Origin of the sequence: Pseudomonas sp. Irchel s3f19 (assembly GCF_900187555.1) — a bacterium.
GTDB classification, from domain to species: domain Bacteria; phylum Pseudomonadota; class Gammaproteobacteria; order Pseudomonadales; family Pseudomonadaceae; genus Aquipseudomonas; species Aquipseudomonas capeferrum.
The window spans coordinates 55,420-113,090 of the sequence record NZ_FYDW01000012.1; the positions used below are offsets into that span (position 1 = coordinate 55,420).

A 57,671-nucleotide genomic window follows, 5' to 3' on the forward strand; every position below is an offset into this window, starting at 1 on the left:
GACGCCCGGTGGCGACGATGTTGCTGAGCCTGGCCATCATGCTGCTGGGCGGGGTCAGCTTCGGCCTGCTGCCGGTTGCGCCGCTGCCGCAGATGGACTTCCCGGTGATCGTGGTGCAGGCCAACCTGTCCGGTGCCAGCCCTGAGGTCATGGCCGCCACCGTGGCCACGCCGCTGGAACGCAAGCTGGGCAGTATCGCCGGCGTTACCACGCTGACCAGCAGCTCCAACCAGGGCTCGACGCGGGTGATCATCGGCTTTGAAATGGGCCGTGACATCGACGGCGCGGCGCGTGAGGTGCAGGCGGCCATCAATGCCACCCGCAACCTGCTGCCCAGCGGCATGCGCAGCATGCCCACGTACAAGAAGATCAACCCGTCGCAGGCACCGATCATGGTGCTGTCGCTGACCTCCGATGTGCTGCAGAAGGGCCAGCTGTACGATTTGGCAGACACCATCCTGTCGCAGAGCCTGGCCCAGGTATCCGGGGTAGGGGAGGTGCAGATCGGCGGCAGTTCGCTGCCGGCCGTGCGCATTTCGGTGGAGCCGCAGTTGCTCAACCAGTACGGCGTGTCGCTGGACGAGGTGCGCACCGCCGTGGCCAACGCCAACCAGCGCCGGCCCATGGGCTTCGTCGAGGATGCCGAGCGTAGCTGGGAGGTGCGGGCCAACGACCAGCTGGAAACGGCCAAGGACTACGAGCCGGTGGTGATCCGCCAGCAGAACGGCACCATCCTGCGTCTGTCCGACGTGGCGACCATCACCGACAGCGTCGAGAACCGCTACAACAGCGGCTTCTTCAACGACCAGAGCGCGGTGCTGCTGGTGGTCAACCGCCAGACCGGGGCCAACATCATCGAAACGGTCGACCAGATCAAGGCGCAGTTGCCGGCGTTGCAGTCGCTGCTGCCGGCCAGCGTCCAGTTGAATGTGGCCATGGACCGCTCGCCGGTGATCAAGGCGACCCTCAAGGAGGCCGAGCACACCCTGTTGATCGCGGTGGGGCTGGTGATCCTGGTGGTCTACCTGTTCCTTGGCAGCCTGCGTGCCTCGTTGATCCCGAGCCTGGCGGTACCGGTGTCGCTGGTGGGCACCTTTGCCGTCATGTACCTGTGCGGTTTCTCCCTCAACAACCTGTCGCTGATGGCGCTGATTTTGGCCACCGGCCTGGTGGTGGACGATGCCATCGTGGTGCTGGAGAACATCTCCCGGCACATCGAGGATGGCCAGCCGCCGATGCGTGCGGCGTTCCTGGGTGCCAAGGAAGTGGGTTTCACGCTGTTGTCGATGAACGTGTCGCTGGTGGCGGTATTCGTCTCGATCCTGTTCATGGGCGGCATCGTGCGCAGCCTGTTCCAGGAGTTTTCGATCACGTTGGCGGCGGCGATCATCGTCTCGCTGGTGGTCTCGCTGACCCTGACACCGATGCTCTGCGCGCGCTGGCTCAAGCCGCACCAGGCGCAGCAGACGCGCGTGCAGCGCTGGAGCGACAAGCTGCACCAGCGCATGGTCAATGGCTATGACCGCAGCCTTGGCTGGGCGCTGCGCCACAAGCGCCTGACCCTGCTCAGCCTGTTGGCCACTATCGGCATCAACATTGCCCTGTACGTGGTGGTGCCCAAGACACTGATGCCGCAGCAGGACACCGGCCAGTTGATGGGCTTTATCCGGGGTGACGATGGCCTGTCGTTCAGCGTGATGCAGCCGAAGATGGAAATCTACCGCCGCGCCTTGCTCGCCGACCCTGCGGTGCAGAGTGTGGCGGGCTTCATCGGCGGCAACAGTGGCACCAACAATGCCATGGTGCTGGTGCGCCTGAAACCGATCAACGAGCGCAAGATCGATGCCCAGAAGGTTATCGAGCGCTTGCGTAAAGAGATGCCCAAGGTGCCCGGCGGGCGCCTGTTCCTGATGGCCGACCAGGACCTGCAACTGGGTGGCGGCGGGCGTGACCAGACTTCGTCGCAGTACCTCTATACCCTGCAGAGCGGCGACCTGGCAGCCCTGCGCGAGTGGTTCCCGAAAGTGGTCGCGGCGGTGCGTGCCTTGCCCGAGTTGACCGCCATCGACGCCCGTGACGGCGCCGGCACCCAGCAGGTAACCCTGGTGGTCGATCGTGACCAGGCCAAGCGCCTGGGCATCGACATGGACATGGTCACCACGGTGCTCAACAACGCCTACAGCCAGCGGCAGATCTCGACCATCTACGACAGCCTCAACCAGTACCAGGTAGTGCTGGAGATCAACCCGAAATACGCCTGGGACCCGAGTACCCTGGAGCAGGTGCAGGTGATCACCAATGATGGCGCCCGGGTGCCGTTGTCGACCATTGCCCACTACGAGAACAGCCTGGCCAATGACCGGGTCAGCCACGAGGGCCAGTTCGCCTCCGAAGACATTGCCTTCGACGTTGCCGAAGGCTACAGCCCCGACCAGGCCATGGCCGCAGTGGAGCGGGCGGTGGCCAAGCTGGGCCTGCCCGAGGAAGTCATCGCCAAGCTCGGCGGCACCGCCGACGCTTTCGCCAAGACCCAGGAAGGCCAGCCCTTCATGATTCTTGGCGCGTTGGTGCTGGTGTACCTGGTGCTGGGCATTCTTTATGAAAGCTACATTCACCCGCTGACCATTCTCTCGACACTGCCCTCGGCCGGCGTCGGTGCCTTGCTGGCGCTGTATGTCACCGGCGGCGAGTTCAGCCTCATCTCGCTGCTGGGCCTGTTCCTGCTGATTGGCGTGGTGAAGAAGAACGCGATCCTGATGATCGACCTGGCGCTGCAACTGGAGCGCCACCAGGGCCTGTCGCCGGAGGAGTCCATCCGCCGCGCTTGCCTGTTGCGCTTGCGGCCGATTCTGATGACCACCCTGGCGGCCATCCTTGGCGCCTTGCCGCTGCTGGTCAGCCGTGCCGAAGGCGCGGAAATGCGCCAGCCGCTGGGTTTGACCATCATCGGCGGCCTGGTCTTCAGCCAGATCCTCACCCTTTATACGACACCGGTGGTCTATCTGTACCTCGACCGCCTGCGTCACCGTTTCAACCATTGGCGCGGCGTGCGCACCGACGCCGCTCTGGATACCCCGCTATGAACTTTGCCCAGACACCCCTTCACCGTACCCTGCAGTCGTTGACCCTGGGGCGTGGCTCGCGCCTGCTCGGCGCCGGCCTGTGTGTGGCGCTGCTCAGTGCCTGTACCCTGAGCCCGGACTACCACCGCCCCGAGCTGAGCACCCCGGCGCAGTACAAGCAGGCCGAGGGCTGGAGCCAGGCCAAGCCGTCGGACGCGATTGCCCGTGGCGCCTGGTGGGAGGTCTATGGCGATGCCGGGCTCAATGCCTTGGTCGAAGAGCTCAACCGCAGCAACCAGACCGTCGCGCAGTCCGAAGCCCAGTACCGCCAGGCCCAGGCGCTGGTGCGCAGCAGCCGCGCCGCGCTGTTCCCGAGCCTGGACCTGAGCGCCAGCAAGAACCGTTCGGCTCAAGGCACTGGCAGCTCGAGCTCCAGCCTGTCGAACAACAGCAGCGGCATTCGCAACACCTACAACACGCAGCTCGGCGTGAGCTGGGAGATCGACCTGTGGGGCAAGCTGCGTGAAACCTTGAACGCCAACGAAGCCAGTGCCGAAGCCAGCTTTGCCGACCTTGCCTCGATTCGCCTGAGCCAGCAGTCGGAGCTGGTGCAGAACTACCTGCAGTTGCGTGTGATCGATGAGCAGAAGCGCCTGCTGGAAGCAACCGTGGCCACCTACGAGCGCTCGCTGCGCATGACCGAAAACCAGTATCGCGCCGGTGTGTCCGGCCCGGATGCGGTGGCGCAGGCGCGGACCCAGCTGAAAAGCACCCAGGCGGACCTGATCGACCTGATCTGGCAGCGTGCGCAGTTCGAGAATGCCATTGCCGTGTTGCTAGGCAAGGCCCCGGCTAACTTTGCATTGGCCGACAGCAAGAGCATCCCGGCGCTGCCGGACATCCCCGTGACATTGCCCTCGCAATTGCTCGAGCGCCGCCCGGACATTGCCTCGGCCGAGCGCAACGTGATGGCCGCCAACGCCAATATCGGCGTATCGCGGGCTGCCTACTTCCCCGACCTGAGCCTGAGCCTGAGTGGGGGCTATTCCAGCAGCAGCTTCAGCAACTGGATCGAACTGCCGAACCGGTACTGGTCGGTAGGGCCTTCGCTGGCCATGACCCTGTTCGATGCGGGCAAGCGCAGCGCCGAGGTGGACCGTACCGTGGCGGTGTATGACCAGACCGTAGCGCAGTATCGCCAGACCGTGCTCGATGGCTTCAAGGAAGTGGAGAACTACCTGGTGCAGCTGAAGGTATACGGCGATGAAGCGGTGGTACGCCAGGAGGCATTGGACGCGGCGCGTGAGTCGCTTCGCCTGACGGAGAATCAGTACCGCGCGGGGTTGATCGGCTACCTGGATGTGGTGAACGTGCAGACCACGGCGTTGAGTAACGAGCGCAGTGTGCTGAACCTGCTGCAAGGGCGGTTGGTGGCGAGTGTGCAGCTGATTGCTGCGCTGGGCGGCGGTTGGGATGCCGAGCAGGCGTTTGCCGAGTAGGAGGTCGCCCAGCCCTAGGGCTGTGGGAGCACCTGTCTTGCTCGAAATTCAGAAAACACGCATGACCCAGTAGGAGCGGGCTTGCCCCGCGAATACGGGCGAAGCCCGTGCCATTCTCCGCGGTGCCTGCTTCGCGGGGCAAGCCCGCTACCACAGGCCGCGCCTGGGCAGGGCCTAAGAAGGGGATGTTGGATCCATTCCCATTCTCAAAAACCCCGTGCGTTTCGCCAAAGCTTGAGTACAATCGTCAGCTTTTTCCGGGCCCCCTGGCCTGTCGCTGGAACTCCCAATGCTCACAGGCAGCTACTCCTCTTCGTTGGTGTTGATTTCGCTGTGTGTGGCGATCCTGGCGTCCTATACCGCCCTTGACCTGACCGGCCGTATTGCCACGGCCAAAGGCAGGGCTATGCACCTGTGGATGGGGGGCGGCGCGCTGGCCATGGGCATCGGCGTGTGGTCGATGCACTTCATCGGCATGCTCGCGTTCAGCCTGCCCATCGACCTGGGCTACGACCTTGGGCTCACGGCGTTTTCGCTGTTGATCGCTGTGCTGTCGTCAGGCTTTGCCTTGTGGCTGGTGAGCCAGCCAAGCCTGCCCTGGCTGCAATTGGGCTTCGGTGCGTTGATCATGGGGGCAGGCATCAGTTGCATGCACTACACCGGTATGGCCGCGCTGCGCATGCTACCGGGCATCGACTATGACCCAACGCTGTTCGGCGCTTCGCTGTTGATCGCCGTTGGCGCCTCGGCGGCGGCGCTGTGGATCGCGTTTCGCTTGCGCAGGCACACCCCTTACGTGCGCCAGATCCGGGGCCTGGCGGCCGTGATCATGGGGGTTGCCATAGTGGGCATGCACTACACCGGCATGGCGGCGGCCAATTTCCCTGCGGGTAGCTTCTGTGGTGCGCTGGGCGGCGGGCTGCAAGGCGACGGGCTGGTCTACCTGGTGCTGATCACCACCCTGGCGGTATTGGCGGTGGCGTTGCTGACCTCGGTGCTGGACGCGCGCCTGGAAGCGCGCACCGCTGAACTTGCCCGCTCGCTGACCCTGGCCAACCAGGAGCTGACCCAGTTGGCCCTGCACGACACGCTCACCGACCTGCCCAACCGTACCCTGCTGGCCGACCGCATCGAGCAGGCCATCGGCAAGGTGGCGGAGCAGGGCGGGTGCTTTGCCTTGATGTTCATCGACCTGGATGGCTTCAAACCGGTCAACGATGCCTTTGGTCATCATGTCGGCGACTTGTTGCTCAAGGCCGTGGCCGGCCGTTTGCGTGGCCACTTGCACAGCCAGGACACCTTGGCGCGCATTGGCGGCGACGAGTTCGTGCTGCTGGTGGAATTGCGGGAGCCGAACGATGCCATGGACGTGGCGGTCAAGCAGGTCAACCTGGTGTCGCGGCCGTTCCGTGTCGCCGAGCATGATCTGCAACTCACGGCCAGCCTGGGCATCGTCTTGTACCCCGGCAATGGCCTGGACCAGCACGAGTTGCTGCGCAATGCCGATGCCGCGATGTACCACGCCAAAAGCGCAGGCAAGAATGGCTACAGCTTCTTCGACGTGTCGATGAACAGCAACGCCCGGCAGCAGCTGCAGTTGCTGCAGGACCTGCGCCAGGCGCTGGAGCAGGGCCAGTTCCGCCTGCATTACCAGCCCAAGTTCGATGCTCAGGCCTGCCAGCCGATCGGTGCCGAAGCCCTGCTGCGCTGGGAGCACCCGCAGCAGGGGTTGTTGCTGCCTGATCGGTTCATCGGCCTGGCGGAAAAAACCGGCCTGATCATCCCCATTGGCGAATGGGTGCTCGACGAAGCCTGCCGGCAGATGCGCCAGTGGCTGGACCAAGGGCACCTGGGCTGGCGCATGGCGGTCAACCTTTCGGCCATCCAGTTCTGCCACGCTGGGCTGGTCGAAAGCGTGGCCCGGGCTTTGAGCGAGAATGGCCTGCCGGCCAACTGCCTGACCCTGGAAATCACCGAAACCACCGCCATGCACGACGCCGATGCCAGCCTGACGGTGCTGCAACGCCTGTCCGACATGGGCGTGGACTTGTCCATCGATGACTTTGGCACTGGTTACTCCAGCCTCATGTACCTCAAGCGCCTGCCGGCCAACGAACTGAAGATCGACCGTGGTTTCGTGCGTGATCTGGAGCAGGACAGCGATGACGCCGCGATTGTCTCTGCAATCGTTGCCCTGGGCCAGGCACTGGGGTTGCGCATCGTTGCCGAAGGGGTAGAGACCGACAAACAGCAAGACTTCCTCACCCGCCTGGGGTGCGATTCGCTGCAAGGTTATCTGCTGGGCCAGCCGGTGCCGGCAGAGCAGTTCATGGGCAATTTGCAGGCGCTGCGCCAGGAACCCGAGGTGCCGGTTTAGCCTGTGTCGCGCAAGGCGAAGACCGGTACGAAGGCGTCCATTTCGGCCTCGACCGCTTCGATGATGCGCTCGACATCCGCTGCGGCCATGATGGCGGCGCAAGGGATGCCGGCGATGGCCAGCAGGGTTTCCCCGGTGGCGCGGTCGAACAGGCGCGCGATCATGCTGCGCGGCGCATCCATGCTGGCCTCGAAGCCCAACGGGTGGAAATGCCAGCGCATCACCTGGCAGGCGTTCGGGAACGTCATCTTGTTCATGCCAGCCTCCTTGTCCTTACCTGGACGCGGTGAGCGGGTGGCCGCAGGCACGGCCGCCGGGAATGTAACCATAGCACCTGCCACGCCAGTGCCCAGTGGCTGAGTCCGACCAAAGCGATGAGGCTTGACCCACGTCACATTAGCGTCTCGGACAGCGGCTGGCGGCAAAAGGCCCGGCAAACGTTTTCCTTGCGCGGCGGTGCCGAACAACCCGGCAGATTCTGCCAATTTCACGATTGTCAGGCGTGCAGCGTTTTCTGACGAGCGGTGGGGGTTGAACCGGTGCTAGCCCAGCAGGCCCGCCGCAATATTGATGGTGAACCCCAGAATCGCCGTGTTGAACACGAAGCCAACCACGGAGTGCGCCAGCACCACCCGCCGCAGCCCGCGCCCGGCGACGCCGACATCGGACGTTTGCACCGCCACGCTGATGGTGAACGAGAAGTAGTGGAAGTCCCAGTAATCGGGGTTGCGTTCGCCATCGGCGAAGCGCAGTGGGGGTTCGTGGTTTTGCCCGTTATAGAACAGCCGGGCGTAGTGCAGGCTGAAAATGCAGCCGATCAGCAGCCAGGAGCCGGCCACGGTCAAGCCGGTGTAGAGGTAGTGCAGGGCCAGCGCATTACCTTGCAGGCCGCGGCTTGAGACCAGTTGCAGGGTGATCGCGGCCAGGCTGGCGATGGCGGCGATGCACACGGTAAACAGAACCAGCCCGGCGTTTTCGTCCTCGATCTGGGCGACCTTGCGGACTTTATCCGGGTTGGCGTTCCAGGTCAGCCACAGCACCAGCAGCAGGTAAAGCCAGACGCCGAGGTTCCAGCCGACGAGGATGTGCTGGACGGTGTCACCTGCCGGGACCAGCCAGGCGCCGATGATGCCGACCAGGGCAGCGAACGTGAGGCGGGGGTGAGTGCGGGTCAGGCGGTGGACAGCCATGGGGCCTCGTTGCCGGGGAGTGATGGCAAATACTCTAGACCATCGCGCGGCATTGCAACTCTCAGTACACTGCAGGCTCCAACACCAACATCCGTTGAACTCGAGGTTTCTGCATGACGCTCAGTCCTTTGGCAGGCAAGCTGGCTCCGGCCAGCGTGCTGGTCGATATTCCCCGACTGCTCACCGCTTACTACACCGGCCGCCCCGACGCGGCGGTGGCGGCCCAGCGGGTGGCCTTCGGCACCTCGGGGCACCGAGGTACTTCCTTCGAGTTGAGTTTCAACGAGTACCACGTGCTGGCCATCACCCAGGCCATCTGCCTGTACCGCCAGGAGAAGGGCATCGACGGCCCGCTGTTCATCGGCGCCGACACCCACGCGCTGTCGGCACCGGCCTCGGCCAGTGCGCTGGAAGTGCTGGCGGCCAACGGCGTGCAGGTGATGTTGTCCAAAGACGACGAGTACACGCCGACCCCGGCGGTGTCCCACGCCATCCTTTGCTACAACCGTGGCCGCGAACAAGGCCTTGCCGACGGCATCGTCATCACGCCGTCGCACAACCCGCCGCAAAGCGGGGGCTTCAAGTACAACCCGCCCAATGGCGGCCCGGCCGACAGCGACGTGACCAAGTGGGTCGAGGCCAAGGCCAACGAACTGCTGGCGGCGAACCTGGCGGGCGTCAAGCGCATGGACCATGCCCAGGCCTTGCAAGCTGCCACCACCCATCGCCACGACTACGTGAGCCACTACGTGGCAGACCTGGGCAATGTCATCGACTTCGATTTGATTCGCAGCGCCAACCTGCGCCTGGGCGTTGACCCGTTGGGTGGGGCCGGGGTGCATTACTGGTCGGCGATCGCCGAGCATTACAAGCTCAACCTGGAAGTGGTCAACACCGAGGTCGACCCGACCTTCCGCTTCATGACCGTCGACTGGGACGGCCAGATCCGCATGGACCCATCCTCGCCCCACGCCATGCAGGGCCTGATTGGCCTGCGCGAGCGCTTCGACGTGGCGTTTGCCTGCGACCCGGACCACGACCGCCATGGCATCGTCACCCCGGATGGCCTGTTGCAGCCGAACAATTACCTGGCTGTGGCCATCGACTACCTGTTCCGTCACCGCCCGCAATGGCGCAGCGACGCGGCAGTGGGCAAGACCGTTGTGTCCAGCGGCCTGATCGACCGCGTCACCGAACGCCTGGGCCGTGAACTGTATGAGGTGCCGGTGGGCTTCAAGTTCTTTGCCCAGGGCCTGTTCGATGGTTCGTTGGGTTTTGGTGGCGAGGAAAGCGCGGGGGCGTCGTTCCTGCGCCGCGATGGCTCGGTCTGGGCCACTGACAAGGACGGGTTGATCCCGGCCTTGCTGGCTGCAGAGATGACCGCACGTACCGGGCGCAATCCGAGCCAGGCCTATGCGGACCTGACGGCGGCACTGGGCAAGCCGTTTGCTACGCGTGTCGAGGCCAAGGCCGATGTACGGCAGAAGGCGTTGCTGAGCAAGCTGGCACCCGAACAGGTCAAGTCGACCGAACTGGCCGGTGAGCCGATCGTGCAGATCCTCAGCCATGCGCCAGGCAACGGCCAGGCGATTGGCGGGTTGAAGGTGATGACCGCCAACGGCTGGTTTGCCGCGCGGCCGTCGGGCACCGAGGACATCTACAAGATCTACGCCGAGAGCTTCATCGACGAGGCGCACCTGCAGCGCCTGGTGCAGGAAGCGCAGGTGTTGGTGGACGCCGCCATCGCCTGATTCCCTGCAGAGGCGGCCTTGCCGGGCCGCTTCTCTGCCTCAGGCGGTAGGCAGCTCGAACCCGGCAACCCCACGCCCAAGCTTCAACGCCTGCGCATGCAGCACCTGCATCAGGTGCAGCGCCGAGTGCGAGGGCGGTTCGAAGCGCGAATAGACAAAGCTGATGTCGAAGTGGATTTCTTCGGCCAGTGGCACCACCGCCAAGCCGCTGTCCTGCGCCACGAACTCGTCGATCAGGGTAAGCCCATGCCTTGCTTGACCAGGGCCACGGCTTCGTTGGCATTGGTGAACGACAACAATGATTGCAGCTGCAGGCCGCGCTGGTGGATGTGTTCGGCCAGCAGTTTGCCAAACGGCATGTCGGGCCTGAACAGCAGCAAGTCATGGCCTTGCAGTTGCTCCAGGGTCAGGGATGCCTGCCGCGCCAGGGCGTGCTCCTGCGGCATCACCACCACCATGCGCCCACGCATGAACGCCCGTGAATGCAGGTGATCGTGGATCACCGGCAAGGCGGCAATCGACAGGTCGACCTTCTTCGACAGGATCTGGTTCGGCATTTCACCCATCAGCGAGGTTTGCCACTCGATGTTCAGCGAGGGCGACTCGCGCTTGAGCTGGGCCAGCGCAATCGGGATGACCACGGTCGACAGTGATGCGCTGCAGGAGATGCGCAGGTTGCGATGGCCGCCACTGGCCAGTGACAACGCACATTCATTGACCTCCAGCGCCGCCTGATACACCCGCTCGACTTCGCGAAAGAGAATCTGCGCCTCGTGGGTTGGCACCAGGCGGTTGTTGATGCGCTCGAACAACCGGTACGCCAGGCGCCCCTCGATGTACTGGATCAACTTGCTCACCGCCGGCTGCGACACATACAGCATTTTCGCCGCCGCGCTGATCGACCCGGTCAGCATCACCGCACGAAACACTTCCATGTGCCGCAGTTTGAACACCAGCGCGCGGGCTTCGGGGCCTTCGTTCTCGAGGGGCATGAGCATTACCTTTGGTTATGGTCTTCGCCATCTGGGTATGAGCGCATCCGTTGGGCACGCAGTATCTTGAACCCAGCCGAGCCGCCTTTGCGGCGCACAATAACAAGATCTGCAGGCAAGCGCAGCGGCGCTTGACGGGAGTGCTGCGTGAACATCTTTGACGAACCCAAGATCGATTGCCATAACCATTTGTTTGACCCCGCCCGCTTTGCCTATCACCCCGACGCGCCCTATGCACCGTCCGGGCAGGAGGTCGCCACCCTCGAGCAGTTCAACCGGGTGATGGAAGCCTACGGTGTGCAGCATGCCTTGCTGGTAGGCCCCAACAGTGGCTACCACACCGACAACCGTTGCCTGTTGCACGCCCTGGCCGTGGGGCAGGGGCGTTTCAAGGGCGTAGCGGTGGTCGATCCTGGCATCACCCTCGATGCGCTGGCCGCGCTGCAGGCCCAAGGGGTGGTCGGGGTGGCTTTCAACCCGGCGCTGTACGGGGTGGCGAGCCTCGACGCGGTCGACGGTTTGTTCGGCAAGCTCGCCGAGCTCGACCTGTTTGCCCAGGTCCAGGTCTGCGAAGACCAGTTACTGGCGTTGCGCGGGCTGCTGCAGCGTACCTCGGCACGCCTGTTGATCGACCACTGCGGCCGACCAGACGTACGCGCCGGCGTCCAGCAGCCGGGCTTCCAGGCCTTGCTGCAGTTGGCTGGCAGCGGCCGGGCCAGCGTCAAGCTGTCCGGTATGCAGAAGTTTGCCGCGGCCGATGCGCTGCTGGCGCAGAGCAGTGCCTACGTCCATGCCCTGATCGAGGCCTTTGGCCCGGATGCCTGTGTGTGGGGCTCCGACTGGCCGTTCATTCGTCAGCGCGCGCGCGTGGACTACGGGCCCTTGCTGAAACTGGCCGAGCGCCTGATGCCGGATGCGCAACTGCGCCGCAAGGTCATGTGGGACACGCCGCGACGTCTGTTCGGGTTCGCCTGACGCAGCGCCCTTTGCCATTCCAATAACAAGAGAGCAACCGTCATGAACACTGAGCAGAACATCGGCTTGGGGGTGTTCGACACCCCTGCACGCCTGCAACAACGCACCCGCACGCGCTTCATGATCCTGGCGCTGATATCTGGCGGCACCATGATCAACTACCTCGACCGCAGCGTGATGGGCATTGCGGCGCCCAGTATCAGTGCCGACCTGGGCCTGAATGCGGCGATGATGGGGGTGATTTTTTCGGCGTTTTCCTGGACCTACGCGGCGGCGCAGATCCCGGGCGGGATCCTCATCGACCGGCTGGGTACCAAGTTTACCTACTGGCTGGCCTTGACGCTGTGGTCGCTGTTCACCGGCTTGCAGGGGTTGGCCCAGGGCTTTCTGTCGCTGTTGGGCATGCGTTTTCTGGTGGGGGTGACCGAAGCACCGTGCTTCCCCACCAACAGCCGCGTGGTAGCGACCTGGTTCCCGCAGAGTGAACGGGCCAGGGCGACCGGTATCTACACCTTCGCCGAGTACACCGGGCTGGCCTTTTTAACGCCGCTGCTGTTCTGGGTGCTGCATGCCTACGGCTGGCGTTTTCTGCTGATGGCGGTCGGGCTGATGGGCATCCTGTATGGCCTGGTCTGGTGGCGCAAATACCATGAACCGCACCAGTCCACCACGGCTAATCAGGCCGAACTCGACTACATCGCCGCCGGCGGCGGCGTGGTCGACGGTGGCCAGAAAGCCACGGTGTTCCGCTGGTCGCAGATCCCGGCGTTGCTCAAGCACCGCAACATGCTGGGTATCTGCCTGGGGCAGTTTGCCTGCAACTCGACCAACGTGTTCTTCCTGACCTGGTTTCCGACGTACCTGGTGACCGAGCGGCACATGCCGTGGCTGAAGGTCGGCTGGGTCGCAGTGCTGCCTTTCATCGCCGCGTCGCTGGGGACCCTGGTCGGCGGCTGGTTGTCCGACGCCTTGCTGCGCCGTGGCTACTCCCTGAACGTGGCGCGCAAGCTGCCGGTGATTGCCGGCCTGCTCACGGCCTCGGTGATTGTGTTGGCCAACTATGTCGAGTCCGACGCGCTGGTGATCGCCATTCTCTGCATCGCCTACTTTGCCCAGGGCATGTCGGCGCTGGCCTGGATGATCGTCTCCGATATCGCGCCCAAAGGCCTGCTGGGCTTGAGTGGCGGCCTGTTCAACCTGTTCGCCAACGCGGCGGGCATCGTCACCCCACTGACCATCGGCATCATCGTGTCAATGACCGGCTCGTTTGTCTGGGCCCTGGTCTTCGTGTCGTCGATCACCGTCCTGGGGGCGCTGTGTTACCTGTTCATGGTGAGCGACCTGCGTCGCCTGCCAGACGTTCCCTCTCTCGATAATGGAGCAAAGCAATGAGCCAATACCTGCAAGGGCAGACTGCAATCGTCACCGGCGGCATGCGTGGCATCGGCCTGGGCATTGCGCAGCGGTTGCACGCTGCCGGCGCCCAGGTGGTGATCTGGGACCTCGCGGTCGATGGCTGGGACGCGGCCGAGCAGGGTTTCGAGCCTGTGCTGCGTCAGTCGGTTGATGTGTCGTCTCTGGCCTCGGTAGAGGCGGCCTTCGCCCATGTGCTGGCGCAGGTCGGGCAGGTCGAGATCCTGGTCAACAACGCCGGTATCAATGGCCCGGTGGTGCCTGCGTGGGAATACCCGCCAGCGGCCTGGGACAAGGTCATCGCCATTGACCTGAACGGCGTGTTCTATTGCTGCCGCACCGCCATCCCGCACATGCGTGAGCGCGGCTACGGGCGCATCGTCAATGTCGCCTCGATGGCCGGCAAGGATGGCGTGCAATACATCTCGGCGTACTCGGCAGCCAAGGCGGGGGTGATCGCCTTCACCAAGGCCGCGGCCAAGGAGCTGGCGCAGGATGGCGTGTTGCTCAACTGCGTGGCGCCGGCCATGGTCGAAACACCGCTGATGGCCGAGATGACCCCGGAGCACATTGCCGCGAGCAAGGCCAAGATCCCCATGGGGCGGTTCCTGAAGGTAGAGGAAATCGCCAACATGGTGAGCTGGATCGCCGGGCCCGAGTGCAGTTTCACCACCGGCTTCGTGTTCGACCTCAGCGGCGGGAGGGCGACCTATTGAGTGGCCTCGGCGTCGCTCACCTGACGGCGCTGGACCTGGCGCCTGCGGTGCTGGTGCGCGAGGCGCGCCGTGCCGGCTTCAGTTCGGTGGGGCTGCGCTTGCATCCGGTGCTGCCGGGTGCACTGGCTTACCCGGAAGCGGCGGGTAGCCAGGCGCTGCGTGAGCTCAAGGCGGTGATGGCGGGCGAGGGCGTGCGGGTCGCTGACATCGAGTTCGTGTCATTGACACCCGAGGTGGTGGTCGCCGATTACGAGCCTTTGCTGGCGGCAGGTGCAGAGCTGGGGGCGGTGAGCTTGACGGTGTCGGGGGATGACGCCGATTTCACGCGGCTGACCGGGCACTTCGCGGCCTTGTGCGTGCTGGCGCGGGGTTATGGCCTGCGCGTGGACCTTGAGTTCATGCGCTGGCGGCCGGTGGCGACCGTGCAGCAGGCCTACAGCGTGGTGGCAGGGGCGGGGCAAGGCAACAGCGGTGTGCTGGTCGATGCCCTGCACTTGTTTCGCGCGGGGGGGCAGGTGGCGGACCTTGCCCACATCGACCCGCGTTACTTGCAGGCCGTGCAGTTATGCGATGCGCCCCTGCAGGCGCCACCCGAGAGCGGCATCATCCAGGAAGCGCGCCAGGGCCGGCAGTTGCCGGGCGACGGGCAACTGCCGTTGGTGCAGTTGCTCGCAGCCTTGCCCAAAGGCGTCAGCCTCAGCGTGGAAGTGCCGTCAGCCCAGTTGCACGGGGCACAGCGGCTAACGGCGGCTGCGCGGGTAACGCAGGCCTGGCTGAGTGCGCAGGCGGTGGCTCAAGCCTGATCCGGCACCACGGCGATCACATCGATCTCCATCAGCCACTCGGCCTGGGCAAGGCCTGCCACCACCAGCCCGGTGGAAATTGGGAACACGCCCTTGAGCCACTTGCCGACTTCCTTGTACACCGGCTCGCGGAAGCGCGGGTCGGTGATGTAGGTGGTGGTCTTGACGATGTGCGACAGGTCCGAGCCTGCCTCTTCAAGCAGCTGCTTGACGTTTTTCATCGCCTGTTCGGCTTGTGCCCGTGGGTCACCCAGGCCCACCAGTCGCCCTTCGAAGTCGGTGCCCACCTGGCCGCGTACGTAGACGGTGTTGCCGGCGCGCACTGCCTGGCACAGGTCGTTGTCCAGGGTCTGGTTGGGGTAGGTGACCTTGGTGTTGAACATGCGGATACGGGTATGGGTAGGCATCAGTGGGCTCCGAGGGTGCTGACGTTGCTGATCGTGGGTTGTTGCTGGTCATCCGCTGCGCGTTGATCGCTGTCGCGGTAGGCCAGGTAGGTCCGTTGCGTGGCGATGTGGCCGGCGACGTGCTTGGCGTCGTGCCACACGCCCCAGATGAACGACGAGCCGCGACGTGACAGCCAGGGCAGGCCGAGGAAGTACACGCCCGGTTCGCGGGCAACGCCACGCTGGTGTTGAGGCTTGCCGTTGGCGTCGAAGGTGTCGACCTGCAACCAGCTGAAGTCCACGCCATAGCCGGTGGCCCAGATGATGCTGCTGACGCCGGCCTTTATCAGGTCGAGTTCGAGCAGCGGGTTGCTGACGCACTCTGGGTCGGGCAGTCGCTCGCGAGCTGCGGGCTCTTCTGGCAGGTCCAGGCCGTTGCGTTCGATGTAGGCGTCGGCGGCATCGAGCAGGGCCAGGTAGTTCTCGTCGCCACGGCGAATGTTGTCCGCCAGGTTGTCCTGGAAGCGGGCAACGCCTTCGCTGAACGACTGAGTGAGGCCGACCAGGGTCATGCCTTGGTGGGCGAGGGCGCGGAAGTCCACCGTGTGGCCGCCGCGTGCGCCGCTGACGGCAATGGTCACGTGCTCACGGCCGGGCTTGGCGATTTCTGCGTCCCACTCGCCCAGCACGCCCAGCCACCAGCAGAAGTCGCGGTTGCGGTAGGCCCGCGGCGGGCGGTCATGGGCGCCGACCGAGAGGTACACCTGGCGCCCGGCGCGCATCAGTTCTTCGGCGATCTGCACGCCCGAAGAGCCTGCCCCAACCACCAGTACGGCGCCTGCGGGCAACTGCTCGGGGTTGAAATAGGCGGCGGAGTGGATCTGGTGCAGACGCGGGTCTTGCGGCGCAATGGCCGGAATCACCGGGCGCTGGAACGGGCCGGTGGCGGCGACCACGCGGTTGGCGCGGATCACGCCCTCGTTGGTTTCGATGGTGAAGCCGGGGCGGTCGCTGTTGCGCACCACCTTCTTCACTTCGATGCCGGTGCGTACCGGCAGGTTGTACTTGCGCACGTACTGTTCGAAGTAGTCGGCGACCTGCTCCTTGCCAGCGAAGGCATCGGCATCGAGGTTGAATTCGAGCCCCGGGAAGCGGTCATGCCAGACCGGGCCGTTGGCGACCAGCGAGTCCCAGCGGCCGGTGCGCCAGGCTTCGGCGATGCGGTTGCGCTCCAGTACCAGGTGCGGCACGCCGAGCTTGTTCAGGTGTTCACTCATGGCCACGCCGGCTTGGCCGGCGCCGACGACGAGGGTGTCGATTTCGATGTTGTTCAGAGTCATGTCCGAGCCCTTTTCTGGCGGTTTTTGTAAGGTCGGTTTGGAGGACCGCCGTTGCCTGGGGCCAGACTAGGGATGCAGCACAAATGGCGAAAATAGTATTTAGCTGGTGCTTGCCGATAAAACGGCGAAGGCCTTGATTCGCGTGGCTTGCAGCGGTGTTTTGGCGTTTTTTCGCAGCGCGGGCAAGGGGCTTAGTTTTTTCCTGCTCAAGCCCTCGGAAAAAGGTCGTTTCGCGTGCTGGATGCTTCCACCCAGAATGGCGTGCATTGGACAGAACAACAGGAGCCATGACATGACTTTCTCCATCATCGGTCGCTGCCAGGAAACCGGCCAGGTCGGTATCGCCATCAGTTCGTCGAGCATTGCGGTAGGGGCACGCTGCCCCTGGGTACGTGCAGGTGTGGGTGCGGTCGCGACCCAGAACATCACCTTGCCGGCCCTCGGGCCGCAGCTGCTCGATGCCTTGGAGCAGGGGCAGCTGCCGCCTGCTGCGCTGGACCGGGTGCTCAATGCCAACGGCTGGAGCGAATACCGCCAGGTCACGGTGATCGACAGCCATGGCCAAGTTGCGCTGTTCACCGGCAAGCAGGCCCTGGGTGTACATGATGCCGTGGCGGGCGAGCAGTGCGCTGCGGCCGGTAACTTGCTGTCTTCCCGGCAGGTGATCGAGGCCATGGTGCACGCCTTCGAACAGGCCGAGGGGCATCTGGCCGACCGCCTGCTGGCGGCCATGCACGCGGCCATGGCGGCGGGGGGCGAGGCCGGCCCTGTGCACTCTGCGGCATTGAAGATTGCCGGGGAGCTGACCTGGCCCTTGGTGGACCTGCGTGTCGACTGGGCCGATGAGGACCCGATCGGGCAACTGGATGGCCTGTGGCAGGCCTATCGCCCCCAGATGCAGGACTACGTGACCCGCGCCCTCGACCCCACGGCAGCGCCAAGCTACGGGGTACCGGGGAATGAGTGAGTTCGCCAGCCGCGCGCTGCTTGCCCGGCTGATCGGCTTTGCCACGGTCAGCCGCGATTCCAACCTGGCGCTGATTGGCTTCATCCGTGACTACTTGGCGGGTCTTGGCGTGGACTGCGAGTTGTTCCATAACGCCGAAGGCACCAAGGCCAACCTGTTTGCCACCATCGGCCCGCAGGACGTGGGCGGTGTGGTGCTGTCGGGGCACACCGACGTGGTACCGGTGGACGGCCAGGCCTGGACGGTCGAGCCGTTTGCCCTGAGCGAACGTGATGGACGCTTGTACGGGCGCGGCGCTGCGGACATGAAGGGCTTCATTGCCTCGGTGCTGGCGGCGGTCCCGGCGTTTCTCGCGCGGCCTTTGCGTATGCCGCTGCACCTGGCGTTCTCCTATGACGAAGAAGTCGGTTGCCTGGGGGTACGTTCGATGCTCGCGGCGCTTGAACAGCGGCCCCATAAACCGCGGCTGTGCCTGATTGGCGAGCCGACCGAGCTCAAGCCGGTGCTAGGCCACAAGGGCAAGCTGGCCATGCGTTGTCAGGTCCATGGCGCGGCCTGCCATTCGGCCTATGCGCCTTATGGGGTGAATGCCATCGAGTACGCGGCGCGCCTGATCGGCAAGCTGGGCGAGATTGGTGAGGGGCTGGCGCAGCCCGAGCAGCATGACGTGCGTTTCGATCCGCCGTTCTCCACGGTGCAGACCGGCGTGATCAAGGGGGGCAGGGCGCTGAACATCGTGCCCGAGGAGTGCGAGTTCGACTTCGAGGTGCGTGCCTTGCCGGGCTTCGACGCGCAAGGCGTGGCTGACCAGTTGCAGGGCTACGCCGAGGCCGAGTTGCTGCCGCGCATGCGCGCCGTCAACGAGGGCGCCGATATCCGCCTGCAAGCACTCAGTGCCTACCCGGGGCTGGCCACGCCGGCTGACAGCGAGGCGGCGCAGCTGGTGGCGTTGCTCAGTGGTTCGCAAGCGTTCGGCACGGTAGCGTTCGGTACCGAAGGCGGCCTGTTCGATCAGGCGGGAATCCCGACGGTGGTCTGCGGGCCTGGCAGTATGGAGCAGGGTCACAAGCCGGACGAGTTTGTCAGTGTCGAGCAGTTGCAGGGGTGTGATGCCATGTTGCTGCGGCTGGTGGATTACCTGCGGCAGGGCTGAAAAACGGGGGCCGCGTTGCGGCCCCAGGATGTCACTGCCAATTAGGTCAGAACGTCGCCTTGACCTGCAAACCGACGACCAACGCATTGTCGATGGCTTTGCCCGAAAACGCCCCAGGCTCGATGATGTACTGCACATCCGGCCGCAGGTTCAGCCAAGGGGTGGCCTGGTAGCCGTAGCTCAGTTCGATCAACTGTTCGGCGCTGTCGATGTCCGGGAACTGCTGGCCTGCGTCGAACGCGGCGTCTTCCAGCACATCGCGGCTGCGCGGGTTGGGCACGGCGCGGCCATAGCCCAGGGCCACGGTATCGCGCGGGCGGCCTTCGAACGGCTTGTACAGCACCACGCCAGCGCCATACCACTTGGTGAACGGCGAAGCGGCCTTGCTCGATGCCGAGTACTGGCCAAAGGCATGCAGGCTGCGGCCCGGCGAGCCCTGGTCGTTCCACACGGCCTGGTCGATCAACACGTAATGGCCGCCACGGCCGGACACGTCCTTGTCGCTGCCGATACGTTTCACGTCGGAGCTGTCGTAGTAGTAGCCCAGCTTGTACTCGCCTGGCAGCTCGCCTTGCAGTTTGTACACCAGCTCCACCGGCACCACGGTGCCTGTGGTGTGCTTGGGCCCCAGGTGCCAGGCACGGCTGGAGTTGCCGTTGCTTTCGGGGTCGACGTTGAACGCCGCCACCCGCAGCTGCCAGGACGGTGACAGGTCGTATTTGACCCGCACGCCAAGGTGCGCGTTGGGGTAGTTGGTCCAGCCGCTGCCGCCGGACATGTTCAGCGGGTGGCCGCAGAAACCGGCGTTCATGAAGTTGCACAGAATGCCGCTGTCCAGGCCGCCGAGGTCGTTGCCCATGGCCATGTAGCCGAGCTTGACGTTGAGGGCCGGGGTGAACAGGGTGCGCTCGTAGCTCAGTTCGGTCAGGCGGGTGTACAGGCCACCGAAGTTCTCCTGGATCGGCAGGCGGTTGCCCACCAGGTCTTCCGAGGCGCTGTTGCCGCGGCGGTCGTTGATGGTCAACTGAACCTTGCCGCCGTTCTCCAGGCCATACAGTTTCGACAGGTCGAACTGCACGCCAAGCTTGAGGTTCTGCGAGTAACGGGCCGAACGGTGCAGGCCGCCGTGGGCGTTGTAGGCGGTTTCACCGCTGTAGTCGCCGGTGAACTTGACGCCGTCTTCTTCGAGCTGATGGCGCAGGCCACCCCAGTCACCGGTCATCGTGCTGCGGTTCATGAGGTCGCCGTCGGCGAGGGCACTGCTGCTGGCCAAGGCAAGCAGCAGGGAAGACGTGATGCGAATTGCGGATGGCATTGCGGGGTCTCGATTGATCTTTCAGGGCCTCATCGCTGGCAAGCCGGCCCCCACAGGTTCCGTGTAGGGCCTGTGGAAGCCGGCTTGCCAGCGAGGGGGGTGACGCGGTTTATGGCAGTGCGTAAGAAATCACGTAGTCGCCACGGTCAGTCGACTGACGCGCGCCACCGGCGGTGATCACCACATACTGCTTGCCGGTTTTCGGCGAAACGTAGGTCATTGGGCCACCCTGGCTGCCTACCGGCAGGCGGGCCTTCCACACTTCATTACCGTTGCTGCTGTCGTAGGCGCGCAGGTAGAAGTCCTGGGTGCCGGCGATGAACACCAGGCCGCCTTGGGTCGACAGCGTGCCGCCCAGGGTGGGCAGGCCGATCTTGATCGGCAGGTGCATGCGGATACCCAGCGGGCCGGTGTCCTCGACGGTGCCGACCGGTACCTGCCAGGCGATCTGGCGGGTTTTCATGTCGACGGCGGTGAGGGTGCCGAACGGCGGTGCCTGGCAGGGGATGCCGGCAACCGACAGGAAGCGGTTCTTGTTCACCGCATAAGGCGTGCCCTTGAGGGGTACGGCGCCCATGCCGGTGTTCAGTGCTTCGCCACCCGAAGCGGCATCGCCTTTGTTCTGCGACGGGATCATCTGGATCCACAGGCCTAGGCGCATGTCGTTAACGAAGATGAAACCATGCACCGGGTCGGTGGAAATGCTGCCCCAGTTCATGCCACCCAGCGAGCCCGGGAAGCTCAGCGACAGGTCGGTGCCTGGCGCGGTGTACAGTCCGTCGTAGCGCATTTTCTTGAAGTCGATGCGGCACAGCAACTGGTCATACGGGGTAGCGCCCCACATGTCCGATTCGGTCAGGGTCTGCGCGCCGATCTGAGGCATGCCTACCGATTTCGGCTGGGTCGGGGAGTACGGCTCATTGGGGATGTTGCTCGGTTTGACCGGTACTTCGTCGACCTGGGTCAGCGGTTTGCCGGTGGCACGGTCAAGCACGTAGATCTGCCCGGCCTTGGTACCGATCACCACCGCAGGCACGGTCTTGCCGTCGTCCTTGGTGAAGTCGATCAGGCTTGGCTGCATCGGCAGGTCGAAGTCCCAGAGGTCGTTGTGTACGGTCTGGTAGACCCATTTCTGATTGCCGGTGGTGGCATCCAGCGCCAGTACCGACGCACCGTAGGTGTGATCCAGCGTGTTGCGTTCAACGCCATAGATGTCGGTGGACGACGAACCCATCGGCAGGAACACGGTGTTCATGGCCGGGTCGTAGGACATCGGTGCCCAGCTGTTCGGGGTGCTGCGCACGTAGCTGCTGCCGTCGGCCGGGGCGTTGCGGTCTTCCGGGTTGCCTGGGTCGAACGCCCAGCGCATGGCCCCGGTGATGACGTCGAAGCCACGGATCACGCCGCCTGGCATGTCGGTCTGGACGTTATCGGCAACGCGACCGCCAACCACCACGGTGGTACCGGCCATCAGCGGTGCGGACGACAGTTGGTAGAAGGAGTCCGGCACGTCACCCAGGCCGGCCATGAGGTTGACCTGGCCGTTGTTGCCGAAGCCCTGGCAGAACTCACCGGTGTCGGCGTCGACTGCGATCAGGCGGCCGTCGATGGTGTTGGTGAGCAAGCGGCGCTGGCAGTTGGCACCGGCCGCCACAGTGGCCGCGGCAATCGGCGAGCTGTTCGGCTGGGTCGGTTGGGCCAGCGGCGCGGTGGCGTCGAAGTAGGCCATGCCGCGGCAACGCTGCCAGACCTTGGACTGGGCGTTGATTGCGTTCTTCCACAGCTCTTTGCCGGTGTCGGCGTCGAGTGCGATCAGGTTGTTGTGCGGGGTGCAGATGAACACCTTGTTGCCAACCTGCAGCGGGGTCAGTTGGTCCTCGGCGCCGTTGCCGTCGCTGATGGCGACGTCACCGGTGTGGTAGGTCCAGGCCACCTTCAGCTTGTTGACGTTGTCACGGTTGATCTGGTCGAGCGCAGCGAAGCGGCTGCCACCTTCGGTGTTGCCGTAGTGGGCCCAGTCCTTCTGCTCCTTGCCCGCTTCGACCGGGGTCATGCCAGGGCCTTTGCCGGTAGGGGCGACGCTTGGGTGGGCGACGAACATGTTGCCTGCAGCAACCACCAGCGCCACCGCCAGCACACCGGCGATGCCGTAGGCGCCACGCCCGGTGGTGCCGCCGTTGGCGCGGACCAGCTGCGGGTAGACCAGCGCCACCACCATACCGATCGCGGCGAACATGAACACGCGGGAGAACAGCGGCCAGAACACCAGGCCCGCGTCGATCAGTGCCCAGATCGCGGTGCCGATCAGGAACACGGCATACAGCCAGGCCCCAGCGACCTTGCGACGGGCGATGAGGATACCGGCGATGGCCATGGCCAGCCCGCCGACCAGGAAATACCAGGAGCCGCCGAGGCCGGCCAGTTTGATGCCGCCAGCGGCCAGGAGCAGGCCGAGCAGGGCGACGATAACGCCCAGGCCGACCAGAATGAGGGTTGTGGCGCCAGAGGCGCGCGGTGTTTCTTTCATGCCAGGGATCTCAGCAGGTGGAATGTGCGCAGTTTAAGCCCTTAGCAAGCTAATTAACAAGTTAGTACAAAGTTTTGTGAGGCTGATTGTCGCAGGGCTGAACTTGCCAAGGTGTCGGCAAAAGTTTAGATCAGGCGCTGAAAATTGCAGTAAACAAGGCGTTCATGCGGGCTATGCAATCGGTACTCATACTTTGGTCGAGTCGCTACCCGCGAAAGCCTGCAGCACCTGCAGGCCCCGATTGCACCGCACAGCCTCAGTCGGGCCACGGGTTGGTGCTGCTGTAGAACACCGCGAGCCAGACAGTCGGGGTACCGGGTGCGGTCCATTCCACGCGGTGGCGGTAATGCGCCGGGATGTCCAAACAATCGCCAGGCTCCAGCAGCCGGGTATGCTTTTCATGCTCGAAGCGCAGGCCGGCTGCGCCGCTCAGCAGCACGATCCATTCACCTTCGGCCTGGTCGTACCAGTACCCCGGCGGGCTGCATTGGCCGCTCGAGACAATGCGCTCTATCCGCACGCCGGGGCGGCTGAGCAGCTCGTCGACCCGCTCGGCAGAGGTCGGTTCGCAGGGCGGGAGGGGGCTGAGCACGTTGAGGGGCACCATGTGTCATCTCGTTCAAAGGGAGGTGCTTCCACTATGGACGTGATTGCCGGGCCGCGCGCTTCTTGACCCGCCCACTAGATTGTAGGACCGTTCCGAGTTTTCAACGATGGACGAAAAATGGACAAACTCCTGGCCATGAAGATGTTCGCGGCGACCGTCGATGCTCAGGGGTTTTCTGCAGCAGCGCGCAAGCTCGGGCTGGCGACATCGTCGGTGACACGCCTGGTCGATGCCTTGGAGGCGGAGCTTGGGGCGACCTTGTTGAACCGCTCGACCCGCCAGGTCAGCCTGACCGAGGCGGGCGCCCGCTACTACGCGCGTGCCCGGGGCATCTTCGAAGCGTTGGACGAAGCCGATGCCAGTGTCGCCGACCGGGGCGAGGAGCCGGTCGGCGTACTGCGCCTGTGCCTGCCAGTGGAATTCGGGCGCCGGGTGATCGCGCCGCACCTGGGGGCGTTTCTGGCCAGGCACCCGGCCCTGGAGCTGGACATCGACCTGAGCGATCGCCTGGATGACTTGCTCGATGGCCGTTACGACTTGTCGATCCGCCTGGGCGACCCTGCGCCGAATGATGAGCTGGTGTGCCGCCCTCTGGGTCGGTTCGAGCGTTGGCTGGTGGCCTGCCCCGCCTACCTGCGCGGTCGCGAAACGCTGGCCCACCCGCAACAGTTGATGGAGCACGCCTGCCTGCGTTTTCGCTATGGGCAAAAAGCTCGCCCCTGGCGCCTGTCCCGCGGGCAGCAGGTGCTGGAGCTGGACGTGAGCGGGCCGCTGCGCAGCGCCAATGCCGACCTGTTGCGTGAAGCCGCGCTGGCGGGTAGCGGGATTGCCCTGCTGGCCGACTGGCTGGTGCGTGAGGATGTGGCTGGCGGCGCGCTGCAGCGCGTGTTCGCTGATTGGCAGGTCAGCCCCGGCACCGCCAATGACAGCATCAATGCGTTGTACTTGCCCAACCACCGCGGCTCGCGTCGGGTGCAGGCGTTCATCGGCTTCTGTGAAGGCTTGCTGGCCCCCTGAAACACCAGCGTTGCGCAGGGTGCAAAGCCCTGTTGCGTGCTGGCCGGATTCTCGCCTGCGGCACGCCTGGGTAAGGTGTGCGGCATATTCCGTCCCTTGTCGAGGTACATCGCATGAACCCCTCCCTAGCTGCAGAGCAGCCCTCGGCCATCGGCCTGAGCCGGGCCCTGGTGACACTGCTGGCGTTTTGTTGCGGCGCCATCGTCGCGAATATCTACTATGCCCAGCCCATCGTCGGGCTGATCGCGCCAGACCTGGGGCTTTCCAACGAGCACGCTAGCCTGATCGTTTCCCTGACCCAGCTGGGTTACGCGCTGGGCCTGCTGTTGCTGGTACCGCTGGCCGACCTGCTGGAAAACCGCTGGCTGATGATCGCCACTGCGGTGCTGGCCTGCATCAGCCTGCTACTGGCAGGCACCAGCGGCAGTGGCCAGGGCCAGCTGTTTCTGGGCTATGCGCTGTTGATCGGGTTCAGTTCGGTGGCGGTGCAGATGCTGATACCGCTGGCGGCGCACCTGGCACCCGAGCAGCAGCGTGGGCGTGTGGTCGGCAACATCATGGGCGGGCTGCTGTTGGGCATTCTGCTGGCGCGGCCGTTGTCGAGCCTGGTGGCCGACCATTTCGGCTGGCGAACCGTGTTCATCGGCGCGGCAGGGGTGATGCTGGCGATCATCGTGCTGCTGGCCCTGACCCTGCCGCGGCGAGTGCCCGAGCACAAGGCCAGCTATGCCGCGCTGATGATGTCGCTGATCGCGCTGCTGCGCCGTTATCCGGTGCTGCGTCAGCGTTCGCTGTATCAGGCATTGATGTTCGCGGCCTTCAGCCTGTACTGGACCGCGGTGCCACTGGCGTTGGCAGGGCAGTACGGCCTGTCGCAGAGCCAGATCGCGCTGTTTGCTCTGGTCGGTGCGGTGGGCGCTGTGGCCGCGCCCTTGGCCGGGCGCCTGGCCGATGCCGGGCATGCCCGTGCCGGTTCGCTGGCGGCCTTGCTGCTGGCGCCGGTGGCGCTGCTGATCGGGCTGACTTCGCCTGGCTTCAGCGTGATCGGCCTGGCGCTGACAGGCGTGCTGTTGGACTTCGCGGTGCAGATGAACATGGTCATAGGCCAGCGTGAAGTGTATGCCCTGGACCCGGCAAGCCGTGGGCGGCTGAACGCGGTGTACATGACCAGCATCTTTCTGGGCGGGGCGTTGGGCTCGGCGGTGGCCAGTGCGCTGTTTGCCCAGTTCGGCTGGCACGGGGTAGCGCTGGTGGGCGCCGGGTTGCCTGGGGTGGCGCTGATCGTGTTCCTCATCCAGGCCCGGCGGGGTTTGTAGGAGCGGCCTTGCGTCGCGAAAGGGCTGCGCAGCGGCCCCGACAATCTATGCGGCGAAGCTGAAATCTGGGGCCGCTACGCGCCCCTTTCGCGACGCAAGGCCGCTCCTACATTCGCCTGGATTCAGCGTGATCGGCCTGGCGCTGACAGGCGTGCTGTTGGACTTCGCGGTGCAGATGAACATTTCTGGGCGGGGCGTTGGGCTCGGCGGTGGCCAGTGCGCTGTTTGCCCAGTTCGGCTGGCACGGGGTAGCGCTGGTGGGTGCCGGGTTGCCTGGGGTGGCGTTGATCGTGTTCCTCATCCAGGCCCGGCGGGGTTTGTAGGAGCGGCCTTGCGTCGCGAAAGGGCTGCGCAGCGGCCCCGACAATCTATGCGGCGAAGCTGAAATCTGGGGCCGCTGCGCAGCCCTTTCGCGACGCAAGGCCGCTCCTACAAACGGCCACTCAGCGGCTCAGGGGCAACGCCACGCCAATCACGGCGAACAAAGTCCCGCAGCAGCGATTGAACCCTTTTCCGCCTTTGGCCAGCCAGGGCCGAATGCGAAACGCCAGCCGTGCCAGCAGGTACTCGACCACAAACTCCACGCTGGCAAAGGTCGCCGCCATCACCACGAACTGCAGCAACAGCCCCCGTTGGGGGTCGAGGAACTGCGGCAGGAACGCGCCATAGAACAACAGCACCTTGGGGTTGGCCATGGCCGACAGCAGCCCCTGACGGAACAGGCTCGCATTGCTCAAGCGCGGGGTTCGCTGGGTCACCTCCAGGTGCAGCGCCGGGCTGCGCCACAGCTGCACACCCAGCCAGACCAAGTAGGCGCCACCCACCCACTTGAGGATGCCAAGCACCGATGCAGAGGTTTGCAGCAACGCACTGAGGCCGAACATCGCCAGGGCGATCAGGGCGCTGAAGCCGAATACCCCGCCAACGATGGTGAACAGGGTGCGGCGCGCGCCATACAGTGCACCGTGGGTCAAGGCCAGCAAACTGTTAGGGCCTGGGGTCAGCGACAGGCCAATGCTGGCCAGCAGGTAGATAAGCCAAGTGTCGAGTGCCATGGGTAATGCCTTGTAGGTTCACAGGGCGCCAGTCTAGGCTACGACGACGTTTTTAGAGGGTATTATCTGGACATTATATGGTTCAATCCGGACGCCCTGCGATGCCCCCTGATATCCGCCTGCTGATCGTGCCGCTGCCAGAATTCGCCTTGCTGCCGTTCGGGGCGTTTCTCGACAAGCTCCGCTTCAGCGCCGATGACGAAGACTACAGCCGTCAGCGCTACTGCAGCTGGACCCTGGCAGGACTGACCCGCGAGCCGGTGCCCGCCAGCAGTGGCGTGGTGGTGCAGGTAGAGGCCATCGCCGAACAGCTCGACCTGCAGCAGTACGATTACCTGGTGCTGTTTGGCGGCCGCAACGCCATGGCCACCGCCGAGCTGGCACCGTCTTACAAGGGCTTGCTGAAACGGGCCGCCAAGGCTGGCGTCAAGCTGGTGGGTGTCGATAACGCGGCGTTTCTACTGGCCGCGTGCGGCCTGCTGGAGGGGCACGACGTGGTGGTCCACTGGCGGCATGAGGCCGAGTTCCGTACCGCGTTCCCTCATCTGAAGGTCCTGCGCGATCAGCTTTATTGCATTCAAGGCGGGCGCGTCACCTGTGCTGGGGGGACGGCGGCCGTCGACCTGGCCGTGGAGCTGTTGTCACGCGCCTGTGGGCGAGCCCGAGCGCTGAAGGGCCTGGCCGACATGCTGGTAGACGAAACGCGCGATAGCCGCCACGCCTTGCGCTCGCTGGAGCTGGAGCTGGGGGCGGGGCAGGGGCGGCAGGTTCAGCGCGCATTGGCGTTGATGCGCCATCACCTGGGTTCACCGTTGTCGGTCGAGCACCTGGCGGCAGAGCTGTGCATCAGCCGTCGGCAGCTCGATCGACAGTTCCTGGCCAGCCAGGGCATGAGCGCCAAGGCCTGGTGGCTGGAAATGCGCTTGCAGCAGGCGCGCTGGCGGTTGCTCAATTCCAGCCACAGCCTGGCGCAGATTGCCGATGAAGTCGGGTTGGGCGATGCCAGCCACCTGGGCAAGTGCGTGCGGCGGCGGTTTGGCTGTACGGCGTTGCAACTGCGCAGCGGGGCGGCTGCTGGCTGAGGCCGCCCAGGCTGTTCAGGTGCTTATTGCGGGGTACCGAACAAGGCCGTCCAGTAGATCCCGGCATCACTCTTCGGGTCCACCGCATAGGCGGCCCCCAACTCGCGCAAATCAGGGTTCATCAACGTAGCGCAATGCCCAGGGCTGGCCAGCCAGCCGTCGACCACCTTGTGCGCGCTGTCGCGGCCGGCAGCGATGTTCTCGCCGACCTGCTGATACAGGTAACCGGCCAGCTCCGCCCGATCGCCGGGGGTACGGCCGTCCTTGTCGATGTGGTCGAAGAAGTTCTGGTTGGCCATGGCCCGGGTGTGGTCGGCGGCCACGCCGGCCAAGGTGGTATTCCAGGTCAGCGCCGGTGCGCCAGCAAAGGGCTGGCCGCCGCACTGGCGCGGCAACTTGCGCGCAGCGTTGATTTCCTGCAGCACCTTCTGCCCCTCGGCTTGCCAGTCACCGAGGCGCCCGCTGAGCAACGGGCGGGCGAGGACGATGCGCCAGTCGCGGCCTTCCTGGCTGACGCCGATATCGACGAACTGCGGGTCGAGCACCACTTGGCAGAAACTTTCTTCGATGGCATGCATGGCTGCTTGTGCATCACGCGGGCCCGAGAGGCTGATCGCCTGCACGTTGACCATCGGGTAGGCAGCGCGGGTCATGGCCTGCTGCAAGTCGCGGGTGCCCTCGGGGGACAATGCCAGGCGGGTGTCGCTGTTGAGGGGGGGAAGCTCCAGCGACGCTTCGCCACCGCAAGGCTGGGCCTTGCTGCGGTAGGCATTGATCGAATCGATCAGTTGCCCCTCTTCGCCAGTCACGGCGAAGGCCCCGGTCGAGATGACCAGGCCCAGCGACAAGGCGGCAACAGATGACAGGACGCGCATGTGAATCTCCCTATGACTGGCAGCGTCGTGGTAAGCGCTGCTCATCCTACACAAGCCCAGGGTTTTTGGCCCGGTATCGTGTAAAGCAATGAAAACGCCGGCAATCGTTGCAGGCGGCAAAAGAGGGAGTAGACCACTGGTCGCCCCAAAAGTGCGATCACTTGGTAATCATTCGTAATTTCGGCTAGAAACAAGACTCAATCGCTCTTAGCTTCACTGTGCCAGGAAGGCCCCATCCCCTATCGAGGCGCCTTGCATGGCACGATCCCGTCAGTATCAATCGACCTTTCTCGCTGTCTGCTGTTCCGTCGCCGTTACCGCACAGGCGGCTGACGGCGTTATCCAGCTGGACGCCACCGCCATCAATGCCGAGTCCGCCAAGCGCAAGGGCGAAGCCCCGGAAGCCTTTGCCGGCGGCCAGGTTGCCCGTGGTGGCCAGATGGGCGTGCTGGGCAATCAGGACATGATGGACGTGCCGTTCACCATGACCAGCTACACCTCGCAGTTGATCGAAGACCAGCAAGCCGAGGACATCGGCGATGTACTGCTCAATGACCCGTCGGTGCGCCAGTCGTTCGGTTTCGGCAACCAGTCGCAGGTCTTCGTCATTCGGGGGTTGCCGCTCAACGGCGATGATGTGGCGTTCAATGGTCTGTATGGCGTGCTGCCCAGGCAGATGATCAGCACCGATGCCGTGGAGCGGGTCGAGCTGCTGAAGGGGCCGAACGCCTTTCTCAACGGCGCCAGCCCCACGGGTACTGGCCTGGGCGGTAACGTCAACCTGCAGCCCAAGCGTGCCGGCGATACGCCGACCCGCCGCTACACCCAGGACATCAGCAGCGATGGCCGCCTGGGTGAGCACCTGGACCTCGGCCAGCGCTTTGGTGAGGACAATCGCTTTGGCGTGCGCCTGAACCTGTCGCAACGTGAAGGTGAAACCGCAGTCGACGACCAGGACCAACGCAGCAAGCTGTTCATCGTCGGCCTCGACTACCGTGGCGACAAGCTGCGCCTGTCTACCGACATCGGCTACCAGAAGCAGCGGGTCAACCACATGCGCAACTCGGTACGCCTGGGGGCCGGCCTGAGCGATATCCCCCGGGCGCCGGATGCCGACCATAATTATGGCCAGGACTGGGCCTGGACCGAGACCGAAGACACCTTCGGCATGGTCCGCGGCGATTACGACTTCAACGACACCTGGAGCGGTTACCTGGCCGGGGGCGTCAAGCACACCCACGAGAACGGTTTTTATGGCACGCCGGTTCTCACTGACGCCGCTAGCGGTGCTGCCACCATCGGCGGTTCGAAAATCCCTCATAACGAAGACAACACCACCTTCATGGGCGGCATCAACGGCCGCTTGCAGACCGGCCCGGTCAGCCACCAGGTGAACCTCGGCGCTGCCAGCATCTGGACCCAGCAAGAAAACGCGTTCGTCTTCTACAATTCGCAGGCCACCAACCTCTACAACACCGACCCGTTGCCCAAGCCCACCACCCCCACCTTCACCGGTGGCAAGCTGGACGACCCCGGGGGTCACCGGCAAGACGCGCAACCGCAGCCTTGCCGTGTCCGACACGCTGGGCCTGTTCGACGATACCTTGCTGGTCACCGTCGGCGTGCGGCGCCAGCAGTTGCGCGTCGAAGGCTATGCCTATGACGGCGAGGGGCCGGACCTTGGCCGCAACGCCTTCTACGATGAGTCGGTCACCACGCCTGTCTACGGCATTGTCTACAAGGTAAACCCGTCGATCTCGCTGTACGCCAATCGCATCGAAGGGCTCGCGCAAGGGGCGACTGCATCGGGCCAGGTGATCAATGCCGGGGAGGTGTTCCCGCCGGCCAAGACCAAGCAGGTCGAGGCCGGGGTCAAGCTCGACTACCAGACCTTCGGTGCCAACCTGGCGCTGTTCCGTATCGAGCGGCCCACCGACGGTTTTGTTCAGGGCGATGTATTCGTCCAGGATGGCGAGCAGGTCAACAAGGGCGTCGAACTGAGTGTGTTCGGCGAGCCGGTGCAGGGGCTGCGCTTGATGGCCGGCGGAACGCGCATGGACACCGAGCTGAAAAACACCCAGGGCGGGGCCGATGACGGCAACCATGCGGTCGGGGTGCCGACCTTCCAGTTGAACGCCAGCGTCGATTGGGACGTGCCTGGCTTGCAGGGCGTGGCGCTCAACGCCCGTATGCTACGTACCGGGGGGCAGTACGCCAACCCGGCCAACACCCTCAGCCTGCCGACCTGGAACCGCTTCGATGTGGGCGCACGCTACCGCTTCAAGGTGCAGCAAAAGGAGGTCACCCTGCGCATGAACGTGGAAAACCTCACCGACAAGCACTATTGGGCTTCCGCCAACGGCGGCTACCTGACCCAGGGCGACCCGCGCCTGGTCAAGTTCTCTGGCTCGATTGACTTCTGACAGCGCCGCTCAACGGGCGAGCGCCTGATGAGGCTTGTAGAACAGAAAGTGCGTGGTCTCGGCCGTCCTGCGGTAGGCCTTGGCCCACTGCGGGTGCACATTGCGGTCGTGAAAGTACAGCGCCCCGCCGGTGGGGTCCTTGAGCTGCTGGTTCAGCGCCTTGCGCGCGATCTCTTTGGCGATGTCGTAGCGTTGCGCCTCTTCAACCTGATCGGAGCGCCCGTCGCACCACCAGGAAAACTGGCAGGCCTTGGTCTCCACGCCCTGCTTGACGACACCGCAGATGGTGTCTGGGAAGCCATCGTGGCCCAGGCGGTTGAGCACCACGCTGGCCACTGCGGTCATGTCCTTGGCATCGGCACCCTTGGCTTCCCAGTAGATGGTACGGGCCAGACAGGTGATGCTGTCGTCCAGCGGCGACTTGCCGGCCGGGTCCACGGCCTTCACCTCGCCCGGGGTGATGGTCTCGGCCTTTTTCGGTGGTGGGGCATCCTCCACCACCTTTTCCTCAAGCACTTCGGCCTTGTCTTCGGCGACGGCGGCCTTGGCCGTGTCAACTGCGTGCACTGGGCCTGCAAGCAGGGCGCTAGTCAAACCGATCAGCATCCACGAAAGGCGCATGGCCGAGCTTCCGAACTGTGGGTTGAATCACAGTCTAGCCAAGCGTAAGCATTAGCACCAAAGGAAGGGTTGCGGCAGCGGCCACGGTCTGCAGGGCGATGATGGTGGCCATCAGCGGGGCGTTGCCGCCCATCTGCCTGGCCATCACATAGGAAGAGGATGCGGTAGGCAGCGCCTGGAACAGCACGGCCACCACTGCCGCCTGGCCACTCAGGCCAAGGATGCGGCACAGGCCCCAGGTGGTCAGTGGCATCACCAGAAACTTGAATGCCGAGGCTGCCATCAACGGGCGCACCTGTTGGCCGACGCGGGCGCCCCCCAGGGCCGCGCCCACGCACAGCAGGCCCAGGGGCAGGGCGGCCTGGCCGAGGGCCTTGACGGTAGGCTCAAGCCCTGCGGGCAAGCCAAGCCCGGTGACCCGCAGCAGCAGGCCGCCGGTACAGCCAACGATCAGCGGGTTGGCGAAAATCGCACGCAACACCGTGGCCGGTGAGCTGTGGCGGGCGCTGAAACGGGCGAACACCAGGACGCACAGCAGGTTGACCAAGGGCACGATGGCGGCATTGGCCACCGCCGCCAGGGCGATGCCGGCACTGCCATAGATCCCAGCGGCCAGGGTAGCGCCGATGTAGTTGTTGAAGCGTACGCCACCTTGGAATACCGAGGTGAAATCGGCGCCGTCATGGTTGACCGCACCTTGGTAGAGCACCAACAGCAGGGCGCCGAGCAGGGTCGAGAGCATCAGCACACCGACCATGCCCAGCACCGGCACCCCGTCGAGGTTGGCAGTGGCCAGGCCGTGGAGGAACAGCGACGGCAGCAGCACGTAATAGCTCAGGCGTTCAGCACCGGGCCAGAAGGTGTCGGCAAGAAAACCGCGAACACGCAGAAAGGTGCCCAATGCGATCAGCAGGATGATCGGTAACAGCGTGGTCAGCAGCAGGTGGAGCATGGTCGGCCTTCCGTAGTCGGGTATCGCTAAAGCCTACGGGGACGCTTTGGTTTGGAAAAACGTTGTTTTCTTCAGTGACCGTTGAGAATAAATGCACGGTCTGCTTGGGTCAGGCCTCCAGTGCCGTCTTCAATACGGCGCTCAAGTGGCGCCGCTGACTTTTTTCATGTTCCAGCAGCACCACCCGCCGCGTCAGTTGCGGCTCGCCAAAGGGCAGGCAGGTGGCCGCTGGTAAGCGTTGCAGGTCTTCGTCGGCCATCGGGATGATCGCCACCCCCAGGCCCATCACCGCCATGCGTGCCAGGGCTTCTTGGCTGTCCAGCTCCATCTGTTCGCTCACTTGCAGGTGCTGGCGGCGCAGCTCCTGTTCGATCTGTCGCCCGGCCCAGGCGCGCTTGTCAAAGCGCAAAAACGGTTGGCTGGCCAACAGCGCTGGCAGGCTCTGGCCCGCCAGTTCAGGGCTGGCGATGGCCCAGAAGCGGTCAGCGAACAAGGGTGTGAAGACCAGGCACTGGGGGTAGGGGCTGATTGGCTCGGTGGTGATCGCCGCATCGAGTTCGCCGTCTTCGACGCGCCGCGCCAGTTCCGCCGACATGCCTGAAGCGACGCTGATATGCAGCTGCGGGTGATGGGTCTTGATCCACAGCAGCGCCTTGGGCAGGCGCCGGGCCAGCACGGTGTGGATCGCCCCTAGGCGCAAGCGGCCGCGCAAGCTCGGGCCACTGGCCAAGGCGTCGGCCAATTCGTCATAGGCGCCGAGGATGCCCTCGGCGCGCGCTACTGCCAGCTGGCCGGCTTCGGTCAGCACCACCTGGCGCCGGCTGCGATCGAACAGGCTGACCTGCAGCTCGTCTTCGAGGCTCTTGATGTGCAGGCTCACGGCTGAAGGGGTGAGGCTGAGCAGATCGGCCGCTCGGGCAAAGGTGCCGTGGCGAGCGATGGTCACCAAGGTGCGCAGGGCTTTGAGGGACACGCTGAAAGGCTCCAAGGCTGAGCGGATGGTAGCGCATTGTCAGCGCCGGCCCGGCCGCCGGCAAGCCGGTAGATGCCGAGATCAGCGTTTGACCTGCCCATACGCCTGGCTGATGCGGTCAATCACCATGGCCAGGGCCACGATCGCCAGCCCCGCTTCAACGCCCTGGCCGACGTTGAGGGTCTGAATGCCGGCCAGTACATCCTCACCCAGGCCGCGCGCGCCGATCATCGAAGCCACTACCACCATCGACAACGCCATCATGACTGACTGGTTGAGGCCGGCCATGATGCTCGGCAGGGCCAACGGCAGGGCAATGCGCTGCAGCCGCTGCCAGCGGCTGGCGCCCAAACCGTGTGCGGCTTGCAGCAACGACGGGTCGATCTGCCGTAAGCCCAGGTCGGTCAGCCGCACCAGTGGCGGCAAGGCGTAGATCAGGGTGGCGAACACTGCCGGTACCTTGCCCAGGCCAAACAGCATGAGCACCGGGATCAGGTAGACGAAGGCGGGGAGTGTCTGCATCACATCCAGCACCGGCATCAACAACCGCCGAGCCAGCGGGCGTGACGCCAGCAGGATGCCCAGCGGCACCCCGACCAGCACGCACAGGCCGGTGCTGACCAGCACCAGGGCCAAGGTCTGCAGCAGCTTGTCCCACAGCCCGAGCACGCCGATCAAGGCGAGCAGGGTAACCATCGCCACGCTGCGCAGTACGCTGCGGCTGGCATGCCAGGCGAGCAGCCCGACCAGCAGCAAGAGTGCCCACCAGGGCAGCAGGCGCAGCAGGTTCTCCAGGCTTACCAACAGTTGCAGCAGCTGGTCCGAGACGCTGCGCAGGTGATCGCCGTAGTTCAGCACCAGCCAGTCGACCAGCTGGTTGACGCGTTCGGCGAAGGAAAATTGCAGCGCTTCGGGAAAGCCGCCACTCATAGGCTGCCCTCGACCTTGGCGGCGACGTCTGCCGGCAACCAGGCTTTCCAGACGTCTGGGTTGTCACGCAGGAAGGTGAGGGCAGCCTTGTTCGGTGGTGTGCGTTTTTCGCTCATCTCGGCCAGGGCGCGGTTGAGCCGATCGATCGGCAGGTCGACCTTTTCGAACACGGCCACCAAATCCGGGTAACGATCGTGGAACGCCTTGGACACGCCAATCGACAATTTGGCCGGCAGTGACTGGCTGCCTTGCGGGTTGGGGTTGCTGGCATCTGTCAGGGTGGACCAGGCCTGGGCATTGAAGGGCGGTTCTTGCAGGCGTATCAGTTTGTAGCGCCCCATCAATGGGGTCGGGTTCCAGTAGTAGAACAACACCGGTTGACCGCGCCGGATCGCGGAGCCGATTTCGGCATCCAGCGCCGCGCCGGAGCCACTGCGAAAGTTGCTATAGCTGTCGCTGAGCCCGTAGGCCTTGAGCTTCTGGCTGTTGACCGTTTCGGAGGTCCAGCCGCTGGGGCTGTTGAGGAAGCGCCCTTTGGCCGGCGACTCGGGGTCGCGGAACACCTGTGGGTAGCGCTTGAGGTCATCGACACTGCGCAGGTCCGGCGCCAGGGCCTTGAGGTTGCGCGAAGGGTCGCCTTCGATCACGTAAGCCGGCACCCACCAGCCTTCCTCGGCGTGCTTGACGGTATCGCCCAGAGCGAACACTTGCCCGGCCTGTTCGGCCTTGACCCAGGCGGGGCTGCGCCCGGCCCACTCCTCGGCGATCACCTGCAGGTCGTTGCGGGCCAACGCCACTTCCATGCTCACGGTGCTGCCGGGCAGGGTGTCGGTGGGGTAGCCATACCCACGCTCGACGATCAGCCGCAGTATTTCGGTGGTCAGGGCGCCGCTTTCCCAGCCAATGGCGCCAAAGTGAATGGGCGTGGTGCGCTCCGCTGAGGCGGCGCTGTCGGTGCTGGCCAGGCCGGCGGCGAGCAGCAGGCTGGCCAGCAACGTTGGAATTTTTTTCATCGGGGCCTCGTGGGTTGTCATTCCAGTTGCCGCGAAAGTGTAGTCGAAGGTACTTGTAGCCGAAGTTACTGCGGCCCCTGCTGCACCAGCAGGAACCGCTTCTGTCTAGGCGCGTTGGATACAGGTTGCAAGGCTATGCACCTGTGCCCGCGGCCGCTGGGCACGTAGCGCTGACAGGAGTACGCAATGGGTTTCAATCTGGATTTCGTGTATTACCGCAACTTCACGTTCGATGGGAAGTTTCATGTGCGTTGTACAGGGGACGACCTGCACAAGGTCAAGTCCATCCAGTATCTACTTGAGCGCGAGGTCCCCGAAGGTGTGGTTCAGCTGGATGGCGTTAACGTGCTTTCACAGGTTCACAGTGGCACGGTCGCCAATCATGGATGCCCTGCCACCCTCAGTTGCGAGGTGCTGGCAGGTACCTACAGGATCACCCCGCTGGTCACGCTGATCGACAGCGAAGTCATCAAGCAGGACCTGGACGCTGATGCAGACGCTACCTTGCGTGAGGGGCCATTGCTGATCGAGGTCAGTGAAGGTGAACTGACCCGGCGCATTCTTGATACGGTGCCGCTGTCGTCGTCCGGCACCCGGCGAAGGCGGGCCGCGCAGGAGGGCGCAACGCTCCCGCCTCTGCCTGAAGGGCAGCGTTACCTCGCGCTGATTCTGGTGTTCAGTGAAGGGGGGCATGCGCGTTTCATGGCTGATGTGCAAGCTGATGCCAGCTCGTCATTGGCCCATGATTGGCCCGGCCTTCAGAAAATCATTGACCTGCAGCCGTTTCTGGAACCTCACGAGCGTGAGGATGAGCACTTGCAGGTACTCGCCAACCACTACTGGGTCGAGCAGCCGCAGGGCATGCCCAACGCAACCTTCAGCGCCCTGGTCCAAAGCCTGAATGGGCTTGAATACGTCGAAGACAGCGCGCTGCTCCCCCCGCAACTCGAACCGGGCAATCTGCTGGCCTTCGCTGCTGCCGCTGTCATCGCGACGCTGCTGACTGGCGGTGCCTACGCCGCTGGCACCAATGCCAATGAGCAAGCGCAGCCCACACCCGACTTTGAAGCGCTGCAGCGCTACCTGAACGAGCCAGACAGCAGCGCCAAAGGCTTGAATATCTGCAACGCATGGCAGGCGGGAGTGCAGGGCAGAGGGGTACGCGTGCATTTCTCCGACGGTGGGCTCTATGCCAATCACGAAGACTTGCGTGGTAACCCCAGGCTCAAAGTCATCCCGCCAACAGTCGATTCGGAGCCTGACCACGGCACGGCTTCGGTGGGGGTGTTGCTGGCACATGACAATGGGTTGGGCATGACCGGTATTTGCCATGCCGCGGAGTTGTTCCTGTATGACAACCGTGCCTACGATGCACGTGGGTATTCCCAGACACTGAAAAAGCTGCTGGCTTATGCAAGGGCTGGCGATATCGTTGGCGTCAACCGCCAGACAGCCAATGTGAATGTCCTGGGGACCTTCCTGCCTTCTTTGCATGACAGGACCTGGTGGGATGTCACCCGGTCGCTGACCGAGCGAGGCGTCGTGGTGCTCAATGCGGCGTGCAATGGTACCAGCGTGTCCGATCACAACGCCCGTACCACTCAAGGTTACGGCGTCGACCTGGAGCAGTGGCGTTACTTCGACGACCATGGTGAGGCCGATGCAATTCTGGTGGGCGCCTGCCATTCCTGGGATGGCAAACCGCATCAGTACTCCAATTACAACTACCGCTACCGCATGCTCAATGGCTGGGGGGATAGCGTCGCAACGCTAGGGTATGGGGCACTGCAGGACAAGAACGGGCACGATCGCGACTACACCAGCACCTATGGGGGTACCTCCAGTGCCACGCCGATGGTGACCGGTGCCCTGGCCTTGATCCAGTCGTATGCCATCGAGCAGCACCACCTGTACCTGAACGCCAACCAGATGCACCTGCTGGTGATGCAATCGGGGTATAAGGACGCCACGTTGCCAGACGCAAGCAGGCTACCCATGGGCGCCCGGCCGAATGTGCTGGGCGCCTTGGTGTTGCTCGATCAAATCCTCCAGGCCGGTCGGTTTCACCTGCCGGACGATGGTTTCTGCGGCGACGAGTGCGCGCCACAGGCCTAGACCCGGAACTGATCCATCAATGCCTGCTGCTGGTTGGCCAGGCTATTGAGCGACTGGCTGACCCGTGCCGATTCGTTGGCCTGCCCTGACAGCGACTCGGTCACATCACGAATGGTCGCGACGTTGCTGTTGATCTCCTCGGCCACTGCGCTTTGCTCTTCGGCGGCCGAGGCGATCTGCAGGTTCATGTCGGTGATCACCGTCACTGCCTGGCCGATGCGCTGCAGCGCGGTGACGGCCTGGCCGACCTGTTCCACGCCACCCTGGGCCTGGCGGTGGCTGTTGTCCATGGCGCCGACCACTTCGCGGGTACCGGCTTGCAGGGCTTCGATCACCTGGCGGGTTTCTTCCACCGATTCCTGGGTGCGTCGGGCCAGGTTGCGCACTTCATCGGCGACTACGGCAAAACCACGGCCTGCCTCGCCGGCGCGGGCAGCTTCGATCGCGGCGTTGAGCGCCAGCAGGTTGGTCTGTTCGGCAATCGAACGGATCACTTCCAGCACCGAACCGATCTTCTCGCTGTTCTGTGCCAGGCCTTCGACTTCGGCCATGGCGTTGTTCATGTCGGCAGCCAGGGCGTCGATGCTGTGGGTGGTGCGGTCGATCACGGCCAGGCCTTCACGGGTGGCCTGGTCGGCTTCACGGGCCGCCTGCGCAGCCTGGGCGGCGCTGCGGGCAACGTCCTGGGCGGTGGCGCTCATCTCGTGCGAGGCAGTCGCCACCTGGTCGACCTGGCGGTACTGCTGCTCCATGCCGGCGCTGGTTTCGCTGGCGATGGCCGAGGACTGGTCGGCGGTGCCTCGGGCGGCCTGTACCGATTGTTTGACCTCGGCAATGGTCGGCTGCAGCTTGTCGAGGAAGCGGTTGAACCATCCCGCCAGCTCGCCCAGTTCGTCGTGCTTCTGGTAGGTCAGGCGACGGGTCAGGTCACCTTCGCCGCTGGCGATGTCCTTGAGCATCGCTGCCACACCGAGAATCGGCCGGGTAACACCGCGGGCCATCAACCACACCAGCAGCAGGCCGGCGATCGCAGCGGCCAGGCCCAGGCCCAGCTCCAGCAGGGTGCCGCTGGTGTTCAGTGCGTCCAGTTCCTGCTTCAGCGTTTCGGCAGGCCCGGTCAGCGCGTTTTCCGGTACATCCAGCAGCACGCCCCAGGGCTGGGCGCCGGGGATCGGCTCGAAGGCAGCAAGCACCTTGAGGCGCTGCTGGTCATGCAGGATGCTCAACTTGCCTTCGGCCAGCTTGCGCACCAGTTCGGCACCCTTGGCCGTGTCGACCTGGTCGAAGCGCTGGGCCAGCTTGCCGGCATCGGCGCTGTAGCCGGCCAGCAGGCCCACCGGGCTGAGGATGCCGACGGTGGTGCGGCCTTCGTAGAGGCTGCGGCTGGCATTCTGGGTCAAGGCCTGCAGGCTGTTGAGGTTGATGTCGATGGACAGGGTGGCGATCACCTTGCCGTTGACTGCCAGGGGGAAGACGATGCTGGTCATCAGCACCCGCTGGCCATCGATGTCATAGAAGTAGGGCTCCACCACGCAGACCTTGCCAGTGCTGCGCGGGCACACCCACCAGGTGTTGGCGGGCTGGCCGCTGGGGCCGATCTCGGTGTTGGCCATGTCCTGTTCGGGCAGGGCCATGGCCGTCAGTTGGCCGGCACGCGGTTGCGACCAGTACAGCGCGAAACGCCCGGTTTCGTTGCTGCCCAGCTCGGGCTTGGCGGTGAACAGGTTGTCCTTGTTGTCCAGGGCGTTGGGCTCGAACACCAGCGACAAACCGAGCAGGTCAGGGTTGGCCTGCAGCGCGGCACGTACCTGGCGCGTCATGTCCTCGCGCAGGTCGTAGGCATCGAGAAAGCGCTTTTCAGCCTGCTCGCGCAGGAACAGTACCTGGCGGGCGAAGCCGGCGCCGTACTGGTAGGCGTCCATGAACTGACGGCGAATGTTCAAGGCCTGCACTTCACCTTGCGACTCGATGCGCCCCTGGGCCGCCTCGGTGAGCATCTGCATGCTGCTTGCCTTGACCAGGTCTGAACTGTGGTCCATGCGGTACAGCGAGAGGCCGACGAGCAGGGTGACGATACCGGCCAGGCAGAGACCGGCAAGCAGGGTGATCTTCCACTGGATGGAAAGTTGTCGCAAAGGCATGGGGCGAATCCCTTGTAATAGTGCTGGCTGACGACTGTGTCGGCCGTGGCGCTTTTTTCTTTATTCAAACGTTCAATTTAAACTCGAAGGGGCTGGGTAATGCGCCGACACGTGGCGCTTTTGACATCTGCCGCCCACTGCTTCAGAGTGCCCGCTTTTTTGTCCGCAGCTACGAGGAAAGCCAAACCATGAATGCAGTGATCGCCGCAGTCGGCATCATGCTGATACTCAGCCTGTCGCGCGTGCACGTGGTCATCGCCCTGATCATCGGCGCGCTGGTCGGTGGCCTGGTCGGCGGGCTGGGCATCGAGGGGACGCTCAAGGCCTTCAACGGCGGCCTGGGCGGGGGGGCCACGGTGGCGTTGTCGTATGCGCTACTGGGTGCCTTTGCGGTAGCCATCGCCAAGTCCGGGCTGGCGCATGCCCTGGCTGACCGTGCCTTGTCCATGATCGATCGCCAGGGGCATGCCAATGGTGGCAAGGTCAAGTGGCTGCTGATCGGCCTGATGCTGGTAGTGGCGGTGTCATCGCAGAACATCCTGCCCATCCACATCGCCTTCATCCCGCTGCTGGTGCCGCCGCTGCTGTATGTGCTGACGCGCTTGCGCATCGACCGCCGGCTGGTCGCCTGCGTGATCACCTTTGGCCTGATCACGCCCTACATGTTCCTGCCGGTGGGTTTTGGCAACATCTTCCTCAACGAAATCCTGCTGGCCAACGTCGCCCGGGCCGGGGTCGATGTGAGTGGCGTCAACGTCACCCATGCCATGGCCATTCCGGCGGCTGGCATGCTCGCCGGCCTGCTGCTGGCGGTGTTGTTCAGTTACCGCAAGAAGCGCGATTACGACCTGGCGCGTATCGAGCAGGTCGAGCAGGTGAGTGTGCAATACAACCCGTTGACCCTGATGGTCGCGGGCCTGGCGATCGCCGCAGCGTTCATTGTTCAGCTGTGGCTGAACTCGATGATCATCGGCGCCATGGTCGGGTTCCTGATCTTCTCGCTGTCTGGCATCGTGTGCTGGAAAGACACCGACGACCTGTTCACCGAAGGCATGAAGATGATGGCCATGATCGGCTTCATCATGATTGCCGCCTCGGGCTTTGCCGATGTGATGAAGGCCACCGGCGAGGTCAACAGCCTGGTCCAGGCGTCAGCGCAGTGGATCGACCACAGCAAGGGCGTCGGCGCTTTGCTGATGCTGCTGGTGGGCCTGCTGGTGACCATGGGCATCGGCTCGTCGTTCTCCACCGTGCCCATCCTGGCGGCGATCTTCGTGCCACTGTGCGTGCAGCTGGGCTTCGACCCACTGGCCACGGTGTGTATTGTCGGCACCGCGGGGGCGTTGGGGGATGCTGGTTCGCCAGCGTCGGACTCGACCCTGGGGCCGACCTCGGGTTTGAATGTGGATGGCCAGCATCACCATATCTGGGACACCGTGGTGCCGACCTTCCTTCATTACAACCTGCCGCTGTTGGCCTTCGGCTGGTTGGCGGCGATGACGCTGTAAGGCGTTAGCCCTTGCCGGGCGGCGGCGAAATGCGGTTGAGGACGGTGCTGCCGTCCTTGCTGCGGGTGAGGTACACCGGCAGTACCTTGGGCAGGTTGTTGACCAGGCGCCCGACTTCACGGGTGTTGTAGATGCCGCTGATGCGGATCCGGCCGGTGCTGGCATCAGCCAGCAGCAGCGGGGCGTCGAGGTAGCGGTTGATGACCGGCAACGCCTGCTCCAGGCTCAGGTTGTCGAGCACCAGCTTGCCACTGCGCCAGGCCAGGGTATTGCCGTAATCGTCGCTCTGCTCCAGTTGTGGCTCGAAATCACCTTTGTGATAGCTGGCCTGCATCCCAGGGCCGAGGCGGTAACCGCCCGCGCTGCCGTCACTGGTGACCAGCACCGAGCCTTCCACCAGCGTGACCTTGACCTGGTCCTGGTACTTCCACACGTTGAACTGGGTGCCGGTGACGCGGGTCTGGCCGCGGCCTGCGCGGACGATGAACGGGTGTGCACTGTCGTGCTGCACCTTGAAAAACGCCTCGCCGCGCTTGAGGGTGACCTGACGTTGGTCTTTGTAGTTGAGGTAGGTCAGCTCGGTGTTGAGGTTGAGTTCCACCGTGCTGCCGTCGCTCAGCTCCACCGTCTGCATCCGGTTGCTGGCTTCAAAGTGCTGGTAGTGGTTCGGCAGCCAGCCTTGTTCCCAGCCTAGCCAGCCGGCCAAGGGCAGCACCGCCAGGGCAATGGCCGCGGCCGAGGCCAGCGGGCGCCAGTTGCGTACCCGCGGTGCTTGGCGTGCAAGCGGGTTGAAATCGACCACGGTGGCGTTGCGTGGCAGCAGGTCGGCGGTTTGCCAGATCTCCAGCATCGCGTGGTATTCCTCGGCGTGCCGTGGGTCGGCCGCCAGCCAGCGGGCGAACGCCTCACGCTCGGCCGCAGTGCAATCTTCGGCGTGCAGGCGCATGCACCAATGCGCGGCGGCGTCGGTGATGGCATCGTCTGAGCTGGGATTGAGGCGGTCGTGGTTCATTGCGGCTCCGGGTTTTGCGCATTCTACCCTTGCTAAGGGGTCCCGAGAACCGAGGTAATGGCGAATGACTATCAGTTGTGACGGTTTTTCGTCGGATTTGCAATGGAATTTCAGCGTTTGAGAACCCTTCGCGGGCAATGCCAGGGGGCGCTGCGCACCCCCTGGGCCGATCAGAACTGCGCTTCTGTCATGCCATAAAGGCTGGCGCTGCCCGCCCGGATGCTTGCCTCCAGCCCAAGACTGCGCGGCAGGATGCGCTGAAAGAAGAACGCCGCACAGGCCAGCTTCGCTCCATGGAAAGCGGGGTCTTGTTCATGCTTGGCCTGCGCCACGGCTGCCATGCGCGCCCACATGTAGGCATAGGCGGTTAGGCCGAACAGGTGCAGGTACTCCACGGCCACGCTGCTGACCAGGTTGGCGTCTTCACCGGCCTGGGCCCGCAGCCACGCACTGGTCGCCTCCAGGCGCGCAACGCTGGCCTGTAGAGCTTCGCGATGCAGCGGCGCGGCAACGCTGAACGCGCGCACTTCGGCGGTGAAGCTGGCCAGGGCCTGGCCACCATCGGCCAGTACCTTGCGCCCGAGCAGGTCGAGGGCCTGGATGCCGTTGGTGCCTTCGTAGATCTGCGCGATGCGCACGTCGCGCACACGCTGTTCCTGGCCCCATTCGCGGATGTAGCCATGGCCCCCGTATACCTGCTGGCCGAGCACGCAGCTTTCCAGGCCATTGTCGGTGAAAAAGGCCTTGGCCACCGGCGTGAGTAGCGCCACCAGGCGTTGGGCATGTTCACGCTCGCCTGTGTCTTCGGCATAACGGGCCAGGTCCAGTTGTTGCCCCACGTAGGCCGCGAATGCCCGGCCGCCCTCGGTGAGGGTGCGCATGGTCAGCAGCATACGCCGCACATCGCCATGCTGGATGATCGGGTCGGCCACCTTGCCCCGTGCCTGCGGGCCGCTGGCGGCGCGGCTCTGCAGGCGTTCGCTGGCGTAGCGCGCAGCGCTCTGGTACGACGCTTCGGCGCAGCCGATACCCTGGATGCCGATGGACAACCGCTCGTAGTTCATCATGGTGAACATGGCCGCCAGGCCCTTGTTCGCCTCGCCCACCAGGTAGCCCGTGGCGCCATCGAAGTTCATCACGCAGGTGGCCGAGGCCTTGATGCCCATTTTGTGCTCGACCGAGCCGCAATGCGCGGCGTTGCGCTCACCCAGGCTGCGATCGGCATTGACCTGGTACTTGGGCACCAGGAACAGCGAGATACCTTTGGCGCCAGTGGGGGCATCCGGCAGCTTGGCCAGCACCAGGTGGACGATATTCTCGGTCAGGTCCTGCTCGCCACCGGTGATGAATATCTTGCTGCCCGTGATGCGATAACTGCCATCGGCCTGTGGCTCGGCGCGGGTGCGGATCAACCCCAGGTCGGTGCCGGCCTGGGGCTCGGTCAGGCACATGGTGCCGGCCCAGCGGCCTTCGTAGAGCGGTGGCAGGTAGATGGCCTTGAGCGTCTCGCTGGCGTGGGCATCGATCGCCAGGCAACTGCCGGCGCTCAAGGCGGAATACAGGCTGAAGCTGCAGTCGGCGGCGTAGAGCATCTCTTCAAACAGCACGCCAAGCATCTTCGGCATGCCCATGCCGCCATGCTCGGGGTTGCCCCCCAAGCCGACCCAGCCGCCTTCCCGGTAGATGCGCCAGGCTTTGCGGAAACCGTCCGGGGTGCTCACCCGGCCGGCCTCGAAGTGCACGCCTTGTTCGTCACCGTTGCGGCTGAGCGGGGCGATCAGGTGGCCGGTGACCTTGGCCGCTTCTTCGAGGATGGCATCGGCGGTGTCGGCGTCGATGCGCTCGGCCAGGGCGGGCAGGCGTGCCCACAGGGCAGGGGCGTTGAAAACGTCACGCAGGATAAAGCGCATGTCGCGCAGGGGGGCGATGTAGTCGGTCATCAGCGGCTCGGTAGGTGTAGAAGCAACGGGTGTGGTGCTGGCCTCGGCGGCGGATTGCCGACGACGAGGCCAATGAACGGTCAGAGGGCTTTGGCCCGGTCGCGCAGGAGGTACTTCTGGATCTTGCCGGTGGAGGTCTTCGGCAGTTCGCCGAAGATCACCGTCTTGGGCACCTTGAAGCCGGCCAAGTGCTCCCGGCACCAACTGCTGATGTCGGCTTCGCGGGTGTCTTCCCGGCCAGGCTTGAGGGCAACGAAGGCGCACGGTGTCTCGCCCCATTTCTCGTCGGGGCGTGCCACCACGGCGGCTTCAAGCACCGCCGGGTGCTTGTACAGGGCGTCCTCGACCTCGATGGTAGAGATATTCTCGCCACCGGAGATGATGATGTCCTTGAGCCGATCCTTGATCTCGACATAGCCATCGGCGTGCCACACGGCCAGGTCCCCAGTATGGAACCAGCCACCGCGGAAGGCTTCGGCCGTGGCTTCGGGGTTTTTCAGGTAGCCCTTCATCACTGTGTTGCCACGCATGAAGATCTCGCCCAGGGTGTTACCGTCACGCGGTACCGGCGCGAGGGTTTGCGGGTCGGCGACCATCAGGCCGTCGAGGGTAGGGTAGCGCACGCCCTGGCGCGACTTGATGCGCGCACGTTCCTCGAGCGGCAACCCGTCCCACGCTTCATGCCAGGCGCATACCGTCACTGGCCCGTATACCTCGGTCAGGCCGTAGGTGTGGGTCACCTGAATGCCCATTTCTTCCACTGCACCAATCACCTTGGCCGGTGGCGCGGCACCTGCGACCATCGCCTGCACCGGGTGCTCGATGGCAGCCTTGGCGGCCTCAGGCATGTTGACCAGGGCGTTGAGCACGATGGGTGCGCCGCACAGGTGCGTGACCCGATGTTCGCGGATCAGGGTGAGGATCTTCTGCGGGTCGACCCGGCGCAGGAACACGTGGGTGCCTGCCAGGGCGGTGATGGTCCAGGGGTAGCACCAGCCGTTGCAGTGGAACATCGGCAGGGTCCACAGGTACACCGGGCGGTGGCCCATGGCCCAGGTCATCTGGTTGCCCAGGGCATTGAGGTAAGCGCCGCGATGGTGATAGACCACGCCCTTGGGGTTGCCGGTGGTGCCGGAGGTGTAGTTGAGCGAAATGGCCTGCCATTCGTCATCGGGCCATTCCCAGGCGAAGTCCGGGTCACCCTCGGCCAGCAGGGCCTCGTAATCCAGCTCGCTGACCGCGCGGCCTTCGCCGTACTCCGGGTCATCGACATCGACCACCAGGGGCGGGTGTTCGAGCAAGGCGAGGGCGGCTTCGATGACCGAGTGGAATTCGCGGTCGGTGATCAGCACCTTGGCCTCGCCGTGTTGCAGCATGAAGGCGATGGCTTCGGCGTCCAGGCGAACGTTGAGGGTGTTGAGCACTGCACCGGTCATGGGGATGCCGAAGTGCGCTTCGAGCATGGCCGGGGTGTTTGGCAGCATGACCGCTACCGTGTCGCCACGCCCGACGCCACGGCCGGCCAGTGCGCTGGCCAGGCGCCGGCAGCGTTGGTAGGTTTCCTGCCAGGTGCGGCGGATGGCGCCATGGATGACAGCCGGGTAGTTGCCATACACGGCTGCGGTGCGTTCGATGAAGCTCAGTGGGGTGAGGGCGACGTGGTTGACGGCAGCGGGCATCAGGCCCTGGGCATAGATCGACATGCGGTAATCCTGTAGGGGAGGCAGGCGCAGCCTGTGCGCTTGGCCCCCGGTGGCTGATTGTTAGCTCTGTTCAGGGTGTGGGAAGGCGTACGGTTGGCCGCAATTCCCCTGTCGCAGTTTTACGCGAGTCGCTATGGTAGATGGAATATCGACTATAGCAATATAGTAAAACTACTATAGCAACGAGCCTCACATCGTGGACAAGACCCTCTCTCCCTTGCTCGCCAAAGACCCCCAGCCCAGCCTGCTGCTGGCCGCCGATGCCAGGCCGCTGGCCTGCAACCCGGCCTTGCAGGCCTGGGTTGATGAAGGCCCTGCGCTGGCCTGCTGGCTGCCGGCCAACTGCGCCGCACTGGTGCGCGCCTGCCTGCGACAGCACCGGGCAATTGCCGATGTGCAAGTAGAAGTGGGCGAGCGCATCGTGCTGTGGACGTTCATCCCCGACGACCAAGGCCAGCAGGTGCTCGGCCGCTGCCGTGACGCCAGCGCCGAGCGCCAGGGAGCGCGCGAAGCCAGCCGCGCCCGGCGCCTGTACCGCTTGATCATCGAGAACACCACCGACCTGATTTCCCGGCACAGCCCCGATGGCCGTTTTCTTGATGCCTCACCGGCGGCGTTCCGCCTGTTGGGCCTGTGGCCAGAGCAACTGCGAGGCATGGCCGTACGGACCTTGCTGCACCCGCGCGAGCGCCGCCAGGTGCTGGCTCAGGCGGCCGCCGCCCTGGACCAGGACGGTTATCACACCATGACCTGCCGGGTGCGCCAGGCCGCTGGCGGCTACCGCTGGTTCGAGATCGCCAGCCGCGCCATCCGCGAAACCTATACCGGGGCCGTGGTGGAGATCGTCAGTGTCTCGCGTGATATCACCTTGCGCATCGAGGCCCAGGAGAACCTGGCGCACAGTGCCCGGCTCGCCACCCTCGGCGAGTTGGCCTCGGGCATCGCCCACGAGATCAATCAACCGTTGGCGGCGGTGGTCAACTATGCCAATGCCAGTCAGCGTTACCTGCAGGGCCTGGAGCGCGACCCGCAGGCACGCGTGCGGGTCGGGCAGGGGCTGCAACGCATCACTGAGCAGGCGACCCACGCCGCGCAAGTGATCCGCAGGCTACGGGCGTTTCTGCGTAAAGGGCCGCGGCGGCTACAGGCACTGGACATGCTGGATGTCGTCAACGAGGCCATGCGCCTGTGTGCCTGGGAGGCGGCCCGTGACCAGGTCAGCATCGAGCTGCGCGTGAGCGCGCAATTGCCGGCGGTGTATGCCGATCGGGTATTGCTTGAGCAGGTGCTGCTGAACCTGCTGCGCAACGCCATTGATGCCAACCGCGAGCAGCATGGCGAACGCCCGTCACGTATCCTCCTGGCCGCCGTGCGCGAGGGTGATGGGGTGTTGGTGGAGGTGGCGGACCAAGGGCCAGGGGTTGCGGCCGAACGCCTGGAAGACATTTTTACCCCGTTCACCACCAGCAAGGCCGATGGTCTGGGGCTGGGCTTGAGCATGAGCCGCAGCCTTGTCGAAGGGTTTGGCGGCAGTGTGTGGGCACGTGCGGGCGAGCAGGGCGGTTTGGTAGTGTGCTGCCGCCTGGCGGTGAGCAGGGGCTAAGAGGAGGTCAGGGTGCAAGCGAAAGTGTATGTGGTCGACGACGACCAGGGCATGCGTGATTCCACGGTCTGGCTGTTGCAGTCGGTGGGGCTTGAGGCCCTGTCGTTTGCCAGTGGTCAGGCGTTTCTGGACGCGTGCCGGGATGATGGGCCCGCCTGTGTGCTGCTGGATGTGCGGATGCCGGGGCTGGGTGGGCTGGCGGTGCAGCAGCTGATGAGGGAGCGGGGTCTGGACTTACCGGTGATCTTCGTCAGCGGCCATGCCGATGTGCCGATCGTGGTGCGGGCATTCAAGGCCGGTGCCTGCGACTTCATCGAGAAGCCGTACAGTGACCAGTTGCTGCTCGACAGTGTGCAGGAAGCGCTTGAGCGCGCCGGCCGCGCGCGTCAGGGCAACCAGGCGCTGGCCCAGGTGCAGGCGCGCATCGATGGCCTGACACCGCGCGAGCGCGATGTGTTCGTGCCGCTGGCCCAAGGCCTGAGCAACCGCGAGATCGCCGTGCAGTTGGGGGTTAGCGTGAAGACCGTGGACTTGTACCGGGGGCGGGTGATGAAACGGCTGCAGGCCGGCAGCCTGGCCGAGCTGGTGGGCATGGCGATTGCCTGTGGCGCGGTGCCGGCGTTGGCGTAGCAGCGCAACCACATCAGCAAGTCATGAGCGTCAAATCATGAAGTTTTGCATAGCAGCCTAATCAAAGCTTTGACATTCACTGCCTAGGCAGTAACATTTCTACACAATTACCCACGGCAGATCCTATGGCGCATTTTTCTCCCGAGAATTTCCAGACCTGTGCCATTGGCATGCTGTTGGGCCGCGCGGCGATCCTCAAGGACCGCATTCTTGACTGGCACCTTGAATCCGAGGGCGTCACCGCCGCGCAGTTCAAAGTGTTGATCATCGTCACCCAGTACCAGGTCGACACCCCGGCCGAGCTGTGCCGCTACCTGGGCCTGGACAGTGGTTCGATGACCCGCATGCTCGATCGCCTCGAACAGAAGGGCCTGATCGTACGCAACCGCTGCGCTGACGATCGCCGCCAGGTGCGCCTGGCCCTGACCGACGATGGCCAGCGCCTGGCTGATCGGCTGCCAGAGATCGGTGCGGCGGCGATGAACGAGTTGTGCGGCGTGCTGCAACCTGAAGAACTCAAGACCCTCGAGGGCTTGCTGGCCAAGGTGCTGCTCAGCGCTGGCGACCCTCTGACGATCCGCCGCTTCGGCGATCGTTGATCCCTGTTACGCATTTTCCAAGGTATTGTCATGGCTACTCCCACAGACACCACACCCCCCGCCGACGCGCCCGAGCCGTCGCGCAAACGCAAGGCCTGGCTGCTCGGCCTGCTGCTGCTGTTGATTGTTGGCGGCATCGGCGCCTGGGCCTGGTACTCCCTGGTCGGGCGTTGGCACGAGAGCACCGATGACGCCTACGTCAACGGCAACGTGGTAGAGATCACCCCGCTGGTGACCGGTACCGTCACCAGCATTGGTGCCGATGACGGCGACCTGGTGCATGCCGGCCAGGTGTTGCTGCAGTTCGACCCGGCCGACAGCGAGGTGGCGCTGCAGTCCGCTGAAGCCAAGCTGGCGCGCACGGTGCGCCAGGTGCGTGGCCTGTACAGCAACGTGGATGCGCTCAAGGCCCAGTTGCAGACACGCCAGGCCGAGTTGCAGAAGGCCCAGGACAACTACAACCGGCGCAAGGTGCTGGCCGACAGCGGGGCGATTGCGGCGGAAGAAATCTCCCACGCTCGCGACGACCTGAGCGTCGCTCAGAGCGCCCTCACCAGCGCCCGCCAACAGCTCAATACCAGCACCGCGCTGGTCGATGACACCGTGGTGTCCTCGCACCCCGAAGTCATGGCGGCCGCGGCCGACCTGCGCCAGGCCTACCTGGACAATGCCCGCACCACCTTGGTGGCGCCGGTGACCGGTTATGTCGCCAAGCGCACCGTGCAGCTGGGGCAGCGCCTGCAACCTGGCACCGCGACCATGGCGGTGATCCCCCTGGACCAGGTGTGGATCGATGCCAACTTCAAGGAAACCCAGCTGCGCGACATGCGCATCGGTCAGCCGGTGGAAATCAGCGCCGACCTGTACGGCAGCGAGGTCAAGTACAGCGGCACGGTGGACAGCCTCGGTGCAGGTACGGGCAGCGCCTTCGCGCTGCTGCCGGCGCAAAATGCCACCGGCAACTGGATCAAGATCGTGCAGCGGGTACCGGTGCGTATTCACTTGAGCCCTGATCAGCTCAAGGACCATCCGCTGCGGATCGGCCTGTCCACGGTGGTCGAGGTCGACCTGCACGACCAGAGCGGCCCGACCCTGGCCCAGCAACCCCCGCAACAGGCCAGCTACACCACCCAGGTGTATGACCGCCAGTTGGTCGAAGCCGACCACCTGATTGCCCGGCTGATTCACGACAACAGCGCATCCGGCAAGACGGCGCAGCGATGAGCAACCAGGCCGCCGCCCAGTTCACCCCGCCGAGCCTGTTGCTGACCACCATCGGCCTGTCGTTGGCGACGTTCATGCAGGTGCTCGACACCACCATCGCCAACGTGGCCTTGCCGACCATCTCCGGCAACCTGGGGGTGAGCTACGAGCAGGGCACATGGGTGATCACCTCGTTCGCGGTGAGCAACGCGATCGCCTTGCCGCTGACGGGCTGGCTGAGCCGGCGCTTTGGTGAGGTGAAGCTGTTCATCTGGGCCACGTTACTGTTCGTGCTGGCATCGTTCCTGTGCGGGATCGCCCAGTCGATGCCGGAGCTGGTGGGCTTTCGTGTGCTGCAAGGGGTGGTGGCGGGGCCGTTGTACCCGATGACCCAGACCTTGCTGATTGCCGTGTACCCCCCGGCCAAGCGGGGCATGGCCCTGGCGCTGCTGGCGATGGTCACGGTGGTGGCGCCGATTGCCGGGCCGATACTGGGGGGCTGGATCACCGACAGTTACAGCTGGCCATGGATCTTCTTCATCAACGTCCCCATCGGCCTGTTCGCCGCCGCCGTGGTACGCCAACAGATGCGCACGCGGCCGGTGGTGACCAGCCGTCAGCCGATGGACTACATCGGCCTGCTGACGCTGATCGTCGGTGTCGGCGCGTTGCAGGTGGTGCTCGACAAGGGCAATGACCTGGACTGGTTCGAGTCGTCGTTCATCATCATCGGCAGCCTGATTTCGGTGGTGTTCCTGGCGGTGTTCGTGATCTGGGAACTGACCGACCGGCACCCGGTGGTGAACCTGCGGTTGTTCGTGCACCGCAACTTCCGGGTCGGCACCATCGTCTTGGTCGGGGGGTATGCGGGGTTCTTCGGTATCAACCTGATCCTGCCGCAGTGGCTGCAGACGCAGATGGGCTATACGGCTACCTGGGCGGGGCTGGCGGTGGCACCCATCGGGCTGTTGCCGGTGATCATGTCGCCCTTTGTCGGCAAGTACGCGCACCGGTTTGACTTGCGCCTGTTGGCAGGGTTGGCGTTTCTGGCCATTGGGACCAGTTGCTTCATGCGTGCCGGGTTTACCAGTGAGGTGGACTTCCAGCATGTGGCGTTGGTGCAGTTGTTCATGGGGATTGGCGTTGCGCTGTTCTTCATGCCGACGTTGAGCATTCTGCTTTCGGACCTGCCGCCGCATCAGATTGCCGATGGCTCGGGGCTGGCGACGTTCCTGCGTACGCTGGGGGGGAGTTTTGCGGCGTCGTTGACGACCTGGATCTGGATTCGCCGGGCTGATCAGCATCATGCCTACTTGAGCGAGAACATCAGCCAGTTTGACCCGGCGACTCGGCATACGCTCGAGCAGCTTGGGGGGGCTAGCCCGCAGAATTATGCGCAGTTGGAGCAGATTCTGAATGCGCAGGCTTACATGATGTCGACGGTGGACTACTTCATGATGATGACGTGGGTGTTTGCTGGGTTGATCTTGTTGGTGTGGTTTGCGCGGCCGCCGTTTACGGCCAAGGCTGGGCCGGCTTCGGCTGGGCATTGATTGGTTGGTCGGTGATATTGATCGGTGATATTGATCGGTTGGTATTGATATCTGGCAACGTCCATTTGCGAGGGTGACGCTTAGTCACCTTTCCGCTCTTACAGCGGGTCACTTTTTGGCAAACGCCCCAAAAAGTAACCAAAAAGGGCTGCGCTCCATCATACGGCCCCTACGCTGCGCTTCGGGGTCCCCTCGCTCCGGCGCCTTCCGGGCCCGCGCGGCCTACGGTTTGCTGCGCAAACCTACATCTCGCGCCTTCGGCTACGCCGAAGGGTGCTGCGCACCTGGCCCTCCAGACGCCTGCGCTCGGCCTCCTGAGTCGCTGAAGATCAAGATCAAGATCAAGAGCTGGATCAAGAGCCAGATCAAGAGCGGGGGGGATAGCACACTTTGCAGGGTTGATGTCATTCCCTTGAGTTGGCATTTCCCCTATTGTCGAAGCCCCACTTTCGAACACATTGGCAGACCCATGGAGAATGTCATCGTCATCACTGGCGCCAGTCGAGGTATCGGCGCGGCCACCGCGCTGCTGGCAGCACAGCAGGGTTATCGCATCTGCATCAACTATTACGCCGACAACCAGGCCGCCGAGCATATCCTCAGCCAGGTGCGGGCATTGGGCGCCGAGGCGATTGCCGTGCGCGCCGACGCCAGCGTCGAGGATGAGGTCATCCAGCTGTTTCAGCGCGTCGACCAGGAACTCGGTCCTGTCACTGCGCTGGTCAACAATGCTGGCACCATCGGCCAGCAAAGCCGCGTCGAGGAGATGTCCGAGTTTCGCCTGCTCAAGGTGATGAAGACCAACGTCGTCGGCCCCATGCTCTGCGCCAAACATGCCCTGCTGCGCATGGCACGCCGGCATGGCGGGCAGGGCGGGGCTATCGTCAACGTCTCTTCGGTGGCCGCTCGCCTGGGCTCGCCCAACGAGTATGTCGATTACGCCGCCTCCAAGGGCGCACTGGATACCTTCACCCTTGGCTTGGCCAAGGAAGTGGCGGGGGACGGTGTGCGAGTCAATGGCGTGCGCCCAGGCTACATACACACCGGCTTCCATGCGCTTTCCGGCGACCCCGACCGCGTCGCCAAACTCGAAACCGGTTTGCCCATGGGCCGTGGTGGCCGGCCTGAAGAAGTCGCCGAGGCGATCATCTGGTTGCTCTCGGACAAAGCGTCCTATTCCACCGGCAGCTTCGTCGACCTGGGCGGCGGGCGCTGAGGGCTATCAGCCGTCAAGCAACTGGCCGACCTGCTCGGCCAGCGCTTCAAGGGTGAAGGGCTTGGTCAGCACACGCATGTCCCTATCGAAGTCGCCTTGGCCAAGCGCCGTGCTCTCGTCGTAGCCTGTGACGAACAGCACCTTGAGCCCGGTGTAGCGCAGGCGCAGCCGGTCGGCCAACTGGCGCCCGTTGATGCCACCCGGCAAGCCCACGTCACTGACCAGCAGGTCGGGTGGCGGCTGATTTTCCAGCCCGGCAATCGCCATGGGGCCATCCTCGTACATCTCCACCTCATGGCCCAGGTCATGCAGCACTTCTGCAATGACCAGGCGCATCGCGCTTACATCCTCGACCACGACGATCCGCTTTGCGGCGCCGCTGCTCGGGCGCGCTGCCGGCGCCAGGGGCTTGAGCGCGGCAGGGGCAAATTGCGCGTGGTACCTCGGCAGGTACAGCAGCACCTGTGTGCCGTGCCCAAGCGTCGATGTGATTTTCAACTGCCCGCCGGATTGCCGCACAAAGCCGTAGGTCATAGACAAGCCCAGGCCTGTGCCGCGGCCCAGTGGTTTTGTAGTGAAGAAAGGGTCCACGGCGCGGCTGAGCGTGTCATCCGCCATGCCGCCACCCGTGTCCTCGACACTCAGGCACAGATAGTCGCCAGGTACCAGTTCCAGCTCGCTGGCGTGGTCAAGCGTGAGCGAGGTATTGCACAGCGCGATACGGACCCGGCCGCCATTGGGCATGGCATCGCGGGCATTGATGCACAGGTTGAGCAGGGCACTCTCAAGTTGAGGAGGGTCGATACGTACCGCCCAGAGGGCGTCTTCGCACTGGTAGTCGATTGCGATGTGGGGGCCGGTGCTGCGGCTGATCAGGTCCAGCATGCCGCTGACCAACTCGGCGACATCCGTCGGGCGAGGTTGCAAGGTTTGCTGCCTGGAGAACGCCAGTAGCCGATGCACAAGCGCAGCTGCCCGTTGCGCAGCACCGTGGGCGCTGTCGAGCAGCGGGCTGATCGTTGCTTTGCGCTGGTCGGCTGCAAGCCTGTCTCTGGCCAGTTCCAGAGCGCCGAGGATGCCGCCGAGCAGGTTGTTGAAGTCGTGCGCGATGCCCCCCGTCAATTGCCCTACGGCTTCGACCTTTTGCGCCTGGCGCAACGCTTCCTCGGCCTTCTGGCTCTGCGCCACGGCCAGTTCCACGCGCTGTTCGAGCTCTGCGTTGAGGTGCTGCAGGGCGCTTTCAGCGCGCTTGCGTGCCGTCACGTCACGAAAGATCACCGCAACCTGATGATTGTGAGCAGGCTCAATACGGATTGCCGCAAGGCCCAGGCAGCGTTCGGTGGCCAGCAGCTCGTGCTCGAAATACAGGGGTTTGCCGGTGCGCTCCACCGTACCGAAATAGTCGAGCCAGACCTCGGCCTCGTTGGGGATCACTTCACGCAGGGTGCGGCCCACCACATCGGGCAGCCCGGCATGGCGGCAGTAAGCGGGGTTGGCCATCAAGTGCACGTAGTCGCTCAATGGCCCCAGAGGGCCGTCGATGAACTGGATGATGCAGAAGCCTTCTTCCATGTTCTCGAACAGGAATCGGTAACCTTCCGCCTCCTGAGTGCGCTCGTGCAACCGCGACAATTCGCTGCTCAACTCGGTATTGCGCCGTTCGAGTTGATCAACCCATTGGCGTAGAAAACTCAATTCATCGGTAGTGCTCAAGCGAGAGTCACTGGGCATCCTTTGCGCTCCATCGCTATCCAGTGGCCGTTGGTTAATCAGCCAGGTCGAAAGGTTTGGTCAGCACGCTGGAAGCCTCCAGTGGCTGACCGTTGCTGAGTATGGCGCTTTCATCGTACCCGTAATGAACAGTACTTTGATGTGCGGGTGACGTACGCGGTACTGGGCAATGCCGCCACTCAAGCGGCCAACGGCCTCCATCTTCTTGGCATGACGCAATGCCTCCTCAGCCTTGAGCAGACGTTGTTGGGCCGTGACCCGTTCGCTGATGTCGTGGGCGAACAGGTAGGCGCCTTGAACAACGCCATCAGGGGCACGCAAGCAATTGAAGCACAGCTCGTAATGCCGCTGTGCAGCCCCATTGCCTAAATGCTGGGTCAAGGTGAACTGCTCGCCCGACAGCGCACGTTGCCACAATGGCTTAACGCGTTCACGGCGAGGGCGAAAAGCCGCTCAACGCAAATACGCGTTAACGCCCAGCAGGCGATCGATGCGCTGCGCAAGTGCCTTGAGCTCGAACGGCTTGCAAAGCACTTCGGTGGGGCCGGCAGGCAGACTGCTGGCCACGCTGCTGGTGATGTCATAACCGGTGATCAGTATCACCGGCGCCTCACTGGCAAGGCTTCGGTAGGCCCCGGCGAGTTGCTGCCCATCGATGCCGCCGGGCAGGCCGACATCGGTGATCAGCAAGTCCGGCAACGGCCCCTCCCGCAATGCATTGAAGGCGCTAAGGCCGTCCTCGCAAACCTGGACCTCGTGCCCCAGTTCTTGCAGCACTTCGCTGAGCACCAGGCGCATGGTCGCCTGATCTTCAACCAGCATGATCCGATAAGGCCTGTGTTGCGGCTTTTCGAGGATCTCTTCGGGTGCCACACAGGGTGCTGGGGGCGTGATACTTTCGTCCCGAGGCAGATACAGGTGAACGGTGGTGCCTTGGCCCGGCGTACTGTCGATGCGTAACTGGCCGCCCGACTGGCGCACAAAGCCGTAGACCATCGACAACCCAAGGCCAGTACCCTGGCCCATGGGCTTGGTGGTGAAGAAGGGATCAAGCGCACGCTGCATAATGTCCTTGCTCATGCCTATGCCGGTGTCGTCCACGCGGATATGCAAGAACTGCCCCGACGGCAGGTCCATGCTGCTCGCCTGGTCTTTGTCGAGTTCGGCGTTTTCGCAACCAATGCGCAATGTGCCGCCCAGCGGCATGGCGTCGCGGGCGTTGATGCACAGGTTGAGCAGGGCATTTTCCAGCTGCTGAGGGTCGATGCAGATCGACCACAGTCCTGCCTGGGTCAGGTCCTGGAAGTCGATGTGCGAATCAATCGAGCTACGGATCAGGTCGTTCATGTCAGCCACCAGCAACTGCACGTCGACCGGTTGCGCCAACAGTGTCTGCTGGCGCGAAAATGCCAGCAGGCGTTGCACCAGCGAAGCCGCGCGCAATGCATTGTGCTTGCCGACGTCGAGCATCCTGGCAGTGTCGAAGTAGCGCTGTTGGCCCAGGCGTTGCTCGGCCAGCTCCAGTGCGCCAAGCATGCTCCCCAGCAGGTTGTTGAAGTCATGGGCAATGCCGCCGGTCAACTGGCCGACCGCTTCCATTTTCTGCGATTGGCGCAGGGCTTCTTCGGTTTGGCGCAGGCGCTCCTGCTCGGCAACCCGTTCGGTGATGTCATAGGCGAACATGTAGCCACCCTGAATGCGCTGCTGCTCATCGCGCAGCGGGTTGTAGCGGATTTCGTAGTGGCGCAGGTCGTCAGGTGGCCCGAGGGAGATGGTATCGATGAATGCTTCGCCGGCCAGCAGGCGCGGCCATACCGGGGCCAACCGGCCCATGATGTCCGGTTGGTTGGCAAGGAACTGCGGAATGTAGTCGCCGATCTGTGGCACAAAACCGCGCAAACGCTGGAAGGTTTAGCGGGCAGTGCGGTTGATTGCCACCAGGCGCATCTTTCGGTCGGCCGCAAACACGTTGGCCAGGCTGCTGTCGACCAGTTGACCGAGCAGTTTGTTGTTGGCCTGCGCGATGTCCTCGCGCTCGGTCAGCAGAGCTTCCAACTCTGCGACACGTGCCTGCAGCTGCTGGTAGGAGGGTTGAGTGACTGGCGGCATGCTGTTCGATCCGTTGAACAATTCGCACAAACTATAGTCGTGTCTCAATGCCCCCAGCCATCAAAATGAACGAATGATGCGCCCCAGGGTCTCCATCGCCCGTTCGGCACCGTCATGCCAGGGGCTACCGTAATTCAGGCGGATGCAATTGCCGAAGCGTCGCGTTGGCGAGAAGATCGGCCCGGGCGCAACGCTGATGCCTTGGGCCAAGGCCATGTGGAACAGCTTCAGTGCGTCCATCTGCTCTGGCAGTTCGAGCCACAGAAAGTAGCCGCCGGAGGGCTGGCTGACCCGCGTCTGTGCCGGAAAGTACCGGGAAATGGCTGCGAGCATGTTGGCTTGCTGGCCTTCCAGGGCGTAACGCAGCTTGCGCAGGTGGCGGTCATAGCCACCGTGCTGCAGGTAGTCGGCGATGGCTGCCTGGGCGGGCATCGAGGCGCACAGCGAGGTCATCAGCTTGAGCCGTTCGATCTTCTGGGCGAAGCGCCCGGCGGCCACCCAACCGATCCGGTAGCCGGGCGCCAGGCTCTTGGCGAACGAACCGCAGTGCATCACCAAGCCTTGCGTATCGAAGGCCTTGGCTGGCTTGGGCGCCTGTTGCGCGTAATACAGTTCGGCATAGACGTCGTCTTCAATCAGCGGCACCTGGTGGCGTGCCAGCAGCTCGACCAGCGCCTGCTTCTTGGCCTCCGGCATGCTCGCACCCACCGGGTTCTGGAAGTTGGTCATGCACCATACGGCCTTGACCGGGTGCTTCTCCAGGGTCTGCGCCAGCACGCTCAGGTCCATGCCCTCGCGCGGGTGAACGGGGATTTCCACCGCTTTGAGTTTCAGCCGTTCCAGCACCTGCAGGCAGGCATAGAAGGCCGGTGCTTCGATCGCCACCAGGTCGCCGGGTTCGGTCACGGCCTGCAGGCACAGGTTGAGGGCTTCGAGAGCGCCGTTGGTGATCAGCAGCTCTTCCATCGGCAGCATGAGCCCGCCGACCATGTAGCGCAGGGCGATCTGCCGGCGCAACTGGGGGTTGCCAGGGGACAGGTCGGTGACCACCATGCGCGGGTCCATTGCGCGGCTGGCGCTGGCCAGCGAGCGCGACAAGCGCTGCAGCGGGAACAGTTCGGGGCTTGGGAACGCCGAGCCGAACGGCACGGTGTTGGGGTCCTTGATCGAGTCGAGGATGGAGAAGACCAACGCGCTGACGTCGACATCGGTGGACTCGCTGACCGGTTGCAACGCCTGCGGCTCACTGAACTGGCGCGGTGCATGGGCGTTGACGAA

At 64.1% G+C, this 57,671-nt stretch carries 42 protein-coding genes and 4 pseudogenes (2 of these 46 only partly in view); 22 read left to right on the plus strand and 24 right to left on the minus strand.

From position 1 onward, the window contains the following. From CKW22_RS22085 to CKW22_RS22095, 3 genes are all read left to right on the plus strand, one after another. Positions 1-3,083, plus strand: the 3' portion of a protein-coding gene (locus CKW22_RS22085) for an efflux RND transporter permease subunit (RefSeq protein WP_033697405.1). 25 nt of this gene lie to the left of the window's left edge; 3,083 of the gene's 3,108 nt are visible here — the last part of the coding sequence; its start codon lies off the left edge, out of view; its stop codon occupies positions 3,081-3,083. After that, on the plus strand, positions 3,080-4,561 hold the full coding sequence (locus CKW22_RS22090) for an efflux transporter outer membrane subunit (protein WP_033697406.1): 1,482 nt from the start codon (positions 3,080-3,082) through the stop codon (positions 4,559-4,561). The genes CKW22_RS22085 and CKW22_RS22090 overlap by 4 nt, the downstream gene beginning before the upstream one ends. A gap of 289 nt (positions 4,562-4,850) precedes the next feature. After that, on the plus strand, positions 4,851-6,938 hold the full coding sequence (locus tag CKW22_RS22095; protein ID WP_095065108.1) for a bifunctional diguanylate cyclase/phosphodiesterase: 2,088 nt from the start codon (positions 4,851-4,853) through the stop codon (positions 6,936-6,938). Here the strand turns inward: CKW22_RS22095 and CKW22_RS22100 are convergent. Then, the gene (locus tag CKW22_RS22100; protein ID WP_047583735.1) at positions 6,935-7,195 is read right to left on the minus strand and encodes a DUF1652 domain-containing protein; all 261 of its coding nucleotides are present in this window, start codon (positions 7,193-7,195) and stop codon (positions 6,935-6,937) included. The two genes, CKW22_RS22095 and CKW22_RS22100, sit on opposite strands and share 4 nt — an antisense overlap. 285 nt (positions 7,196-7,480) lie before the next feature. Next, positions 7,481-8,128, minus strand: a complete 648-nt coding sequence (locus CKW22_RS22105; protein ID WP_033697408.1) for a DUF1345 domain-containing protein — start codon at positions 8,126-8,128, stop codon at positions 7,481-7,483. 113 nt (positions 8,129-8,241) lie between these two features. Between CKW22_RS22105 and pgm the strand changes: the two genes are divergently transcribed. Continuing rightward, positions 8,242-9,879, plus strand: coding sequence for a phosphoglucomutase (alpha-D-glucose-1,6-bisphosphate-dependent) (pgm, locus tag CKW22_RS22110; RefSeq protein WP_095065110.1), 1,638 nt, complete (start codon positions 8,242-8,244; stop codon positions 9,877-9,879). A gap of 39 nt (positions 9,880-9,918) precedes the next feature. Here the strand turns inward: pgm and CKW22_RS22115 are convergent. After that, positions 9,919-10,871 (minus strand): annotated as a pseudogene (locus tag CKW22_RS22115) (LysR family transcriptional regulator). A gap of 147 nt (positions 10,872-11,018) precedes the next feature. On the opposite strand from CKW22_RS22115, the gene CKW22_RS22120 reads away from it, so the two are divergent. Genes CKW22_RS22120 through CKW22_RS22135 form a run of 4 tightly spaced genes read left to right on the plus strand, consistent with a single transcriptional unit; the run spans position 11,019 to position 14,778 of the window. Continuing rightward, the gene (locus CKW22_RS22120) at positions 11,019-11,846 is read left to right on the plus strand and encodes an amidohydrolase (protein ID WP_033697412.1); all 828 of its coding nucleotides are present in this window, start codon (positions 11,019-11,021) and stop codon (positions 11,844-11,846) included. A 42-nt stretch (positions 11,847-11,888) separates the two neighbouring features. After that, on the plus strand, positions 11,889-13,238 hold the full coding sequence (locus CKW22_RS22125; protein ID WP_050506041.1) for an MFS transporter: 1,350 nt from the start codon (positions 11,889-11,891) through the stop codon (positions 13,236-13,238). Then, positions 13,235-13,975, plus strand: coding sequence for an SDR family NAD(P)-dependent oxidoreductase (locus tag CKW22_RS22130; RefSeq protein WP_033697414.1), 741 nt, complete (start codon positions 13,235-13,237; stop codon positions 13,973-13,975). Before CKW22_RS22125 ends, CKW22_RS22130 begins: the two co-directional genes overlap by 4 nt. Beyond that, entirely contained in the window at positions 13,972-14,778 is an 807-nt protein-coding gene (locus tag CKW22_RS22135) for a sugar phosphate isomerase/epimerase (RefSeq protein WP_033697415.1), read from the plus strand. Before CKW22_RS22130 ends, CKW22_RS22135 begins: the two co-directional genes overlap by 4 nt. Here CKW22_RS22135 and CKW22_RS22140 read toward each other — a convergent pair. From CKW22_RS22140 to CKW22_RS27360, 3 genes are all read right to left on the minus strand, one after another. After that, positions 14,769-15,185: a RidA family protein gene (locus tag CKW22_RS22140; RefSeq protein WP_033697417.1), complete on the minus strand. Its 417-nt coding sequence runs from the start codon at positions 15,183-15,185 to the stop codon at positions 14,769-14,771. The two genes, CKW22_RS22135 and CKW22_RS22140, sit on opposite strands and share 10 nt — an antisense overlap. Further along, positions 15,185-16,504: an NAD(P)/FAD-dependent oxidoreductase gene (locus CKW22_RS22145; protein WP_033697419.1), complete on the minus strand. Its 1,320-nt coding sequence runs from the start codon at positions 16,502-16,504 to the stop codon at positions 15,185-15,187. Before CKW22_RS22145 ends, CKW22_RS22140 begins: the two co-directional genes overlap by 1 nt. A gap of 99 nt (positions 16,505-16,603) precedes the next feature. Beyond that, positions 16,604-16,798: a hypothetical protein gene (locus CKW22_RS27360; RefSeq protein ID WP_143500789.1), complete on the minus strand. Its 195-nt coding sequence runs from the start codon at positions 16,796-16,798 to the stop codon at positions 16,604-16,606. Between CKW22_RS27360 and CKW22_RS22150 the strand changes: the two genes are divergently transcribed. Beyond that, positions 16,797-17,471 (plus strand): DUF1028 domain-containing protein, encoded by a 675-nt coding sequence (locus CKW22_RS22150; protein ID WP_033697421.1) that lies wholly within the window; start codon positions 16,797-16,799, stop codon positions 17,469-17,471. The two genes, CKW22_RS27360 and CKW22_RS22150, sit on opposite strands and share 2 nt — an antisense overlap. Then, positions 17,464-18,624 (plus strand): acetylornithine deacetylase, encoded by a 1,161-nt coding sequence (gene argE, locus CKW22_RS22155; RefSeq protein ID WP_033697422.1) that lies wholly within the window; start codon positions 17,464-17,466, stop codon positions 18,622-18,624. The genes CKW22_RS22150 and argE overlap by 8 nt, the downstream gene beginning before the upstream one ends. A gap of 46 nt (positions 18,625-18,670) precedes the next feature. Here the strand turns inward: argE and CKW22_RS22160 are convergent, their stop codons facing one another. From CKW22_RS22160 to CKW22_RS22170, 3 genes are all read right to left on the minus strand, one after another. Next, positions 18,671-19,939 carry a carbohydrate porin gene (locus CKW22_RS22160; protein WP_033697423.1) on the minus strand — a complete coding sequence of 423 codons (1,269 nt, stop codon included), beginning with the start codon at positions 19,937-19,939 and terminating at the stop codon, positions 18,671-18,673. Positions 19,940-20,048: 109 nt separating this feature from the next. Next, positions 20,049-22,466, minus strand: coding sequence for a glucose/quinate/shikimate family membrane-bound PQQ-dependent dehydrogenase (locus tag CKW22_RS22165; RefSeq protein ID WP_033697424.1), 2,418 nt, complete (start codon positions 22,464-22,466; stop codon positions 20,049-20,051). A gap of 256 nt (positions 22,467-22,722) precedes the next feature. Next, on the minus strand, positions 22,723-23,073 hold the full coding sequence (locus CKW22_RS22170; RefSeq protein WP_095065112.1) for a cupin domain-containing protein: 351 nt from the start codon (positions 23,071-23,073) through the stop codon (positions 22,723-22,725). 117 nt (positions 23,074-23,190) lie between these two features. Between CKW22_RS22170 and CKW22_RS22175 the strand changes: the two genes are divergently transcribed. Continuing rightward, complete coding sequence (locus CKW22_RS22175; protein WP_033697426.1) at positions 23,191-24,090, plus strand: LysR family transcriptional regulator; 900 nt, start codon at positions 23,191-23,193, stop codon at positions 24,088-24,090. Between the two features lie 113 nt (positions 24,091-24,203). Further along, entirely contained in the window at positions 24,204-25,406 is a 1,203-nt protein-coding gene (locus CKW22_RS22180; protein ID WP_033697428.1) for an MFS transporter, read from the plus strand. 443 nt (positions 25,407-25,849) lie between these two features. On the opposite strand, the gene CKW22_RS22185 is transcribed toward CKW22_RS22180, so the two are convergent. Continuing rightward, entirely contained in the window at positions 25,850-26,461 is a 612-nt protein-coding gene (locus CKW22_RS22185; RefSeq protein ID WP_033697429.1) for a LysE family translocator, read from the minus strand. Positions 26,462-26,562: 101 nt separating this feature from the next. Between CKW22_RS22185 and CKW22_RS22190 the strand changes: the two genes are divergently transcribed. Continuing rightward, positions 26,563-27,543, plus strand: a complete 981-nt coding sequence (locus tag CKW22_RS22190) for a GlxA family transcriptional regulator (RefSeq protein WP_033697430.1) — start codon at positions 26,563-26,565, stop codon at positions 27,541-27,543. A gap of 23 nt (positions 27,544-27,566) precedes the next feature. On the opposite strand, the gene CKW22_RS22195 is transcribed toward CKW22_RS22190, so the two are convergent. Continuing rightward, positions 27,567-28,418 carry a CAP domain-containing protein gene (locus CKW22_RS22195; protein ID WP_033697431.1) on the minus strand — a complete coding sequence of 284 codons (852 nt, stop codon included), beginning with the start codon at positions 28,416-28,418 and terminating at the stop codon, positions 27,567-27,569. Positions 28,419-28,674: 256 nt separating this feature from the next. Between CKW22_RS22195 and CKW22_RS22200 the strand changes: the two are divergent. Beyond that, a pseudogene (locus CKW22_RS22200) lies at positions 28,675-30,841 on the plus strand (TonB-dependent receptor). Between the two features lie 9 nt (positions 30,842-30,850). On the opposite strand, the gene CKW22_RS22205 reads toward CKW22_RS22200, so the two are convergent. The 5 genes from CKW22_RS22205 to CKW22_RS22225 form a co-directional block, all read right to left on the minus strand. Beyond that, positions 30,851-31,462, minus strand: a complete 612-nt coding sequence (locus CKW22_RS22205) for a cell wall hydrolase (protein ID WP_033697434.1) — start codon at positions 31,460-31,462, stop codon at positions 30,851-30,853. A gap of 34 nt (positions 31,463-31,496) precedes the next feature. Continuing rightward, positions 31,497-32,414: an AEC family transporter gene (locus tag CKW22_RS22210; RefSeq protein WP_033697436.1), complete on the minus strand. Its 918-nt coding sequence runs from the start codon at positions 32,412-32,414 to the stop codon at positions 31,497-31,499. Between the two features lie 109 nt (positions 32,415-32,523). After that, on the minus strand, positions 32,524-33,387 hold the full coding sequence (locus CKW22_RS22215) for a LysR family transcriptional regulator (RefSeq protein ID WP_033697437.1): 864 nt from the start codon (positions 33,385-33,387) through the stop codon (positions 32,524-32,526). Between the two features lie 81 nt (positions 33,388-33,468). Beyond that, the gene (locus CKW22_RS22220) at positions 33,469-34,317 is read right to left on the minus strand and encodes a proline/glycine betaine ABC transporter permease (protein WP_033697438.1); all 849 of its coding nucleotides are present in this window, start codon (positions 34,315-34,317) and stop codon (positions 33,469-33,471) included. Continuing rightward, on the minus strand, positions 34,314-35,330 hold the full coding sequence (locus CKW22_RS22225) for an ABC transporter substrate-binding protein (protein ID WP_095065113.1): 1,017 nt from the start codon (positions 35,328-35,330) through the stop codon (positions 34,314-34,316). The genes CKW22_RS22220 and CKW22_RS22225 overlap by 4 nt, the downstream gene beginning before the upstream one ends. 186 nt (positions 35,331-35,516) lie before the next feature. On the opposite strand from CKW22_RS22225, the gene CKW22_RS22230 reads away from it, so the two are divergent. Then, a complete protein-coding gene (locus CKW22_RS22230; protein WP_095065115.1) occupies positions 35,517-37,445 on the plus strand; it encodes a S8 family serine peptidase in 1,929 nt (642 codons plus the stop codon). Here CKW22_RS22230 and CKW22_RS22235 read toward each other — a convergent pair. Then, complete coding sequence (locus tag CKW22_RS22235; protein WP_095065117.1) at positions 37,442-39,586, minus strand: methyl-accepting chemotaxis protein; 2,145 nt, start codon at positions 39,584-39,586, stop codon at positions 37,442-37,444. The genes CKW22_RS22230 and CKW22_RS22235 overlap by 4 nt on opposite strands. A gap of 188 nt (positions 39,587-39,774) precedes the next feature. Here CKW22_RS22235 and CKW22_RS22240 point away from each other — a divergent pair, with 188 nt between their 5' ends. Further along, positions 39,775-41,094 (plus strand): Na+/H+ antiporter family protein, encoded by a 1,320-nt coding sequence (locus CKW22_RS22240; RefSeq protein ID WP_095065119.1) that lies wholly within the window; start codon positions 39,775-39,777, stop codon positions 41,092-41,094. Between the two features lie 4 nt (positions 41,095-41,098). On the opposite strand, the gene CKW22_RS22245 is transcribed toward CKW22_RS22240, so the two are convergent. The 3 genes from CKW22_RS22245 to CKW22_RS22255 form a co-directional block, all read right to left on the minus strand. Then, positions 41,099-42,106, minus strand: coding sequence for a FecR family protein (locus tag CKW22_RS22245; RefSeq protein WP_095065121.1), 1,008 nt, complete (start codon positions 42,104-42,106; stop codon positions 41,099-41,101). Positions 42,107-42,276: 170 nt separating this feature from the next. Next, positions 42,277-44,046 (minus strand): acyl-CoA dehydrogenase C-terminal domain-containing protein, encoded by a 1,770-nt coding sequence (locus CKW22_RS22250; protein ID WP_095065123.1) that lies wholly within the window; start codon positions 44,044-44,046, stop codon positions 42,277-42,279. Positions 44,047-44,126: 80 nt separating this feature from the next. Beyond that, a complete protein-coding gene (locus CKW22_RS22255) occupies positions 44,127-45,749 on the minus strand; it encodes an acyl-CoA synthetase (protein ID WP_033697445.1) in 1,623 nt (540 codons plus the stop codon). A gap of 196 nt (positions 45,750-45,945) precedes the next feature. Here CKW22_RS22255 and CKW22_RS22260 point away from each other — a divergent pair, with 196 nt between their 5' ends. The 6 genes from CKW22_RS22260 (at position 45,946) to CKW22_RS22285 (ending at position 52,553) form a co-directional block, all read left to right on the plus strand. Continuing rightward, positions 45,946-47,352 (plus strand): sensor histidine kinase, encoded by a 1,407-nt coding sequence (locus CKW22_RS22260; protein ID WP_047583761.1) that lies wholly within the window; start codon positions 45,946-45,948, stop codon positions 47,350-47,352. Positions 47,353-47,364: 12 nt separating this feature from the next. Then, positions 47,365-47,982: a response regulator transcription factor gene (locus CKW22_RS22265; protein WP_033697449.1), complete on the plus strand. Its 618-nt coding sequence runs from the start codon at positions 47,365-47,367 to the stop codon at positions 47,980-47,982. 125 nt (positions 47,983-48,107) lie between these two features. Further along, positions 48,108-48,581, plus strand: coding sequence for a MarR family winged helix-turn-helix transcriptional regulator (locus tag CKW22_RS22270; RefSeq protein ID WP_033697451.1), 474 nt, complete (start codon positions 48,108-48,110; stop codon positions 48,579-48,581). Positions 48,582-48,611: 30 nt separating this feature from the next. Then, positions 48,612-49,805 (plus strand): HlyD family efflux transporter periplasmic adaptor subunit, encoded by a 1,194-nt coding sequence (locus CKW22_RS22275; protein WP_033697453.1) that lies wholly within the window; start codon positions 48,612-48,614, stop codon positions 49,803-49,805. Then, complete coding sequence (locus tag CKW22_RS22280) at positions 49,802-51,337, plus strand: DHA2 family efflux MFS transporter permease subunit (RefSeq protein ID WP_033697455.1); 1,536 nt, start codon at positions 49,802-49,804, stop codon at positions 51,335-51,337. Before CKW22_RS22275 ends, CKW22_RS22280 begins: the two co-directional genes overlap by 4 nt. 469 nt (positions 51,338-51,806) lie before the next feature. Further along, entirely contained in the window at positions 51,807-52,553 is a 747-nt protein-coding gene (locus CKW22_RS22285) for an SDR family oxidoreductase (protein ID WP_095065126.1), read from the plus strand. Positions 52,554-52,559: 6 nt separating this feature from the next. Here CKW22_RS22285 and CKW22_RS22290 read toward each other — a convergent pair whose 3' ends face one another. The 4 genes and pseudogenes from CKW22_RS22290 to mapR form a co-directional block, all read right to left on the minus strand. Next, entirely contained in the window at positions 52,560-54,284 is a 1,725-nt protein-coding gene (locus CKW22_RS22290; RefSeq protein ID WP_095065129.1) for an ATP-binding protein, read from the minus strand. Positions 54,285-54,449: 165 nt separating this feature from the next. After that, positions 54,450-54,710 (minus strand): annotated as a pseudogene (locus CKW22_RS22295) (PAS domain-containing protein); the annotation flags it as partial. A 27-nt stretch (positions 54,711-54,737) separates the two neighbouring features. Further along, positions 54,738-56,393: pseudogene (locus CKW22_RS22300) on the minus strand (ATP-binding protein). 60 nt (positions 56,394-56,453) lie between these two features. Beyond that, positions 56,454-57,671 carry the 3' portion of a GntR family transcriptional regulator MpaR gene (gene mapR / locus CKW22_RS22305; RefSeq protein ID WP_033697460.1) on the minus strand. Its footprint extends 192 nt past the window's final position, so the window shows 1,218 of its 1,410 coding nt (coding positions 193-1,410); the start codon falls outside the window, past its right edge; the stop codon is at positions 56,454-56,456.

Bases quoted from the DNA above. Each gene is read 5' to 3' on its own strand.
- CKW22_RS22090 (WP_033697406.1), top strand. From the start codon at position 3,080: ATGAACTTTGCCCAGACACCCCTTCACCGTACCCTGCAGTCGTTGACC.
- CKW22_RS22095 (WP_095065108.1), top strand. From the start codon at position 4,851: ATGCTCACAGGCAGCTACTCCTCTTCGTTGGTGTTGATTTCGCTGTGT.
- CKW22_RS22100 (WP_047583735.1), bottom strand. From the start codon at position 7,195: ATGAACAAGATGACGTTCCCGAACGCCTGCCAGGTGATGCGCTGGCAT.
- CKW22_RS22105 (WP_033697408.1), bottom strand. From the start codon at position 8,128: ATGGCTGTCCACCGCCTGACCCGCACTCACCCCCGCCTCACGTTCGCT.
- pgm (WP_095065110.1), top strand. From the start codon at position 8,242: ATGACGCTCAGTCCTTTGGCAGGCAAGCTGGCTCCGGCCAGCGTGCTG.
- CKW22_RS22125 (WP_050506041.1), top strand. From the start codon at position 11,889: ATGAACACTGAGCAGAACATCGGCTTGGGGGTGTTCGACACCCCTGCA.
- CKW22_RS22130 (WP_033697414.1), top strand. From the start codon at position 13,235: ATGAGCCAATACCTGCAAGGGCAGACTGCAATCGTCACCGGCGGCATG.
- CKW22_RS22140 (WP_033697417.1), bottom strand. From the start codon at position 15,185: ATGCCTACCCATACCCGTATCCGCATGTTCAACACCAAGGTCACCTAC.
- CKW22_RS22145 (WP_033697419.1), bottom strand. From the start codon at position 16,504: ATGACTCTGAACAACATCGAAATCGACACCCTCGTCGTCGGCGCCGGC.
- CKW22_RS22150 (WP_033697421.1), top strand. From the start codon at position 16,797: ATGACTTTCTCCATCATCGGTCGCTGCCAGGAAACCGGCCAGGTCGGT.
- CKW22_RS27360 (WP_143500789.1), bottom strand. From the start codon at position 16,798: ATGTCATGGCTCCTGTTGTTCTGTCCAATGCACGCCATTCTGGGTGGA.
- argE (WP_033697422.1), top strand. From the start codon at position 17,464: ATGAGTGAGTTCGCCAGCCGCGCGCTGCTTGCCCGGCTGATCGGCTTT.
- CKW22_RS22160 (WP_033697423.1), bottom strand. From the start codon at position 19,939: ATGCCATCCGCAATTCGCATCACGTCTTCCCTGCTGCTTGCCTTGGCC.
- CKW22_RS22165 (WP_033697424.1), bottom strand. From the start codon at position 22,466: ATGAAAGAAACACCGCGCGCCTCTGGCGCCACAACCCTCATTCTGGTC.
- CKW22_RS22170 (WP_095065112.1), bottom strand. From the start codon at position 23,073: ATGGTGCCCCTCAACGTGCTCAGCCCCCTCCCGCCCTGCGAACCGACC.
- CKW22_RS22175 (WP_033697426.1), top strand. From the start codon at position 23,191: ATGGACAAACTCCTGGCCATGAAGATGTTCGCGGCGACCGTCGATGCT.
- CKW22_RS22180 (WP_033697428.1), top strand. From the start codon at position 24,204: ATGAACCCCTCCCTAGCTGCAGAGCAGCCCTCGGCCATCGGCCTGAGC.
- CKW22_RS22185 (WP_033697429.1), bottom strand. From the start codon at position 26,461: ATGGCACTCGACACTTGGCTTATCTACCTGCTGGCCAGCATTGGCCTG.
- CKW22_RS22190 (WP_033697430.1), top strand. From the start codon at position 26,563: ATGCCCCCTGATATCCGCCTGCTGATCGTGCCGCTGCCAGAATTCGCC.
- CKW22_RS22195 (WP_033697431.1), bottom strand. From the start codon at position 28,418: ATGCGCGTCCTGTCATCTGTTGCCGCCTTGTCGCTGGGCCTGGTCATC.
- CKW22_RS22205 (WP_033697434.1), bottom strand. From the start codon at position 31,462: ATGCGCCTTTCGTGGATGCTGATCGGTTTGACTAGCGCCCTGCTTGCA.
- CKW22_RS22210 (WP_033697436.1), bottom strand. From the start codon at position 32,414: ATGCTCCACCTGCTGCTGACCACGCTGTTACCGATCATCCTGCTGATC.
- CKW22_RS22220 (WP_033697438.1), bottom strand. From the start codon at position 34,317: ATGAGTGGCGGCTTTCCCGAAGCGCTGCAATTTTCCTTCGCCGAACGC.
- CKW22_RS22225 (WP_095065113.1), bottom strand. From the start codon at position 35,330: ATGAAAAAAATTCCAACGTTGCTGGCCAGCCTGCTGCTCGCCGCCGGC.
- CKW22_RS22230 (WP_095065115.1), top strand. From the start codon at position 35,517: ATGGGTTTCAATCTGGATTTCGTGTATTACCGCAACTTCACGTTCGAT.
- CKW22_RS22235 (WP_095065117.1), bottom strand. From the start codon at position 39,586: ATGCCTTTGCGACAACTTTCCATCCAGTGGAAGATCACCCTGCTTGCC.
- CKW22_RS22240 (WP_095065119.1), top strand. From the start codon at position 39,775: ATGAATGCAGTGATCGCCGCAGTCGGCATCATGCTGATACTCAGCCTG.
- CKW22_RS22245 (WP_095065121.1), bottom strand. From the start codon at position 42,106: ATGAACCACGACCGCCTCAATCCCAGCTCAGACGATGCCATCACCGAC.
- CKW22_RS22250 (WP_095065123.1), bottom strand. From the start codon at position 44,046: ATGACCGACTACATCGCCCCCCTGCGCGACATGCGCTTTATCCTGCGT.
- CKW22_RS22255 (WP_033697445.1), bottom strand. From the start codon at position 45,749: ATGTCGATCTATGCCCAGGGCCTGATGCCCGCTGCCGTCAACCACGTC.
- CKW22_RS22270 (WP_033697451.1), top strand. From the start codon at position 48,108: ATGGCGCATTTTTCTCCCGAGAATTTCCAGACCTGTGCCATTGGCATG.
- CKW22_RS22275 (WP_033697453.1), top strand. From the start codon at position 48,612: ATGGCTACTCCCACAGACACCACACCCCCCGCCGACGCGCCCGAGCCG.
- CKW22_RS22280 (WP_033697455.1), top strand. From the start codon at position 49,802: ATGAGCAACCAGGCCGCCGCCCAGTTCACCCCGCCGAGCCTGTTGCTG.
- CKW22_RS22285 (WP_095065126.1), top strand. From the start codon at position 51,807: ATGGAGAATGTCATCGTCATCACTGGCGCCAGTCGAGGTATCGGCGCG.
- CKW22_RS22290 (WP_095065129.1), bottom strand. From the start codon at position 54,284: ATGCCCAGTGACTCTCGCTTGAGCACTACCGATGAATTGAGTTTTCTA.